The 57,305-nt window shown below is 60.9% G+C and carries 50 protein-coding genes (2 of these 50 cut by a window edge); 14 read left to right on the top strand and 36 right to left on the bottom strand.

The features are described 5' to 3' along the window. From AEAC466_RS36960 to AEAC466_RS36910, 11 genes are all read right to left on the bottom strand, one after another. Positions 1-1,306: the 5' portion of an aspartate aminotransferase family protein gene (locus AEAC466_RS36960; RefSeq protein ID WP_023458938.1), read on the bottom strand. Its footprint begins 101 nt before the window's first position; 1,306 of the gene's 1,407 nt are visible here — the first part of the coding sequence; its start codon is at positions 1,304-1,306; its stop codon lies beyond the left edge, outside the window. Positions 1,307-1,502: 196 nt separating this feature from the next. Beyond that, on the bottom strand, positions 1,503-2,261 hold the full coding sequence (locus AEAC466_RS36955; RefSeq protein ID WP_023458937.1) for a gamma-glutamyl-gamma-aminobutyrate hydrolase family protein: 759 nt from the start codon (positions 2,259-2,261) through the stop codon (positions 1,503-1,505). Between the two features lie 2 nt (positions 2,262-2,263). Next, positions 2,264-3,403 carry an ABC transporter ATP-binding protein gene (locus AEAC466_RS36950; protein ID WP_200863973.1) on the bottom strand — a complete coding sequence of 380 codons (1,140 nt, stop codon included), beginning with the start codon at positions 3,401-3,403 and terminating at the stop codon, positions 2,264-2,266. Then, positions 3,378-4,256, bottom strand: coding sequence for an ABC transporter permease (locus AEAC466_RS36945; RefSeq protein WP_023458935.1), 879 nt, complete (start codon positions 4,254-4,256; stop codon positions 3,378-3,380). The genes AEAC466_RS36950 and AEAC466_RS36945 overlap by 26 nt, the downstream gene beginning before the upstream one ends. Beyond that, entirely contained in the window at positions 4,253-5,155 is a 903-nt protein-coding gene (locus AEAC466_RS36940; RefSeq protein ID WP_031239076.1) for an ABC transporter permease, read from the bottom strand. The genes AEAC466_RS36945 and AEAC466_RS36940 overlap by 4 nt, the downstream gene beginning before the upstream one ends. Positions 5,156-5,258: 103 nt before the next feature. Continuing rightward, entirely contained in the window at positions 5,259-6,332 is a 1,074-nt protein-coding gene (locus tag AEAC466_RS36935) for an ABC transporter substrate-binding protein (RefSeq protein WP_023458933.1), read from the bottom strand. A gap of 165 nt (positions 6,333-6,497) precedes the next feature. After that, complete coding sequence (locus AEAC466_RS36930; protein ID WP_023458932.1) at positions 6,498-7,958, bottom strand: glutamine synthetase family protein; 1,461 nt, start codon at positions 7,956-7,958, stop codon at positions 6,498-6,500. Continuing rightward, on the bottom strand, positions 7,955-9,289 hold the full coding sequence (locus AEAC466_RS36925) for an aspartate aminotransferase family protein (protein ID WP_023458931.1): 1,335 nt from the start codon (positions 9,287-9,289) through the stop codon (positions 7,955-7,957). The genes AEAC466_RS36930 and AEAC466_RS36925 overlap by 4 nt, the downstream gene beginning before the upstream one ends. A 333-nt stretch (positions 9,290-9,622) precedes the next feature. Beyond that, entirely contained in the window at positions 9,623-11,074 is a 1,452-nt protein-coding gene (locus AEAC466_RS36920; protein ID WP_023458930.1) for an NAD-dependent succinate-semialdehyde dehydrogenase, read from the bottom strand. A 4-nt stretch (positions 11,075-11,078) separates the two neighbouring features. Next, on the bottom strand, positions 11,079-12,596 hold the full coding sequence (locus AEAC466_RS36915) for an aldehyde dehydrogenase (protein ID WP_023458929.1): 1,518 nt from the start codon (positions 12,594-12,596) through the stop codon (positions 11,079-11,081). A 113-nt stretch (positions 12,597-12,709) separates the two neighbouring features. Beyond that, on the bottom strand, positions 12,710-13,420 hold the full coding sequence (locus AEAC466_RS36910) for a GntR family transcriptional regulator (protein WP_023458928.1): 711 nt from the start codon (positions 13,418-13,420) through the stop codon (positions 12,710-12,712). 130 nt (positions 13,421-13,550) lie between these two features. Between AEAC466_RS36910 and AEAC466_RS36905 the strand changes: the two genes are divergently transcribed. Beyond that, positions 13,551-14,879 (top strand): aspartate aminotransferase family protein, encoded by a 1,329-nt coding sequence (locus AEAC466_RS36905; RefSeq protein ID WP_023458927.1) that lies wholly within the window; start codon positions 13,551-13,553, stop codon positions 14,877-14,879. Positions 14,880-14,899: 20 nt separating this feature from the next. Here the strand turns inward: AEAC466_RS36905 and AEAC466_RS36900 are convergent, their stop codons facing one another. Further along, the gene (locus AEAC466_RS36900; RefSeq protein ID WP_023458926.1) at positions 14,900-15,178 is read right to left on the bottom strand and encodes a hypothetical protein; all 279 of its coding nucleotides are present in this window, start codon (positions 15,176-15,178) and stop codon (positions 14,900-14,902) included. 141 nt (positions 15,179-15,319) lie between these two features. On the opposite strand from AEAC466_RS36900, the gene AEAC466_RS36895 reads away from it, so the two are divergent. Beyond that, entirely contained in the window at positions 15,320-15,889 is a 570-nt protein-coding gene (locus AEAC466_RS36895) for a hypothetical protein (protein WP_023458925.1), read from the top strand. A gap of 172 nt (positions 15,890-16,061) precedes the next feature. Here the strand turns inward: AEAC466_RS36895 and AEAC466_RS36890 are convergent, their stop codons facing one another. From AEAC466_RS36890 to AEAC466_RS36880, 3 genes are all read right to left on the bottom strand, one after another. Further along, positions 16,062-16,262 (bottom strand): DUF3126 family protein, encoded by a 201-nt coding sequence (locus tag AEAC466_RS36890; RefSeq protein ID WP_023458924.1) that lies wholly within the window; start codon positions 16,260-16,262, stop codon positions 16,062-16,064. Between the two features lie 186 nt (positions 16,263-16,448). After that, complete coding sequence (gene cysE / locus AEAC466_RS36885; protein ID WP_023458923.1) at positions 16,449-17,276, bottom strand: serine O-acetyltransferase; 828 nt, start codon at positions 17,274-17,276, stop codon at positions 16,449-16,451. Between the two features lie 19 nt (positions 17,277-17,295). Beyond that, positions 17,296-17,928 (bottom strand): NUDIX domain-containing protein, encoded by a 633-nt coding sequence (locus AEAC466_RS36880; RefSeq protein ID WP_023458922.1) that lies wholly within the window; start codon positions 17,926-17,928, stop codon positions 17,296-17,298. A 48-nt stretch (positions 17,929-17,976) separates the two neighbouring features. Here AEAC466_RS36880 and AEAC466_RS36875 point away from each other — a divergent pair, with 48 nt between their 5' ends. After that, positions 17,977-18,597 carry a nitroreductase family protein gene (locus AEAC466_RS36875; RefSeq protein ID WP_023458921.1) on the top strand — a complete coding sequence of 207 codons (621 nt, stop codon included), beginning with the start codon at positions 17,977-17,979 and terminating at the stop codon, positions 18,595-18,597. A 24-nt stretch (positions 18,598-18,621) separates the two neighbouring features. On the opposite strand, the gene AEAC466_RS36870 is transcribed toward AEAC466_RS36875, so the two are convergent. Together AEAC466_RS36870 and queF are read right to left on the bottom strand one after the other, a co-directional pair. Then, positions 18,622-19,098, bottom strand: coding sequence for a hypothetical protein (locus AEAC466_RS36870; protein WP_155913714.1), 477 nt, complete (start codon positions 19,096-19,098; stop codon positions 18,622-18,624). A gap of 6 nt (positions 19,099-19,104) precedes the next feature. After that, entirely contained in the window at positions 19,105-19,566 is a 462-nt protein-coding gene (queF, locus tag AEAC466_RS36865; protein WP_031239073.1) for a preQ(1) synthase, read from the bottom strand. 122 nt (positions 19,567-19,688) lie between these two features. On the opposite strand from queF, the gene AEAC466_RS36860 reads away from it, so the two are divergent. Further along, positions 19,689-20,645 carry an NAD(P)H-dependent flavin oxidoreductase gene (locus AEAC466_RS36860; RefSeq protein ID WP_023458918.1) on the top strand — a complete coding sequence of 319 codons (957 nt, stop codon included), beginning with the start codon at positions 19,689-19,691 and terminating at the stop codon, positions 20,643-20,645. Between the two features lie 46 nt (positions 20,646-20,691). On the opposite strand, the gene metC is transcribed toward AEAC466_RS36860, so the two are convergent. The 3 genes from metC to AEAC466_RS36840 form a co-directional block, all read right to left on the bottom strand. After that, positions 20,692-21,861, bottom strand: a complete 1,170-nt coding sequence (gene metC / locus AEAC466_RS36855) for a cystathionine beta-lyase (protein WP_023458917.1) — start codon at positions 21,859-21,861, stop codon at positions 20,692-20,694. A 1,088-nt stretch (positions 21,862-22,949) separates the two neighbouring features. Beyond that, positions 22,950-25,175 carry a 3-hydroxyacyl-CoA dehydrogenase NAD-binding domain-containing protein gene (locus AEAC466_RS36845; protein ID WP_023458915.1) on the bottom strand — a complete coding sequence of 742 codons (2,226 nt, stop codon included), beginning with the start codon at positions 25,173-25,175 and terminating at the stop codon, positions 22,950-22,952. 23 nt (positions 25,176-25,198) lie between these two features. Further along, positions 25,199-26,416 carry an acetyl-CoA C-acetyltransferase gene (locus tag AEAC466_RS36840; protein ID WP_023458914.1) on the bottom strand — a complete coding sequence of 406 codons (1,218 nt, stop codon included), beginning with the start codon at positions 26,414-26,416 and terminating at the stop codon, positions 25,199-25,201. Positions 26,417-26,607: 191 nt separating this feature from the next. Between AEAC466_RS36840 and dgoD the strand changes: the two genes are divergently transcribed. The 4 genes from dgoD to AEAC466_RS36820 all read left to right on the top strand — a co-directional run bounded on the left by dgoD (position 26,608) and on the right by AEAC466_RS36820 (position 30,429). Continuing rightward, positions 26,608-27,789, top strand: coding sequence for a galactonate dehydratase (dgoD, locus tag AEAC466_RS36835; RefSeq protein ID WP_023458913.1), 1,182 nt, complete (start codon positions 26,608-26,610; stop codon positions 27,787-27,789). A 98-nt stretch (positions 27,790-27,887) separates the two neighbouring features. After that, a complete protein-coding gene (locus AEAC466_RS36830; RefSeq protein WP_023458912.1) occupies positions 27,888-28,748 on the top strand; it encodes an SMP-30/gluconolactonase/LRE family protein in 861 nt (286 codons plus the stop codon). Positions 28,749-28,795: 47 nt separating this feature from the next. Continuing rightward, the gene (locus AEAC466_RS36825; protein WP_023458911.1) at positions 28,796-29,791 is read left to right on the top strand and encodes a 2-dehydro-3-deoxygalactonokinase; all 996 of its coding nucleotides are present in this window, start codon (positions 28,796-28,798) and stop codon (positions 29,789-29,791) included. Continuing rightward, positions 29,788-30,429 (top strand): 2-dehydro-3-deoxy-6-phosphogalactonate aldolase, encoded by a 642-nt coding sequence (locus AEAC466_RS36820; RefSeq protein ID WP_023458910.1) that lies wholly within the window; start codon positions 29,788-29,790, stop codon positions 30,427-30,429. The genes AEAC466_RS36825 and AEAC466_RS36820 overlap by 4 nt, the downstream gene beginning before the upstream one ends. Positions 30,430-30,435: 6 nt before the next feature. On the opposite strand, the gene AEAC466_RS36815 is transcribed toward AEAC466_RS36820, so the two are convergent. From AEAC466_RS36815 to AEAC466_RS36795, 5 genes are all read right to left on the bottom strand, one after another. Continuing rightward, on the bottom strand, positions 30,436-31,500 hold the full coding sequence (locus AEAC466_RS36815; RefSeq protein WP_023458909.1) for a hypothetical protein: 1,065 nt from the start codon (positions 31,498-31,500) through the stop codon (positions 30,436-30,438). Between the two features lie 158 nt (positions 31,501-31,658). Then, on the bottom strand, positions 31,659-34,061 hold the full coding sequence (locus AEAC466_RS36810) for a membrane-bound PQQ-dependent dehydrogenase, glucose/quinate/shikimate family (protein WP_052025148.1): 2,403 nt from the start codon (positions 34,059-34,061) through the stop codon (positions 31,659-31,661). 137 nt (positions 34,062-34,198) lie between these two features. Next, on the bottom strand, positions 34,199-35,797 hold the full coding sequence (locus AEAC466_RS36805) for an ATP-binding protein (protein ID WP_023458907.1): 1,599 nt from the start codon (positions 35,795-35,797) through the stop codon (positions 34,199-34,201). Continuing rightward, positions 35,787-37,340: an ATPase domain-containing protein gene (locus AEAC466_RS36800; protein ID WP_023458906.1), complete on the bottom strand. Its 1,554-nt coding sequence runs from the start codon at positions 37,338-37,340 to the stop codon at positions 35,787-35,789. Before AEAC466_RS36800 ends, AEAC466_RS36805 begins: the two co-directional genes overlap by 11 nt. 72 nt (positions 37,341-37,412) lie before the next feature. Further along, on the bottom strand, positions 37,413-37,838 hold the full coding sequence (locus AEAC466_RS36795) for a winged helix-turn-helix transcriptional regulator (RefSeq protein WP_023458905.1): 426 nt from the start codon (positions 37,836-37,838) through the stop codon (positions 37,413-37,415). A gap of 100 nt (positions 37,839-37,938) precedes the next feature. On the opposite strand from AEAC466_RS36795, the gene AEAC466_RS36790 reads away from it, so the two are divergent. Together AEAC466_RS36790 and AEAC466_RS36785 are read left to right on the top strand one after the other, a co-directional pair. Further along, positions 37,939-38,802, top strand: coding sequence for an SDR family oxidoreductase (locus tag AEAC466_RS36790; RefSeq protein ID WP_023458904.1), 864 nt, complete (start codon positions 37,939-37,941; stop codon positions 38,800-38,802). A 91-nt stretch (positions 38,803-38,893) separates the two neighbouring features. Beyond that, positions 38,894-39,412 (top strand): GNAT family N-acetyltransferase, encoded by a 519-nt coding sequence (locus AEAC466_RS36785; RefSeq protein WP_023458903.1) that lies wholly within the window; start codon positions 38,894-38,896, stop codon positions 39,410-39,412. Here AEAC466_RS36785 and AEAC466_RS36780 read toward each other — a convergent pair. The 7 genes from AEAC466_RS36780 to AEAC466_RS36750 form a co-directional block, all read right to left on the bottom strand. Further along, complete coding sequence (locus AEAC466_RS36780; RefSeq protein WP_023458902.1) at positions 39,387-40,256, bottom strand: LysR substrate-binding domain-containing protein; 870 nt, start codon at positions 40,254-40,256, stop codon at positions 39,387-39,389. The two genes, AEAC466_RS36785 and AEAC466_RS36780, sit on opposite strands and share 26 nt — an antisense overlap. 9 nt (positions 40,257-40,265) lie before the next feature. After that, positions 40,266-41,261 carry a YeiH family protein gene (locus tag AEAC466_RS36775; RefSeq protein ID WP_023458901.1) on the bottom strand — a complete coding sequence of 332 codons (996 nt, stop codon included), beginning with the start codon at positions 41,259-41,261 and terminating at the stop codon, positions 40,266-40,268. 85 nt (positions 41,262-41,346) lie between these two features. Further along, positions 41,347-41,799, bottom strand: coding sequence for an NUDIX domain-containing protein (locus AEAC466_RS36770; RefSeq protein WP_023458900.1), 453 nt, complete (start codon positions 41,797-41,799; stop codon positions 41,347-41,349). After that, on the bottom strand, positions 41,786-42,796 hold the full coding sequence (locus AEAC466_RS36765) for a hypothetical protein (protein ID WP_023458899.1): 1,011 nt from the start codon (positions 42,794-42,796) through the stop codon (positions 41,786-41,788). The genes AEAC466_RS36770 and AEAC466_RS36765 overlap by 14 nt, the downstream gene beginning before the upstream one ends. 89 nt (positions 42,797-42,885) lie before the next feature. Beyond that, positions 42,886-43,215 (bottom strand): 2Fe-2S iron-sulfur cluster-binding protein, encoded by a 330-nt coding sequence (locus tag AEAC466_RS36760; protein ID WP_023458898.1) that lies wholly within the window; start codon positions 43,213-43,215, stop codon positions 42,886-42,888. A 68-nt stretch (positions 43,216-43,283) separates the two neighbouring features. Beyond that, positions 43,284-43,637: an Hpt domain-containing protein gene (locus AEAC466_RS36755; protein ID WP_023458897.1), complete on the bottom strand. Its 354-nt coding sequence runs from the start codon at positions 43,635-43,637 to the stop codon at positions 43,284-43,286. Between the two features lie 99 nt (positions 43,638-43,736). Further along, on the bottom strand, positions 43,737-44,204 hold the full coding sequence (locus tag AEAC466_RS36750) for a YaiI/YqxD family protein (protein ID WP_023458896.1): 468 nt from the start codon (positions 44,202-44,204) through the stop codon (positions 43,737-43,739). Positions 44,205-44,315: 111 nt separating this feature from the next. Here AEAC466_RS36750 and AEAC466_RS36745 point away from each other — a divergent pair, with 111 nt between their 5' ends. After that, complete coding sequence (locus tag AEAC466_RS36745) at positions 44,316-45,470, top strand: FkbM family methyltransferase (protein ID WP_023458895.1); 1,155 nt, start codon at positions 44,316-44,318, stop codon at positions 45,468-45,470. 222 nt (positions 45,471-45,692) lie between these two features. Further along, the gene (locus AEAC466_RS36740; RefSeq protein ID WP_023458894.1) at positions 45,693-47,087 is read left to right on the top strand and encodes a pentapeptide repeat-containing protein; all 1,395 of its coding nucleotides are present in this window, start codon (positions 45,693-45,695) and stop codon (positions 47,085-47,087) included. A gap of 139 nt (positions 47,088-47,226) precedes the next feature. Here AEAC466_RS36740 and AEAC466_RS36735 read toward each other — a convergent pair whose 3' ends face one another. Beyond that, positions 47,227-49,395, bottom strand: coding sequence for a TonB-dependent receptor (locus AEAC466_RS36735; protein ID WP_023458893.1), 2,169 nt, complete (start codon positions 49,393-49,395; stop codon positions 47,227-47,229). A 572-nt stretch (positions 49,396-49,967) separates the two neighbouring features. Between AEAC466_RS36735 and AEAC466_RS36730 the strand changes: the two genes are divergently transcribed. Further along, a complete protein-coding gene (locus AEAC466_RS36730; RefSeq protein ID WP_023458892.1) occupies positions 49,968-51,068 on the top strand; it encodes a DUF5694 domain-containing protein in 1,101 nt (366 codons plus the stop codon). 178 nt (positions 51,069-51,246) lie between these two features. Here the strand turns inward: AEAC466_RS36730 and AEAC466_RS36725 are convergent, their stop codons facing one another. Continuing rightward, positions 51,247-52,770 carry an esterase-like activity of phytase family protein gene (locus AEAC466_RS36725; protein ID WP_023458891.1) on the bottom strand — a complete coding sequence of 508 codons (1,524 nt, stop codon included), beginning with the start codon at positions 52,768-52,770 and terminating at the stop codon, positions 51,247-51,249. Positions 52,771-52,964: 194 nt separating this feature from the next. On the opposite strand from AEAC466_RS36725, the gene adhP reads away from it, so the two are divergent. Then, complete coding sequence (adhP, locus tag AEAC466_RS36720) at positions 52,965-53,993, top strand: alcohol dehydrogenase AdhP (protein WP_023458890.1); 1,029 nt, start codon at positions 52,965-52,967, stop codon at positions 53,991-53,993. A 56-nt stretch (positions 53,994-54,049) separates the two neighbouring features. Here adhP and AEAC466_RS44550 read toward each other — a convergent pair whose 3' ends face one another. Continuing rightward, positions 54,050-54,196 (bottom strand): hypothetical protein, encoded by a 147-nt coding sequence (locus AEAC466_RS44550; protein WP_023458889.1) that lies wholly within the window; start codon positions 54,194-54,196, stop codon positions 54,050-54,052. Between the two features lie 284 nt (positions 54,197-54,480). After that, positions 54,481-57,305, bottom strand: partial view of a TonB-dependent receptor gene (locus AEAC466_RS36715; protein WP_023458888.1) — the 3' portion only. 52 nt of this gene lie beyond the right edge of the window; the window shows 2,825 of its 2,877 coding nt (coding positions 53-2,877); its start codon lies beyond the right edge, outside the window — the gene reads right to left on this strand; its stop codon occupies positions 54,481-54,483.

Below are 57,305 nucleotides of genomic sequence, written 5' to 3'. Positions count from 1 at the left end.
TGACGATGGAATCGCGGATACCGCGCACCATCAGGCCGTTTTTGATGCACAGGTCGCGCACGATCGGGCCGGCCGTGCCTTCCGCGCCTTTGAACCGCTTGTTCGTCCCTTTTTCGGCGACAATTTCGACCGCGCCGATGAGGCCGAGGCTGCGCGCCTCGCCGACCAGCGCGTGTCCGGACAGACGTTGCAAAGCCTTGGCCAGATAGGGGCCGGTCACATCGCGCGTCCGTTCGATCAGACGCTCGTTTTCCAGAATTTCGATATTGGCCAACGCCACGGCCGCGCAGGTCGGGTGGCCGGAATAGGTATAGCCGTGCACGAAGTCGCCGCCTTTTTCGAGCAGGACGTCGATGATTTTCTTCGACACGCCGACCGCCGAAATCGGCAGATAGCCCGACGACATGCCCTTGGCCATGGCGATCAGGTCGGGCTTGACGCCCCAGTGCTGGTGGCCGAACCAGTGACCCAGCCGCCCGAAGCCGCAAATCACTTCGTCGCAGATAAGCAGTATGCCATATTTGCGGCAGATGGCTTCGACCTTGGGCCAGTAGCTGTCAGGCGGAATGATGACACCGCCCGCGCCCTGGACCGGCTCACCGATGAAGGCCGCGACATTTTCCGGCCCCACGGCCAGGATGCGATCCTCAATCGATTGCGCCACGCGGTCAGCAAAGGCTACGGGGTCTTCGCCGAACCCTTCGCCGAATTGATAGGGCTGATCGACATGCTCAATGCCGGGGATCGGCAGGCCGCCCTGCTCATGCATGAACGTCATGCCGCCCAGCGACGCCCCCGCCACGGTCGAGCCGTGATAGGCGTTACGGCGCGAAATGAAGATCTTGCGCTTCGGCTCGCCCTTGAGGTCCCAGTAATAGCGCACCAGCCGGAAGACCGTATCATTGGCTTCCGAGCCGGACGAATTGAAGAAGACGTGCGTCAGGTCGGGATTGGACAGGGCCATCTTTTCGGCAATCTTGGCCGCCAGCTTGACCGGCGGCGGCGTCGCCGTCTTGAAGAAGGTGTTGTAGTAGGGCAGTTCCAGCATCTGCTCATAGGCGACGCGCGCCAGTTCTTCACGACCATAGCCGACATTGACGCACCATAGCCCGGCCATGCCGTCGAGCAGCGACTTGCCTTCGGCGTCGGTGATCACGCACCCGTCGGCGCGCGTGATGATGCGCGAGCCACCCAGTTCATGCTGAAGCTTGTAATCGGTCTGGGCCGGCATGTGGTGCGCCATGTCGAGTTTTTTCAGCTCATTCATGTCGTAATTGCGCAGGGGCTGAGGCGTCGGAGCGTTCATCGGGGCGTTTCCTTGTCAAGGCCGGCTGACATACCACACCGCCCCGTCATTTACCCGTCTCTGAATGGGGAGACGGTGGGCCAAAAGGGCCGGACGAAAGGCTAACCCGGTGCGCCACGTTCAGGGGCGAATATGCCCCTAATCTGCGTGAAATCCGCGCCCAAGTCAAATATTGTGATCACAATTTTGCGTGCATTTAACGCAAGGGCATGCCGCGCAGCGCCTGGCCCATCATGCGGAACCAGGTCTGGCTTTCCGGCTGGGTATCGGTGTGCCATTCCGGGTGCCATTGCACCCCCAGCACCTGCGATCCGCTGATATTGGCGCTGAACGCTTCGATCAGTCCGTCGGGTGCCACGGCCTCCACGCTCAGCCCTTCGCCCAGGCGGTCCACACCTTGATAATGGACGGAATTGACCCGTAGCGTGTCACGGCCATAGACGCTTTCCAGCACCCCATCCGGCGTCAGCGCGACCTCATGGCGGTTGTCAAACAAGGCAAAGAAATCGGTGCGGTCCGGCGCATGGTGATCTATGCCATTGCCCCCCTTATGCGCGCCGAAACCGACATCGCGGCGCAAGGTGCCCCCCAGCACCACATTGATTTCCTGAAACCCGCGGCAGATGCCGAAGACCGGCTTGCCCAGGGTGACCATGCATTCGATCATGCCCATCGACACCGCGTCGCGGCCTTCGTCGAACGGGCCGTCCCCGCCCTCCCCGCCGTAGAGCTCCGATTGCACATTGGACGGCGATCCGGTCAGCATGAGCCCATCCAGCCGCGCCGTCAGGGCCGCCGACGAAAAGCCGTCGGCCATGGGCGGAATAAGCAGGGCGTGGCAATCGCCATAGACCGTGGCGGCGCGCACATAGCGTTCCATGACGGCATGGGCGTTTTCGACACCGACCGTCCGGTTGCAGGCCATGATGCCGACAACGGGTTTGCTGTGCGGCATGGTCAACTCAGCAAAACAGCCGGCGAACAGGCGTGGAAGCTGAGCCAGACCGCTTCGCCGATGACGAAATCTTCCTGGTCCCAGCGCGTCAGGTTGGGCCGCACCACCTTGATCAGCTTGCCGCCGGTGATTTCGACCTCGTAGATGCTTTCCGAACCGAGGTAGACCAGATGCCGGACCGTACCGGCGATGACGTTATAGCCTTCCGGCGCATCGTCCACCTTGGGCGGCGTATCGGTGCGCTTATGCATCTCGATCTTTTCCGGCCGCACCGCCGCCCACACGGTCGTGCCGGTCGCGCCGGTGACACCGTGGTCGAGATAGATCGGCCCGGCCTCTGTGGTGGCGATAATGGCGTGATCGGGCTCATCGACGTCCAGCGTGCCTTCGAACATGTTCACGCTGCCGATAAAGTCGGCGACGAAGCGCGAATTGGGAAATTCATACAGGTCGGACGGCGTCGCCACCTGTTGCAGCAGCCCCCGGTTCATCACCGCGCAACGCGTCGCCATGGCCAGGGCTTCGTCCTGATCGTGCGTCACCATGATGAAGGTAATGCCGACCTTTTGCTGCAAGGAGGTCAGTTCCGAGCGCATGGCGTCGCGCAGCTTGGCGTCAAGCGCCGACAGCGGTTCGTCGAGCAACAGCACGCGCGGCTTTTTGACCAGGGCCCGCGCCAGCGCGACCCGTTGCCTCTGACCGCCCGACAACTGATCGGGCTTGCGCGCGCCATATCCGGCCAGTTGCACCAGACCCAACGCCTCTTCGGCGCGGTCGCGGCGTTCCGCCGCCGGCACGCCGTCCATTTTCAGGCCATAGGCGACATTATCGAGCACCGTCATGTGCGGAAAAACGGCATAGGACTGGAACACCATATTGACCGGACGCTGGTTCGGCGGCGTCAGGGAGACGTCCTTGCCGTCGATCAGGATATGGCCTTCGGTCGGCATTTCGAACCCGGCCAGCATACGCAACAGCGTGGTCTTGCCGCAGCCGGACGGCCCGAGCAGCGAAAAGAACTCCCCTTCGTTGATGGTCAGGGACACATTATCGACGGCGGTCGTCTTGCCGAAACGTTTGCTCACATTCTGGAAGCTGATGATGGGATGGGTCATGTTACTTGGTCTCCGCGCCGCCGTCATGGCCGGCGGTCAGGGCGCTGGAACCCTGGAATTTCAGGGCGAGGAAGGTCAGAACGACAGTGACGATGATGAGGATGGTCGAGGCGGCGTTGACTTCCGGCGTGACCGAAAAACGCACCATGGAATAGACCTTGACCGGGAAGGTGACCGTATCCGGTCCCGCCGTGAAGAAGGTGATGACGAAATCGTCCAGGCTGAGGGTGAAGGCCAATAGCGCGCCCGCCACCAGCGACGGCTGAATATGCGGCACCAAAACGTCCATCAGGGTACGGAACTCCGATGCACCGAGGTCCTTGGCCGCCTCTTCCAGTTCGCGGTTGAAACTGGCCAGCCGCGCCCGCACGACAACAGCGACGAACGGGAAGGAAAAGGACACGTGGGCAATGATGATGGCGCCCAGATTGAACGGCCAGGTCAGGTTTTGCGGCCACGGCAATATCTTGGCGAAGAAGACCAGCATCCCCACCCCCATGCAGATTTCCGGCACGACGATCGGAATGGCCAGACCGGCATTGAAGGCCGTCTTGCCCGGGAAACGGAACCGCCATAGGACGATGGCGGCCATGGCCCCCAGCACCACCGAGATCAGGGTCGAGAAAAAGGCGATGGTCAGCGAATTGCCAAAAGCTTCGATCAGGCTCGAATTGTGGAAGGCCTTGTCATAATATTTCAGCGTGAAGCCGCGCCAGACCGTGGTGAAACGCGAATCGTTGAAGCTGAACACCATCAGCGAAATCAACGGCGCATAGAGAAAGAACGCCACCAGACCGAGCCAGACCTGAAGCGGCCAGCGGCGCAGATATTCCAGCGGTCCGGGCGGCGTTGTCTTATGCTTTATAAGGGCGTCGCTCATGCGCTTCTCCCCGCGTCCTTGCGTTCCAGCAATCCCTGGATGGCGATACCGATGAAGGTCATGTAGACCAGGATGAAGCTCAAGGCCGCGCCGAACGGCCAGTTATTGGCGCGCTTGAACTGGCTCTCGATGACATTGGCGATCATCTGCGAATCCGGCCCACCCAGCATGTCCGGCGTCAGATAGGAGCCGAGCGCGGGAATGAAGGTGATCAATATGCCCGACACGATCCCCGCCCCGGCCATCGGCACCACGATATTGAACAGGGTCGAAATATGACCGGCGCCGAGATCGAGCGAGGCTTCCAGAAGCGACCGGTCCATCCGGTCCAGCGTCGAATAAAGCGGCAGGATCATGAAGGGCAGATTGACGAAGACCAGCCCCAGCACGACGGCGAAATTGGTATTCATAAGTTCCATCGGCTGGAACGTGCCCAGGTGCCCGCCCGCCACCGCATTGGCCATGTCGAACAGCACATGATAGGTCGTGTTGATATAGCCTTCGGTCCGCAGGAAGGCCATGAGCGCATAGGTGCGTATCAGAAGATTGGTCCAGAACGGCAGCATGACCAGCAGCAGCAGCCAGGCCTTGGCCTTCGGCGGCGCGAATGTGATGGCTAGCGCGACCGGAAAGCCCAGCACCAGGCAGAAAAAGGTGGTGAGCGTCGCGATCCACAGGGATTTGACGAAGATGTCGAGATAGGGCTGAGTGAGGTCGAAGATATGAGCGTAGTTCGACCAGGTGCCGGTAAACACGATATCGATCAGGCCGCGATTTTCCCCGAAACTGTACAGCCAGACAATACCCAGCGGCACGAAGAAAAAGACCACGAGCCAGAACAGGGGCGCAGTGAGCATCGCCCAGAACATGCCTTTGGCCTGTCGCCAACCTTGTTCCATTCTGTCGCTCCATAGACGGCGCGCACGCCCGGAGCGGGCGGAGGCCGGAGGGGGATTTCAGTTAAAAAACGCGCCGCAGTGGGCTGCGGCGCGTTTTCGAGGGTTAGGCGGATTTGATGCGCGTCAAGGCCGCGTCGTAGACCTGGGCGCGGGCGGGGCCTTCGAAGGCCGCATACTCGCACTTGGCCATTATCTCTGCGGGCGGGAAGATGACCGGGTTGTTCTTGTAAGACTCCGGCATCAGCGCCTTGGCGGCGGCGTTCGGCGTCGGATACAGGATTTTCTCGTATATCTTGGCGCCCGCCTGGGCATCCATCATGTAGTTGATGAAGGCATGCGCTTCTTCCGGGTTCGGCGCATCCTTCGGGATGGCCAGGGTATCGGAATTGATTTGCGAGCCTTCCTTGGGCACCACGAAATCCAGGTCGGGGTCTTCCTTCATGACCTGCGCGATATCGCCATTATATTCCATGACGATATCGACTTCCTTGCTGAGCAGCATGTCCTGGCCGTCGTCATTGTGGAAGGCCTTGATATAGGGCTTCTGCTTGATGAGCATGGCTTCGACCTGTTTGAGCATCTCATCGGGTATACCATTGACCGAATGACCGAGATATTTGGCGCCCAGGCGCATCAGGTCGCCGGCTTCCTGCAACAGGGCCATGCGGCCCTTGTACACATCGGAATCGAACAGCCATTTCCACGAATCGGGCACCTTGCCGTCCTTCATCGCCGACTTGCGATAGCCGATGCCCAGCACCAGCCAGGTATAGGGCACGCTGAACTTGCGGCCCGGATCGTAAGGCGGGTTCATGAAGGCCGGATCGATGTTCTTGAGGTTGGGCAGCTTGGCATGATCGAGCGGCAGCAAAAGCCCGGCCTGGGACATGTAGGTGACAAAATCGTTCGATGGCACGATGACATCGAAGCCGGCATTACCCGTCTTGATCTTGGCGAACAGTTCGTCATTCGTGGCGAAGATCGACATCTTCACCTTGACGCCTGTTTCCTTTTCGAAATCGGCCAGGGTGGTGTCGCCGATATAGGTGTCCCAGTTATAGAAGTTGATCGATTTGCTGACAGGCTTGGTGCACCCGGACAGGCCACCGAAGCTGATCCCCACGGCGGCGGCCCCCATGGCGGTCAAAAGCGAACGACGCGACGAACCCAAACTCATAAGCCTGTCTCCTGTGAAGATGTCTTCTGCAAAAACCCCGGAAGGGCTTAGAGGAATACGGGACGGCAAGGCTGTCAATCCCCAAATGTGATCACAACCCGGCTTATTGTTAATATTTTTGTCCGGCGTGACAATCCGGTCGGCCCGCAGGCGCCTGCGTCCACATCAGGCGTTACGCAGATACCAGTCGTAATCCAGCTCGGTGATTTCCTCGAAGAAACGCGCCTGCTCGGTACGCTTGACCTTGACATACATGTCGATGAACCGGTCGCCGAGATAGTCGCGCAACACCTTGGACTTGTCGAGATAATCTATGGCGGCGAACCAGTTGGTCGGCAGTATCGCCCCGCTTTCGGCCGCCGCCGCATAGCCGTTGCCGGTGACCGCCGGGCCGGGATCGGTCTTTTGCGTGATGCCGTGATGCGCGCAGGCCAGAATGGCCGCCAGTACCAGATAGGGATTGGCGTCGGCCCCCGCAACGCGGTGTTCGACATGGCGGGTATGGGCGGGCCCCGCCGTGACGCGCAGGGAGACGGTGCGGTTATTGACGCCCCAGGTCAGGCCGACCGGCGCGTAGGAATTGGCCTTGAAACGCTTGTACGAATTGGCGCCCGGCGCCAATATGCCCATGCAGTCGGCCAGATGGTCTTTCATGCCGCCGATCATGGTGTGCAGAAGTTTCGAGCCTTGCGGGTCCTCGCTGGCGCACAGATTTTGCCCGTCGCGGTCGGCGACGCTGATATGGACGTGAAAGCCCGATCCGGCGCGGTCCGACCACGGCTTGGCCATGAAGGTCGCCTCGATGCCCAAAGACAGGGCCACCCCCTTGGCCAGGCGCTTATACATCACCGCATCGTCGGCGGCGCGCAGGGCGTCGGGCTTATGCTTCAGCGTCAGTTCGACCTGACCCGGCGCGAACTCCGAAATCGCCCCTTCCAGCGGGATGTTCTGGGCATCGGCGGTTTCCCAGAGCTGGCGGAAAAAGGCGCCGTGCTGTTCGATTTCCGGCAGGCCGTACACCTGCGTGCCCTTGGGCGTTTCATCGGTATTGAAGCTGGTCGCCGGCCGCAATTTTCCGTCGTGGCCGCGTTCGATATCGACCAGATAATATTCCAGCTCGCACGCCACCACCGGCGTCAACCCGTCGGCGGCGTAGCGGTCAAGCACCCCTTGCAGCACATGGCGCGGATCGAGATCGTTGGGCGTGCCGTCCAGTTCGTAAAGCGACAGCATGACCTGGCCGACATCGTCGCCCAGCCACGGCGCGGGCACGAGCGTGCCGGGCACCGGCCGCGCCACACGGTCGGCATCGCCGTCTTCCCACACCAGCCCGGTATCTTCGCAGTCGGCCCCCAGCGTATCGACCACCAGGATCGACCCCGGCAGGAACCGGCCATATTCATAGATGGGCAGAAGCTCATGACGGCGCAGGCGCTTGCCGCGCGGCACCCCGGTCATCGACGTGAACAGGATTTCGAAATAGACGATGTGCGGATGAGCATCCAGAAAGGCCTGCGCCTCCTCGACCGTCGCGACGCGCGGCGACGGCGGCAACCCGCGATCGGATTTGGCCACAGCCTTGGACGTAGCCTTGGCGGGAAGTTTCGACTTGCCGAATGTGCTCATTTGGGTAGGTCCTCAGAAAATTGCGCCACCGCCGCGACCAACCGGTCAATAGCGTCGAATCCGGTCCGCGGTGAGATAAGCATCATATTGTGGAAAGGCGCAATCAATACGCCTTGATTGATCAGATAGAGATGAAACGCTTCCAGCATGTCGTGGTCCAGCACCGCGCGCATGTCGGCGGCGTTTTGCGGCGCTTCGGGCGCGAAGATCAGCTCGGCCCGCGCCCCGACATGGGCCACGCTCCATGGCAAGGCCTTGTCGGCAATGACTGCCCGCAGGCCATCGACCAGCCGCGCCGCGCCGTCCAGCATATGGGCATAGGCGGCGTCCGTCATAACCTCGGTCAGCATGGTTTCGATCGCCGCCATGACCAGGGCATTGCCCGACAAGGTGGTGCCGATGCCCGATTGCCCCGGCCCGATCCGCGCCTGAGCGGCGTCCATGCGCGCGGCGACCTCTGCGGTCACGCCCCACACGGCGGCAGGTATGCCCCCGGCAATCGCCTTGCCCACCACGAACATGTCCGGGCTGAGGCCGTGAACGCCGCAATAGCCCGCCGGCCCTGACGACAGGGTGTGGGTCTCATCCATGATCAGCAAGGTGCCATGGTGCTGCGTCAGTTCGCGCAAACGCGCATGATACCCGGGCGACGGCGCGATCATGCCGCAATTGGTCATCACCGGCTCAGCCAGCACGGCGGCGACATCGCCGGTTTTCAGCGCGTCTTCAAGCGCCGCCATATCGTTGAACGGGATGACGCGGGTGGTGCGCGTCTGGTCGACGACCTGGCCGATCAGCCCCGCCTTGTTGACCGGCTTGCCGTCCTTCAGCGCCACGAAGCAGTCATCGACCATACCGTGATAACAGCCGTCGAAAATCAGGATCTGGTCGCGGCCGGTAATGGCGCGCGCCCAGCGGATGACGGCGCGGTTGGCGTCCGACGCCGTGGTCGCCACCTGCCATTGCGCCATGCCGAACCGTCGGCGCAGCAACTCGCCTACCGCATTGGAGCGCGCGGTCGGCAGCATGAAGCTGACGCCCTCCCCCGCCTGACGCGCCACCGCTGCCGCCAGTTCAGGACGGGCGTGGCCGAACATGGATGGCGTATCGCCGAGGCAAAAATCGTCATAGGCCACGCCATCGGCATCGATCAGGGTCGCGTCGTGCGCCGACGCCACATAGATCGGAAAAGGCGTCGCCCAATCGCGCATCCAGTGCATGGGCACGCCGCCACGCCACGCGCTCCCCGCCTCGGCCAGCCGCCGCGATTGCGGATGCGCGGATGCGAATATCTCGCGGTGTTCGGCGATGAAGTCGTGCAGCGTGCTCAAACCCGACCCCCACTGAACAGGCCAATGGCCTGCCCTCTTATACCGCCCCACGTGTGGGGCGGGGGACCGCACGAAGCGCGTCGCATTGACGGAAGATGTTCAAATACTTGCGTTTCCATCGCGCAAGATGTGGTGGTGGGGGCCTTACGGGCGTCTAAAAATAGGTTGAATAGGTCATCACTAAAGACCAACTGGCTATTGGGTGTTTGGCGCAGCAAGGCCCCCACCACCACATCTCGCCAGCGTAAACGCTGTCTCGTGCGGTCCCCCGCCCCGCAAGCAGGGCGGTATAAGGAAAAGCACGTCTGACGCTGCGTCGCTTCCTTGAAACCTCTAGATTGCACCCAGGCCTCCAAAGGAAATATATTTGACGCTGAGATATTCCTCCAGCCCCTCGACCGCACCTTCGCGGCCAATGCCGGATTCCTTGATGCCGCCGAACGGCGTCACCTCGGTCGAGATCACGCCGTCATTCATGCCGACCATGCCATATTGCAGCTTCGACGCCACGCGCATGGCCCGGCCGATATCGCGCGTATAGGCATAGGCCGCCAGACCGAACGGCGTATCATTGGCCATGCGGATGGCCTCGTCCTCGCTGTCGAATTTGAACAGGGGGGCTACGGGGCCGAAGATTTCGGTCGAGAAAATCTCCATGTCCTCGGTCACATTCGTCAGGACCGACGCCTGATAAAACAGCGGTCCCTGGCCATCGACATGACCGCCCGTAGCCACCTTGGCGCCATGCCCCACCGCGTCATCGACCAGATGCACCACCTTGTCGATGGCCTTCTGGTTGATCAGCGGCCCAAGTTGCGCCTCCTCTTTCCAGCCGGGCTCCAGCTTCATCGCCTTGACCCGCGCGACCAGAGCCTCGGCGAAGCGGTCATAAATACCCGCCTGAACCAGGATGCGATTGGCGCAGACGCAGGTCTGGCCCGAATTGCGATATTTCGACGCCAGAACCCCTTCGACGGCGTCGTCGATATTGGCGTCATCGAACACCAGGAAGGGCGCATTGCCGCCCAGTTCCATCGACACCTTCTTCATGGTGGGGGCGCAGGCGGCATAGAGCAGCTTGCCCACCGGCGTCGAGCCCGTGAAGCTCAGCTTCTTGACGCGGGGGTCCGACGTCATCGCCTCGCCCACCTCTTTCGCCGTGGTCGAGGTAATCATGCTGATCACGCCGTCGGGCATACCGGCCTGCTTCGCCAGGCTCAGCAGCGCCAGGGCCGACAGCGGCGTTTCTTCCGACGGCTTGATAACCACGGTGCAACCCGCGGCCAGGGCGGGGGCCACCTTGCGCGTGATCATCGAAATCGGAAAATTCCATGGCGTGATGGCGGCGCACACCCCGACCGGCTGCTTGATCGTCTGAAGATGCTTGCCCGGCAGGGTGGCCGGAATGGTGCGGCCATAGGCGCGCTTGGCCTCTTCGGCGAACCATTCGATGAAGGAGGCGCCATATGTCACTTCGCCGCGCGTTTCCTTGATCGGTCGCCCCTGCTCCAACGTGACCAGCATGGCCATGTCTTCGAGATGGGCTAGAACCAGTTCGTTCCATTTCTTCAGGATGATCGAGCGCGCCTTGGCCGTCTGGCCGGACCAGGCGGCAAAGGCGGCATCAGCCGCAGCGATTGCGGCGGTGGTCTCCGCCGCGCCCTGGTTCTGGACATAACAGAGCGTCGAGCCATCGGCTGGGTTGAGAACAGCAAAACGGCCGGGCGCGGCGTCAGCGTGGATGTAGTCGCCCAGCAGGGCCTTTTGCGCGGAAGATAATTGCATGAAATTACGCCTTGAAACTGATGGAAACCGCCTTGAGGTCGGCATATTTGTGCAGGGCATGCAGGCTGCGGTCGCGCCCGAATCCCGACTGCTTGACGCCCCCGAACGGCGAGGTGATGTCGCATGCGTCCCAGCCATTGATCCAGACCAGCCCGGCCTTGAGCGCCTTGGCGGCCCGCATAGCCTTGCCGATATTGGCGGTCCAGACGCCGGACGCCAGACCGTAGATGGTGTCATTGGCGATGCGATAGGCGTCGGCTTCGTCGGTAAAGGTCATGACGCTGAGCACCGGCCCGAACACCTCTTCCTGCGCCAGTATGTTGTCGGGCGCGATATCGAGCACGGCCGGTTCGACATAAAATCCGCCGCTGTCGCCGCGCGCCTGCTGCCCGCCCATCAGCAGTTTACCGCCGCCCGCCTGGCCGCGTTCGATATATTCCAGCGCGGTATGCATCTGGCGCGATGAAATCATGGCGCCGAAACGCGTGGCCGGATCGAACGGGTCGCCGACCTTGATGGACCTAGCGACGGCCAGGACCTTTTCAACGAAGACGTCCTTGATCGAGGCCTCGACCAGCAGCCGCGACGCCGCGGTGCACACCTGACCCTGATTGTAGAAGACGCCCCAGGCGGCATTGGCCGCCGCGCCGTCCAGATCGTCGCAGTCGGCGAAAACGATCTGCGGGCTTTTGCCGCCCAGTTCCAGCGATACCCGCTTGAGATTGCTGTCGGCCGAGGCGCGCATCAGCATCCGCCCGACCGGACCGGAGCCGGTAAAGGCGATCATATCGACATCCATATGCAGGGCCAGCGCCTCACCAGCCTCGCCGCCCAGCCCTGGGACAACATTCCACACGCCCGGCGGCACACCGGCTTCGAGCGCGAGGGCGGCGGTATAGAGCGCCGTCATCGACGAATTTTCCGCCGGTTTCAGCACCACGGAATTACCCATGGCCAAGGCGGGCGCCACCTTCCACATCGCCATGTGCAGCGGGAAGTTCCACGGCACGATGGCGCCGATCACGCCCAGCGGTTCGTGGACGACATAGCTCAGGCGGTCCTCAGGCGTAGGCGCGACCTCGCCATAGACCTTGTCGATCGCTTCGGCATAATAGCGCGTGCTATTGATGGCCAGCGGGATATCGACGGCGCGGGCGTCGCTGATCGGCTTGCCGGTATCCAGGCTTTCCAGCAGGGCCAGATTTTCCGCGTGCGCGCTCATCAGGTCGGCCAGCCGGTGCAGGATGACTTTGCGCGCCTTGGGGGCCAGGTTGCGCCAACGGCCATCCTCGAACGCCGTGCGCGCCGAATGGACGGCGGCATCGACATCGGCGGCGTCGCAGGCGGCAATGCGGTTGATAAGCGAGCCATCGCGCGACGACAAATTGTCGAAGGTCCGTTGCGAGGCCGACGCCACCTCCATGCCTTCGATGAGGGCTTTATCGGGCTTGGCTATCGCCGCCATCGCGGCCAGAACGCCTGAAAGTGTATCAGCGGGGGTCAGCGGCGGAGAAGTCGGCATGGGTCACCTCAGGCATCTTGTGATCACAATTAGACAATGCCGGTCATGCGGGTGTCAAGGCCCCGACGCGGTAGAGTTTACGTGAGGAGCGATGAAGGTGCGCCGCCTCCGCCCTATCCGCGCTTGCGCCGCTTGGTCGGCTCAGCCTGGGCCTGGGCCTTGATGGCATCGAGCATCAGGTTCATGCCCTCGTGGATATCGGCCGCCATCGATGCCTTGATCGCTTCGGCGTCGCCGCGCTCAAAGGCGGCGATCATTTCCTGATGGTGATCCTTTGGCAGATGGACCGTGCCCATGCGCCCGAACACGACGCGCATGAACGGCCCGACCTGAAGCCACAGGGTCCGCGCCATATCATAGAACAGGTCGGCATCGGCGCGGGCATAGATCGAAAAATGGAAATCCTGATTGGCCTGCATATAGCCCGACACATCGCCCTTGCTAAGCGCAGTCATCAGCTTGGCGTCGTCGTCGCGCAGCCGCTTTATACTGTCGCGGGTCATGCGCGCGGTCGCCAGGAAGGCCAGCTCCGGCTCAACCCACTGGCGCGCCGTCATCAACTGGGTCAATCGCTTTTCCGTCAGGTCCGGCACGCGCAACCGCTTGTTCGACGGTTGCAGCTCCAATGCCTTTTCCGCGATAAGGCGGCGCACCGCCTCGCGCACCGGCATGGGCGATACGCCCAGACCTTGCGCCAGCGACCGCAGGGACACCGATTTCAGGGGCGGAATCTGGCCCTGAATCAGGGCCTCGGCCAGGCGGTCATACACCTGGTCGTGCATCTTGGCGTCCCCTGACGCGGTATCCAGACTGATGACGACCATTCACTCCACCTCTTGCAGCCCGAAGGCTTTTGTGATCACACTCCGGCAACCCTACTCACCTTAGCACAGATCGTGCCGGAATCGTAATGAAACCGCACCTCCCTGTTAAGCCTTGCGACGTAAACTGAACATGAACACACACGCTTCGACCGAAAATATTCATCTCGAAAACTTCTGGATGCCGTTCACGCCGAACAAGGCGTTCAAGGCGCGGCCGAAGCTGTTGGTCAGTGCGCGCGACATGCATTACCGCGATGTCGATGGCCGCGAAATTCTGGACGCCACCGCCGGGCTGTGGTGCGTCAATGCCGGCCACGGGCGGGCCAGGATCACCGAAGCGATCCAGGCCCAGGCGGCCGTCATGGATTTCGCCCCAACCTTCAATATGAGCCATCCGCTCGCCTTCGAATTTGCGCACAAGCTGGCCGGTATACTGCCCGGCGATCTGAAGCGCGTCTTCTTCACCAATTCGGGTTCGGAATCGGCCGACACGGCGCTCAAAATCGCGCTGGCCTATCAACGCAATCGCGGCCAGGCCGGCAAGACCCGCCTGATCGGTCGCGAACGCGCCTATCACGGCACGGGCTTTGGCGGCATCAGCGTCGGCGGCATTGTGCGCAACCGCATGTATTTCGGCTCGCTCCTGACCGGTGTCGATCATCTGCCGCACACCCATGGCGTCGGCGGCAACCTGTTCGCCAAGGGTGAACCCGACAATGGCGCCGACCTGGCCGACGCGCTGGAACGGCTGGTCGCCTTGCACGACGCCTCCACTATCGCCGCCGTGATCGTCGAGCCCGTGGCCGGATCGACGGGCGTTCTGGTGCCGCCCAAGGGCTATTTGCAACGCTTGCGCGCCCTGTGCGACAAACACGATATCCTGCTGATTTTCGATGAGGTCATCACCGGTTTCGGGCGGCTGGGCGCAGCCTTCGCCACCGACTATTTCGGCGTCATGCCCGACATGATCTGCATGGCCAAGGGCATCACCAACGCCACCGTGCCCATGGGCGGAGTCGCCGTCTCCAACCGCATCTACGACACCTTTATGCAGACGGCCGATACGCCGATCGAGCTGTTCCACGGCTACACCTATTCCGGCCATCCCCTGGCCTGCGCCGCCGGCATCGCCACGCTAGCGGTCTATGCCGAAGAGGACCTGTTTGCCCGCGCCGCCGCCATGGCGCCCTATTGGGAAGCGGCCGTCCATTCGCTGCGCGACGCGCCCCACGTCATCGATATCCGCAATCTCGGCCTCATCGGCGGCATCGAACTGCAATCGAGGCCGGGCGCGCCGACCGCCCGTGCGCTTGAGGTCTTCGACCGGTGTTTTGAAAAAGGCCTGCTGATCCGCGTCACCGGCGATATCATCGCCCTGTCCCCGCCGCTGATCATCGAAAAATCGCATATCGACCGGACGGTCGGGATCATCCGCGACGCGCTGAACGAAACCGCTTAACGCCGGTCAGCCCGTACAAATCACGCCTGGCCCGTCATGCCCTTGGCCTGGAGAATGGCGATAAAGACGAAAAACACCAGGCAGGCGGCGACATTGAACACCGCCGCCGGCACAACCCGCTTCACCAGCACGATGCGCAGGCAGAACAGGCAGATAACGAAGCCGACGCAGATTTGCCCCAGCACAGGGTCCTTGCCCCACTGCATGAGCCCGCCCCACAGGAAGCCCAGCGACATAAGCCAGTACAGCCCTGCGCCGATGACTTTGGCCGAATGCCATATGCCCTGAAGAAACAGCATGTCGTCCTGAAATCCACCCGTTTATCCCTGGCCGTGTCTACCACGCGGCCTCGTGCGACATAAAGGGGCTTTATTCATATTGTCCTTTTATATATTTGTGCCGTTAGATCGGCCCAAGTGATCAGATTCCCAGGATGCCAAATGTTCAATTTTTCCCACCAGTTCGAAAATTTCAAATCCTCACTGATCGGGCTGGTGCTGATCCTGGCCTCGGCCATGCTGGGTTTGATCTGGATCAGCATCGGTATCCACAAGATCGCTATCCAACTTCTCGGTGAACTGTGGGGTCCGCTGGCCCTGGGCAGTATCTTCCTTTTGCCGGTGATCATCTATTTCGGCATCAAGGCCCTGCCGCACAACCAGAAAAAGCGCCGCCAGTCGATGATCGACGAAGCCTTCGCCAATTCATCGGTCGGCAGCATTTCGCGCATTATCGATACCCTGTCACCCGTATCGCCTGTGCTGGCCACGGTGGCGGCCATCGTCGCCGGCTTCGTCGCCACCCGCTTCCCGCAACTCCTGCCCACCTTCTCGCAGATCGTTCAGGCCCTGGGCGAAGAACTGCAATTGCGCAAGGTCCACAAGGCCGAAGCCAAGGTGCGCAAGGCGCGCGCCGAATACGAACGCACCGCCACCCCGCCGCCGCCCGACGTGGTCCCGGTCGCCAAGCGCCGCCGCAAGAAGGACGCCGACCCTTACGCCGAGATGTAGGGCCATATTTTCAGCTCAGGCGCCGCATGGCTCGCCGCACAGGCGGCGGCGGGCAGTCGCCCTTGCCAACGTCATGAGTCGAAGGTCATGACGTTGGATATCCGCCAAAAGAAAAGCTCCGGACATCCGCCCGGAGCTTTTTCAATTGTATCTAGGCGGCAAGCGCCCCGGCTTACAGGTCTTCCTTGAGGATCGCCATTTCGAAGATGTAGGAGCCTTCCTCGTCTTCGTCGACATAGACCACGCCGATGAAATCTTCACCGATATAGACTTCGGCCGAATCCTTCTGCTTGCGCGGCTTGAGCTCAAGGCCCTGGGTCTTGAAGGTGCTGAACAGGTAATCCTGAACCTTGGTGATTTCTGCGGGGGTCATATAGGGCCTCGGATGGATGTACGGGGTTCGTCCTGCGGTCATGCAGACTAAGCACAATTCGCCCGGACGAGGGATAAACTTTGTGTGTGGCGAGCTTTAAAGCGCCGGCGCATCCGGCGCAAACCCTTTTCGCGTCCGAACCCCATCAATCCCCAAGGGATCAGCCCAGCGTATCAGCCAAGGCTATCAAATCGAATAGTCGGTATCGATTTCCGGCATGGTGTGGTCCATCTGGCGGGCCGGGTCTTCGCAGGTCTTGCAATTGATCAGCTTGGCCGGCACGCCCGCCGCCGTGCAATGGGCCGGAACCGGCTTGAGCACCACGGAGCCCGAGGCGATCTTGGCGTAGTCACCGATGGTGATATTGCCCAGCACATTGGCCCCGGCGCCCAAAAGCACGCCCCGGCCGACCTTGGGGTGACGATCGCCGCGTTCCGCCCCGGTCCCGCCCAGGGTCACCCCTTGCAGGATCGAGCAGTCGTCGCCGACCACCGCCGTCTCACCAATGACAATGCCGGTGCCGTGGTCGAGGAAGACGCCCTTGCCGATACGGGCAGCCGGATTGATATCGATCTGGAAAAGCTCGGACACCCGGCTTTGCAGAAAATGCGCCATGGTGTGGCGGCCGTCCTGCCACAGGCGGTGCGACACGCGGTAAATCTGAAGCGACAGGAAGCCCTTGAAGAACATGAAGGCCTGCAAATAGCCCTTGGCGGCCGGATCGCGCTCATAGACGGCCTGCAAATCGGCCTGGGCATAATCGACCAGGGCCGGTTCGGTGGCGTAGGCCTTGCGCACGATTTCGCGCAGGGTCATGCCGCGAATAGTATCGTCGCCCAGCTTGCGCGCGATATGATAGCTGAGCGCGCTGGCCAGATCGTCGTGGGACAGGATTGTGGAATGCAGCATCGACGCCAGGCCGGGCTCGGCCGCCAGCGCATCCGACGCCTCCTGGCGCAGATTGAGCCAGATCGGCTTGTCGTCCGGGTTGATGACTTCGAAAACCTGAGCCATGAGACTCTCCTGCACTATCTCAGCCAACTATAGCATCTCGCAGATGCGGCGGCAAATCACCCGTCATGGCCATATGGTAGACGCGCCATACGCTGACAACGGTTAAGGCATCGCGCACCTGATAATTTTTTACCGCGTCGAGCAGATCGCGGAAGGGCACGCGGGCGTGGGCGAACACTTCGGTATCGTCCGGTTCGACATCGCCTTCGCTCAGGCCGGTCGCCAGATAGCAGACCGCCACCTCGTCGGTCACCGAGTTCGACAGCTCCAGTTGCGCAATCTGCGTCCAGTTGGCGGCAATCAACCCCGCTTCTTCGCGCAGTTCGCGTTTGGCGCCATCAAGCGGGTCTTCGTCAAAGGGCGCGCCGCCCTCGGGTATCTCCCAGCTATAGGAGTCCAGCGCGAACCGCGCCTGCCCGACCATCGGCACCGTGCCGTCATCGAACAGGGGCAATATACCGATGGCGCGGTTGGCGAAGCGCACCACTCCGTAATGCGCTGCCCGCCCGGTGGGGGCGACAACATCGTGGCTTTCGACGGTGATCCACGGGTTCTGAAAGGCGACATGCGATTTGACCCTTTGCCAGCCGGGGCGCTGGCCCAGGGCGGCTTCGGTATCCCAGGGCGGCAGGTTGGGTTTCTTATCGGTCACGGCTCACCTATATATGGACGCATCGAGTCTCTTCGCGAAAGCCATAGCATGTCCCTCCCCGCCTTTGACCAGACCCCGATCGAATTCGGCCAGCCCGTACCGCAAAAAAAGTCCGCCGAAACCCTGGACGTGCTGTTCCATCGCCGCAGCGCGCCGGCCCCGACCCTCGGCCTGCCCGCCCCGTCCGAAGACGAAATCGACCTCCTGATCCGCATCGGCTTTCGGGTGCCCGATCATGGCAAGCTCGGGCCATGGCGCATCGTCCGCTTTACGCCGGACAGCAAGGCGCAACTGGTCGAACGGCTCAAGGCCCTCGCGGAATCGCGCGACGACCGCAAGGCGGTGGGCGCATTGCAAAAACTGTCCATCCCGCCCGAAGCCCTGCTGGTTATTTCCAGCCCCGTATTTCCGTACAAGAAGCCGTTGTGGGAACAGCAATTGTCCGCCGCCGCCGTCTGCCAGAACCTGCTGATTGCCGCCGGCGCGCTAGGCTACGGCGCCAACTGGATCACCGACTGGTATAGCTATGACGAAGAGGCCAAGACCGTACTCGGCCTGAGCGACGGCGAAAACGTCGCCGGCTGGATCTTCCTCGGCACCCCGTCGGAAGCGCCGCTGGAACGCGAACGCCCCGACTACGCCAGCCGCGTGTCATGGTGGCAGGGCTAAGGCGAACCCTAAAACACGTCCGGCCTAAAACACGTCCGGAATCACGGGCGGCAGGCGATCCTGGCCATGTCGCCAGAACCGGTAATAGCCATAGCCCGCGCCACCGGCCAATAGCGCCGTACCGAGATAGCTGGCGCACAAAATCCCCAGGTTCACCACCGGGTTGGTTAATTCGTATTGAATCAGAACAAAAACGGACAAAAACAGGGCCGGAAAAAGCACCACCACAAACGTCAGATAACTGCCGAACGGTAGCGGTGCCCGGCGCCCCCACAGGCGGGGTTCGGCCAGCAACCAGAACGGTACGGCGGGCAAGGCGGCTAAAAACATGCCGGGCCGGAATACAAAGCTGACATCCTGCGAAAAGCCTAAGATGCCAAAAGCAGCCCCAAGACCGACAGCTATATAGGGCGTCGCCCACAGCGCAAAGATGGCCATGGGGACCGATACGGCCGCCGTAACCAGCATCCGAAACCAGAAATTCCCCCACAGCCCCCTCATCCGTGTTTACCCCCGGCCGCGATAGGTCGGCACACCGAAGTCCGGCACATAGACGCCCTTTGGCGCGTCGCCGGTTTGCCAGAAGACATCGATCGGGATGCCGCCGCGCGGATACCAGAACCCGCCGATGCGCAGCCAGCGCGGCGCAAGCAGGTCCTTCAAACGCTTGGCGATATAGACGGTGCAATCCTCATGAAAGGCGCCGTGATTGCGGAAACTGGTCAGGAACAGCTTCAAGGACTTGGATTCGACCAGCCACTCCCCCGGCACATAGTCGATGACCAGATGGGCGAAATCGGGCTGGCCCGTCACGGGGCACAGGGAGGTGAATTCCGGCGCAGTGAAGCGTGCGACATAGTCAACATCGCTATGCGGATTGGGCACGCGTTCCAGCGTTGCCTGGGCGGGATCGTTGACCGGACGGGCATCGCCGCCCAGTTGCGTCAGATTGTCGGTGTAATGGCTCATCGCCTGGATATAGCCCGCCAACCGCGCACTTTCAACTTTACGCGAACGTCAATTTCAGCGTAATCTCTGCAAAACGCTCGGCCGTTTTAACGCGCCTGAGCGGCACATAAAGAGGAAATGAAATGGCCGTCCCCGCTTCGCTGAACAAAAACCTGCGTTTTCCCGCCGTCGCCGCGCCGATGTTTCTGGTGTCGGGTCCGGAACTGGTCATCGCCACCTGCAAATCGGGCATGATCGGCACGTTTCCGGCGCTCAATCAGCGAACCAGCGAAGGCTATGCCGAGTGGCTGGACCAGATCAAGGCCGCGCTGGGCCCGAACGATGCCGCCTTTGGGGTCAACCTGATCGTCCACAACACCAATACACGCCTGATGGCCGATATTCAGATCACGGTTCAGCATCAGGTGCCCCTGGTCATCACCTCGCTGGGCGCGGTCAAGGACATCGTCGATGCCGTCCATTCCTACGGCGGCGTCGTTTTCCATGACGTCATCAATGCCCGCCATGCGCGCAAGGCGATGGAAGCCGGGGTCGATGGCCTGATCCTGGTGTCGGCCGGTGCGGGCGGCCATGCCGGCAACCAGCATCCGTTCGCCCTGCTCAACGAGGTGCGCGAATTTTTCAAAGGCACCATCCTGTTGTCCGGCGCGCAATCAACCGGCGGCGACGTGGCGGCGGGCCTGATGGCCGGGGCGGACCTGGGCTATATGGGCACGCGCTTTATCGCCACAAAAGAAGCCCGCGCCGTCGAAGGCTACCGCGAAATGCTGGTTGAAAGCTCGGCCAAGGACATCACCTATACCGACGCCATTTCCGGCATCAACGCCAACTTCCTGACGCCGTCCCTGATCAATAATGGCCTCGATCCGGCGGCGGCGAAAGACCCGCACCACAAGATCGACATGGGCGAGGAACTGAACACCGAAGCCAAGGCGTGGAAGACCATCTGGTCCGCCGGTCAGGGCGTCGGCTCCATTCATGACATATTGCCCGTCGCCGACCTGGTCGCACGGCTGAAAGCCGAGTTCCACGCCGCCCATGCGGCCTTTACGGCCAAGGCCGAACTGTACGACCTATAGCCCCCTCGCCCCGCCTGTGCGGGGAGAGGGCTGGGGTGAGGGGCTCTTAGGCGGAAAAAACGCTCAGCGCCTGTTCGATATCCGCGATCAGGTCGTCGGCATCTTCCAGCCCGACATAGAAGCGCACCGCCGACCCTTCGCGGTACGGATCGGGCGCGTCGCCAATGCGGGTGCGCGTGCGGATCTGCGGCTCGCAATTGGTCGCCAGGCTTTCGTAACCGCCCCAGCTGAACCCCAGCCCGAACAATTTCAGCCGGTTAAGGAAGGCCTGTGAATCGGCCTCGCCATTGCCCTTGAACAACACCATGAACAGGCCGTTGGCCGCGGTGAAATCGCGGGCGAAGATGTCGTGACCGGGATGGCTGTCCAGCCCCGGATGGACGACGCGCAAGACTTCCGGACGACCTTCCAGCCATTTGGCGATCTTCAGCGCGCTGTCACCCGACTGCTTGATGCGCAAATGCAGCGAGCGGATACCGCGCGACGCCAGATAGGATTCGTCGGCCGAGGTGAAGAAGCCCCACGCCTTGATGGTGTCATAGATGACCTTGCCCAACTTGGGGTCGGACACCGACAAAGACCCGATCAGCACGTCGGAATGTCCGCCGACATATTTGGTCAGGGCCTGCATGCTGAGATCGACGCCATGCCGCAACGGCTTGAACAGCACACCCGCGCCATAGGTATTGTCGCACAGGGTCAGGATGCCGCGTTCGCGCGCCAGCCGCGCAATGCCGGGAATATCCTGAATATCGAAGGTCAGCGACCCCGGGCTTTCGACATAGATCATCTTGGTTGCTGGCGTGGCCAGAGCCAGCACCGCCTCCGCCGTCAGGGCTGGATCGTAATAGCGGGCGGCGACGCCGTAACGCTGCAACTGGGTATCGAGGAAGCGCCGCACCGGGCGATAGGCGGCATTGGCCACCAGAATCTCGTCTCCCGCCGCCAGAAAGGCAAAGATGGGCAGAGTCAGGGCCGCCAGACCGCTGGGCAGGATGTGGGCCTCAGCGGCCCCTTCCAGATCGGCGATGAGCCGGCACAATTCGGTCTGGGTCGATAGCCCGTCCGTGCCGTAGGTCGGCTTGATGTCGTCATTATAAAGGACTTCGGCGCTTTCCATGAGCACGGTCGATCCGCGTTCCACCGGCGTGTTGACCGCCCGGCGGGAGTTGGCGCGGCCATAGGTGGCGCTGGTCAGGCGGGTCGTTTCTTTCATGTCGGGTCTCTCGGCAGGCGGCGGCTTGGTATACGATTGTCTTCAAGCGCGAAACGCAGGCTTGCGCAAGCCATAAGACCTAACCGAACGCGTCAGTTTTGATGCGAGAGGGAAATAATACGCTTGCGACTAAGATACTGTGGTTGCCGTTCAGGCTATTCCTGTTGTCCCGCCACCCAGATATCCACTTGGGCTTGCCATACGGCGGACCGGACGATAGCCTGTCCGCCAAATGGGAAAATATGATCAAAAGAGTGACGCGCACTTGGCTGATATTGTCCTTGCTGGCGCTACCGGCTCACGCACACGCAAACGTAACGGCTCCACCGGGAACGCATGACTATTTCAAAGGGCAATAAAATGCTGTTCTTCGAAAATGATATAACAAAGGCTTTATGCATCTATATTGGATATGGGAAGCACTCTTATCCCGGCGAATACTTGGACGATCTAACTAAGAAATTCGGCCCAAAAAAAACTTCCGATTTACTGCCCAGGATTTCAGCAATTAGGGTTTTTGCGAATAACATTCCGTTTGAACAAACGGATTCCCTACAAAAGATCGCCAAAAAAAATTAGCCACTCTATTCAAAAAAGCTATCCAAATATCGAGGCCAGAGGGATTAAAGCGCTGGTGTGGGAAGTGACATATACGCTTCGGTAAGGCGAGAACATTCGTCTTGTTGCTCCATAAGGACAGGCTATGCCGGCGCACACCTAACGACTGAAGGCTGCGCCTATCTGATTCCTCCCAACCACATGGGTTGTCACCGCCGCCACTGCCCTGTGTCGGACACGGTAGACTCAGCAAAAAAGTCGCCATCTCGCACAGCGGCTTTAAAGCTTACGTAGTTTCGCCAGTCGTGGATGACGACAACATTGTACCTCCCCATCTTGGATGGGGAGGGGAACCGCACGAAGCGGGCTTGCCCGCAAGATGTGGTGGTGGGGCATCTCGTTTAGGTTAATACCTGCCACATACCGGGTAAAGACAGACACCCCACCACCACATCTCAACGCTTCGCGTCTCGTGCGGTCCCCCTCCCCGGCGAAGCCAGGGAGGTACAAGATTATTATTCCCTTTACCCTTACGCCGCTTTTCCGGCCTTGGCGTCCTTGCCGAAGCGGCCGTAGAAGGTTTCGCCCTTGGCCGCCATGTCACGCAGCAGCTTCGGCGGTTCGAACCGCGCCCCGTAGGCCTGGGTCAGGCGATCCAGTTCCGCGACGAAGGCCGCCACGCCGATGGAATCGATCAGCGAGATAACCCCGCCCGACCACGGCGCAAAGCCCCAGGCCAGGATGGAGCCGACATCGGCTTCGCGCGGATCGGTGATGACTCCTTCTTCGAAGCAGCGCGCCGCCTCGACGGCCTGACGGTACAGAAGGCGCGTCTTGATTTCCGCGACGTCTGACGGTTCGGCCTCGGTGACGGTCGGCGTGAAGTAGTCGGACAGGCCGGACCACAGGGTCTTGCTGGCGCCCTTTTCCGCCGGGTAGTCGTAGAAGCCCTTGCCGTTCTTGCGGCCGTAACGGCCCTTGGCCACCATGTCGGCGACTTCCTTTTCGCCGGCCAGCGGGACATAGGCATCGCCTTGCGACTTGGCCATTTCGGCCTGGACCTTGACCATAAGATCAAGCGCCACGTCGTCATTCATTTCCAGCGGGCCGCGCGGCATACCGGTCATGCGGCCGACATTGTCGATGATGGCCGGCGCGTAGCCGTCCGCCCACAATGCCATGCCTTCGGCGACGAAGGTGGCGAAGCAGCGCGAGGTGTAGAAGCCACGGCTGTCATTGACCGCGATCGGCGTCTTGCGGATCTTGAGGACGTAGTCGATCGCCTTGGCCAGCGTCTCGTCCGACGTTTCCTTGCCGAGAATGATTTCGACCAGCATCATCTTATCGACGGGCGAGAAGAAGTGGATACCGATGAAGTTTTCCGGCTTTTGCGACGCGGTGGACAGGATGGTGATGGGGATGGTCGAGGTGTTGGACCCGAAGATGGCGCTATCGGCCTTGTCGCCCGAATAGAGGCGCGCTTCGGCATCCTTGGTGACCTTTTCCTTCAGCTCGGTGTTTTCGAACACGGCCTCGATGACCAGCTCAGAGCCCTTGATCTGGTCGTAATCGGGCGTCGCCACGATCAGGTCCAGCGTCTCGGCCATCTTTTCCTTGGTCATCTTGCCGCGCGACACCTGCTTCATGAGCAGGTCTTCGCAATGCTTGCGGCCCTTGTCGGCGCTTTCCTGGTCGCGGTCGATCAGGATCGTCTTGATACCGGCCAGGGCCTGGACGTAGGCGATGCCCGCCCCCATCATGCCCGCGCCCAGAACGGCCACTTGCGTGAACTCAGCCTTGGGCACGCCTGACGGACGGCCTGAGCCCTTGGCGATGGCCTGCATGGAGAAGAAGAAGGTGCGCAGCATGGCCTTGGCCTGCGGCGTCATCAACGTCTTGGCGAAGTAGCGCGTCTCGACCTTGATCGCCGTATCGAACGGCAGTTGCAGGCCTTCGTAGACGCTGTGCATCAGGTTCACCACCGCCGGGTAATTGCCGTAGGACTGCTTGCGCAGCAAGGCATTGCCCATGATGAAGACCTGAGCGCCCGCCGGATGGTACGGACCGCCGCCGGGAATCTTGTAATCCTTCTTGTCCCAGCGCTGGACCGGATCGCCCTTGGTCTTGATCCAGGTCTTGGCGGCTTCGACCACCTTGTCGTTATCGACCACTTCATCGACCACGCCCGCACCCAGCGCTTCGGCGGGCTTGAACGACTTGCCTTCCGACATGGCCATGAGCGCGGCTTGCGCGCCGATCAGGCGCGGCAAGCGTTGCGAACCGCCGCCGCCGGGGAACAGGCCGATCTTGATTTCGGGCAGGCCGACCTGAACCTTGGGCCCATTCGACAGCACGCGGTAATGACAGGCCAGCGACAGTTCCAACCCGCCGCCGAGCGCCAGGCCGTTGATCGCGACCGCCACCGGCTTGCCGCAGGTTTCGAGCAGGCGATAGACGCGGTTCATTTCAAACGCGGCATCGAAGGTGGCCTTGAGCAGGTCTTCGCCCTGCAGAGAGGCATCGGCTTCCCAGCCGCCGCCGAACAGTTCCTCAAGATCGGCGCCGGCGCAGAAGCCGTTCGTCTTGCCGGAGGTGATGACCACGCCCTTGATGTCGGCTTCGCTTTTGGCGCGGTTGGCAATGGCTTCGACATCGGCCAGAGCCGACTTGGTGAAGGTGTTCATCGTCTTGCCGGGCACGTCGAAGGTGCAGAGCAGGATGCCGTCGGCGTCGAGATCGGTCTTAAAATTTTCCATAGTGGTTATTCCCTGCTGTTTTCTTATACGCGCTCGATGACCGTGGCGGTGGCCATGCCGCCGCCGACACACAGGACGGCCAGCCCCGTCGATTTGCCGGACCGTTCCAGCTCATCGGCCAGCGTGCCGAGGATCATGGCGCCGGTCGCGCCCAGCGGATGGCCCATGGCAATGGCGCCGCCGCAGACATTCATCTTGTCGTGCGGAATATCGAGCACCTGCATGTAACGCAGAACCACGGCCGCGAAGGCTTCGTTCAGTTCGTAAAGGTCGATGTCACCCACGGTCATGCCCAGCTTCTTGAGCACCTTTTCAGTGACGAAGGACGGGCCGGTCAGCATGATCGACGGCTCCGAACCGATGGAGGCCGTGCCCAGGATGCGCGCCTTGGCCTTCATGCCCGTGATCCGGCCGGCCTCTTTCGAACCGACCAGAACGGCGGCCGCGCCATCGACGATGGAGGAGGAATTGCCCGGCGTATGGACGTGATTGATGCGTTCGACCTCAGGGTAGCGCTGATTGATGACCGAATCGAAGGCCATTTCGCCCATCATCTGGAAGGAGGGATTAAGCCCGCCCAGCGTCTGCATATCCGTATTGGGACGCACGCTTTCATCGTGATCCAGCGCGGTGATGCCCATCTGATCCTTGACCGAAATGACCGAATTCTTGAAACGGCCTTCCGCCCACGACCGGGCGGCACGCTTGTGGCTTTCGACGGCATAGGCGTCGCAATCGGTGCGCGAAAAGCCCCACTTGGTGGCGATCATGTCGGCCGATACGCCCTGCGGCACGAAATAGGTCGGAAAGGCCGCATTGACGTCGATGGCCCACGCCCCGCCGTCCGATCCCATCGGAACGCGGCTCATGCATTCGACGCCCCCGCCGATGGCCATGGTCGCTTCGCCCGACACCACCTTGGCGGCGGCGATATTGACGGCTTCCAGACCCGAGGCGCAGAAGCGATTGACCTGAGCGCCCGCCGTGGTTTGCGAATACTTGGCGGCCAGAACGGCGGCCCGGGCGATGTCCCCGCCCTGTTCGCCCACCGGCGTCACGCAGCCCCAGGTCACATCGTCAACCAGGGTGGTGTCGAGGTTCGAGCGATCGCGCAGCGTGCTCAGCACCTGAGCCGACAGGTCAAGGGCGGTAATCTGGTGGAGGCTGCCGTCCTTCTTGCCCTTACCGCGCGGCGACCGCACATGGTCATAGATATAGGCTGAATTTTCAGGGCTGGGCATCGACAGGGCTCCTCTGTTTATTGGGGCATTTTTTGGTGCAGCATAGATGCGCTTTGTTTACGCGCACGTCAAGTAGTCGCAAAAATAATCTGGCGGAAATCCCGCGCTCGCGCCGCCAATTATAATACAATTGCCTTGACCCTTGGCACCGAAACGCGTAGGTCATTCGCAAGATAATCAGAGAGCTCGCCATGGACACCGCCGCCCCCCTCGCCCGCACAAATACCCGCACCACCCTGCGCAAGATCGAGACCTTCGCGGTGCCGCCACGCTGGCTGTTCGTGCGTATCGAAACCGATGACGGCGCGGTCGGCTGGGGCGAAGCCTCCCTGGAAGGCCATACCGAGGCGACCGAAGCCACCTTCGCAGAAATCCGCGAACGCTTTATCGGTTTCGACGCCGATCGTATCGAAGATATGTGGCAGGTTTTCTACCGTCTCGGCTTTTACCGCGGCGGCCCGGTCCTGATGTCGGCCCTGTCGGGTTTCGACCAGGCGCTGTGGGACCTCAAGGCGCGCCGCCTTGGCGTGCCGGTATGGCAATTGCTGGGCGGCCAGGTGCGCGACCGGGTCCAGGTCTATGCCTGGATCGGCGGCGATCGTCCGTCCGACGTCATTGATGCTGGTAAGGCGCGCCTCGATCAGGGTTTCAAGGCGGTCAAGATGAATGCCAGCGAAGACATGGGCTGGCTCGATTCGCCCAAATGCCTCGATGCCGTGCTCGACCGCTTCACCTCGGTGCAAAGCCTCGGCCTCGATGTCGGCATGGACTTCCACGGCCGCGTCCACAAGCCGATGGCCAAGCAACTGGCCCATGCGCTGGAGCCCCTGCGCCCCCTGTTCATCGAAGAACCGCTCCTCAGCGAACATATCGAAGCCATCGAACAATTGTCCAAGCTGACCAGCACCCCCATCGCTTTGGGGGAACGCCTGTACAGCCGCTGGGACTTCAAGCCCTTCTTCGAAAAGGCCTGCGTCGATATCATCCAGCCGGACCTCAGCCATGCCGGCGGCATTTCGGAATGCAAACGCATCGCCGCCATGGCCGAAGCCTATGACGTGGCCATCGCCCCGCATTCGCCTCTGGGGCCGCTGGCGCTGGGCGCCTGTATGCAACTGGCCATCTCGACGCCCAACCACGTCATTCAGGAAATGTCGCTCGGCATCCATTACAACACCAACGGCCACGACCTCCTTTTCTATATGAAGAACCCGGAAGTGTTCAATGTGAAGGATGGCTATGTCGAGGCCCTGACCGGCCCCGGTCTCGGTGTCGAAATCGATGAAGCCAAGGTCCGCGAAATGGCCAAGGACTGCCCGCCGTGGCGCAACCCGGCCTGGCGCGGCCCGGACGGCTATGTCCGTGAATGGTAAGAGGCGCGGTCCATGTGTAAAAGGCGGATTTCCGCCTTTTCATTTGGCCGAACCTATCCTAAAACGCAGATAACTCAGACAAAAACAGGAACAGGGCCATGTCAAACATCCTCCGCCGCTCCGCACCTGGCGCCATTCTCGGTGAAGGCCCGCTGTGGTCGAAGCGTGACCAGTGCGTCTATTGGGTCGATATCCTGGCGCACAACCTGCATGCCTATTATCTCAACGGCGAAAGCCGGACCTGGCACTTTCCGGAACCGATCGGCTGGGTCATCGAACGCGAAAAGGGCGGCTTCATCGCCGGTCTGATGTCCGGTTTTGCCGAGGTCACGCTCGATCCCCTGACCATCACACATATCGCCACCCCCTACCCGCACGAGCCGGAAAACCGCCTGAACGACGCCAAGGCCGACGATCTGGGCCGCATCTGGGCCGGATCGATGCACAAGCCGATCGCCAAGGTGTCGGGCGCCTTCTATCGCCTGAACGTCGATCTGACCTGGCAGGAGGTCGATGGCCCGTACAAGATCGCCAACGGCCCGACCTTCTCCGCCGACCATGCCACCGTCTACCACACCGATACCGGCAAGAACGAAATCTACGTCTTCGACGTCATTGACGGCGAACTCGCCAACAAGACGCTCTGGCTCACCTTCCCCGAAGACTGGGGCGGTCCCGACGGCATGACAACCGACGCCCAGGGCGGCATCTGGGTCGCCCATTGGGGACCGGGCAAGGTTACGCGCTTCAATGCGGACGCCAGCATCGACTTCTCCATCGACCTGCCGGCCAGGCAGATCACCTCGCTGTGCTTTGCCGGCGACAAGCTTGACCGCGTCTTCGTGACCTCGGCGGCGGAAGGCCTGCCGGAAGATCGTGAAGGCGGGACATTGTTCGAAATACCTTCTGATCTGCTGCGCGGCCATACCGGCCTTGAACCCCAGAAGTTTAAGGGCTAGACCAAACCGCATTGCTGTTACTCGGGCCCTCAGGCCTTTTCGGACGCATGAACGGTACGGGCGCCCTGCCCTTGCCAAAGCGCTGGACGCAGCACCTGGAACAACCCTTTGCCAAGAGACTCCGCCGCATGACCTACGCCGCGCCCGCCCTGATCGCCGCCGACTGGGGCACCACCAATTTTCGCCTGTTCCTTTTCGGCACGGATGGCGAGATCATCGCCAAGCACACCGCCAATATCGGCCTGAAAAACCTGGGCGTCCTGTCGTTCGAACAGGCGCTGTTGTCCGTCATGAAGGGCGATTTCGACCGTCCGGACCTGCCCATCCTGTTGTCGGGCATGGTCGGCTCGCGCACCGGTTGGGTCGAAGCGCCGTATCAGTCCTGCCCGTCCAGCTTGGCCGCCATCGCCGCCACCCTGGTCGATGCGCCCTCGTCCAAGTTGAAGGTCAAGATCGTCCCCGGCCTGTCCGCCCCGGCCGACCACGAAGGCCTGCTTAACGTGATGCGCGGCGAAGAAACGCAACTGTTCGGCCTGTCGGCGTCGCATGGCGACGGCGTATTCGTCCTGCCCGGCACCCATTCCAAGTGGGCCAAGGTCGAAAACGGCATTGTCGAAGGCTTCAGCTCCTACATGACCGGCGAAATGTTCCAGGTCCTCAAATCCCATTCGATCCTCGGCGACCTGATGCATAACGATAAGGATGACGAAGCGGCCTTCAAGCTGGGCGTCGATCGCGCCATGGCCGACAAATCCTTCCTGTCCCTCGTCTTTTCGGTCCGCACCGAAGGCCTATTCGGTCATATCGCTCCGGAAAGCCTGTCGTCCTACCTGTCCGGTCTGTTGATCGGCTCCGAAATCCGCGCCGAAAGCATCCGCCACGGCGTGCGCCCCGTCGGCATTGTCGGCGATGGCACCCTGTCCAACCTCTATAAACGCGCCCTGCTCCACACCGGCTTTACCGATGTCGCCATCCACGATGGCGACGAGGCGTCCGCCCGTGGTCTGTGGGCGATCGCCCACGAAGGAAAACTGGTACTATGAGCTTGATGGAGCAATGGCGCGCGGCGCTTGACACCCTGCCCCTGGTCGCGATTCTGCGCGGCCTGCGCCCGGACGAAGCATTGGCTGTCGGCGAAACCCTGGTCGAAGCCGGTTTCCGCATCGTCGAGGTGCCGCTCAATTCGCCCGATCCGTTCGACTCGATCAAGCTATTGGCCGAAGCTCTGGGGCCGCGCGCCATTGTCGGCGCGGGCACGGTGCTGAACGTTGCCGATGTCGAAACCTTGAAGGCCGTCGGCGGTCAGATCTGCATCTCGCCGAACACCAATACGGACGTCATCCGCCGTGCCAAGGCGCTGGGCATGATTTCCTTCCCCGCCTTCTTCACACCGACCGAAGCCTTCGCGGCCATCGACGCCGGTGCGGACGCCATCAAGCTCTTCCCCGCCGAACTGGCCGGGACCAAGGGGCTTAAGGCGATGAAGGCCGTCCTGCCCAAAACCGTGCCGGTTTTTCCGGTCGGCGGCGTGGAACCGGGCAATATGCGGGACTTCCTCGATGCCGGGGCCGCCGGTTTCGGCATCGGTTCGGCCGTTTTCAAGCCGGGCGACAGCCCCGAAATCGTCTACAAAAAGGCCAAGGCCTTCGTAGATGCCTGGGATGCGATAAAAGGGGCGTAAAGCCCCTTACTTCACCATCACCGTATCGGCGGTCTGGCGGGCCATCTGCGTCACCGTCATGACCGCAGGCTTGTCTTCGGACGGGCCGCGCGGCGCCATCTTACCCATATCCATGGTCATGACCGTGCTGGTGCTGCACACGGTATGCGTATCGACATAGTTGACCAGGCTCAGGTCCGTATCGCACGTCATGGACATCTTCATATCCATGGCCGCCACCATGCGGTCGAACATTTCGTTCACTGCCTTGGCCGCTTCCGGATCCTTTTTGGTGGTGTCCATGGCCATGGCGCTGCCCATCATGTTCTTGATCACGCCACCGATAAAGGTGCGCAAATCGTCCTGGGTCGGAGCCATAACCGACGTCAGGTGCGCCGCCTTGCCCTCTTCCCATTTGGTCAGGGTCACGGTGCCGCCCATGCGGAAGGTGCCGCCCATGAGCGATATCGGCTCACCGCCAAAGGCGACCGCCTGACCCACGGTCAGGGGCTTGTTGAGATAGCTGCCGCGCTGGCCGTTCTGGCGCAGCAGACCCGCCGCCGTTTCCGGGGTCAGATTGCCGATCATCATATTGTAGAGCATAGTCCCGGCGGCGCCCTGCATTGCGGACGAGCCTTCGAGCGACGTCTTGATGTGCGCCTTTATGTCTTCGATATTGTCGATGCTGACCGGGTCGAGATTGCGATCAAGCGTCAATTGCGCCGGTCCGATGCCACGAATGACCTTGGCCAACTCATCCACCAAGGGGGCGCTTGGGCTGGGTTGCCCGGTGCCGTCCGTCGATTTCATATCGAGGGTATCGATCGTGTAAACGGCGTGAAAGCCATCGCCGGCCCGGTCCGTCTTACCCGTAAACGACAGGTTCGTCGTGGTTTTTTCCGTCTTCGCCGGGGTGCCGTTCAGTGCCGTTTCCTGCGACTGATCGGAGGTCTGGGTCGCGCGAATTTCGAAATGATCCGGAAATTTGGGCGAAATCGTGTGGGTGTCCTGCGCCATCACCGGCGCAGCAAACAGGATGGTCGCCAGAACGGGCGCCAAAACGGCAGTGGACGCAAACGCAGTGATTTTCATGGAAACTCCCCCTCGGCCATACGACATGGCTCCGGGGAGAGTCTATAGCCGACGCCGCGCAGTGTGAAAAGAGGTGAGCGGCCGGGAAAATCCCAGCCGCCCCTGCCTCAGAACGCCCCTATCTCAAAACGCCCCCTGTCTCGCTACGAGCTGTCGGTCTATTTACGTTCCGGCAAAGCGTAGGCGATCAGGTAGTCGCCCTCCGGCGTCTTCATGAAGTGGTGACCGCCCGCCATGATGACGACATATTGGCGGCCGTTCTGTTCATAGATCATCGGATTGGCCTGGCCGCCCGCCGGCAGGGTGACCTGCCACAGGGTCTTGCCGGTGCGGATATCGATGGCGCGGAACTGGTTGTCCGTCGTGGCGGCAATGAAGATCAGCCCGCCCGCCGTCACGGCCGGTCCACCGTTGTTGGGCGTACCGATGGGGATGGGCAGAAGCGACGGCAGACCGAAAGGTCCGTTGCGGCGGGCGTCACCAATGGCGTGATCCCACAACGTCTTGCCGGTCGTAAGGTCGAAGGCGCGGATGCCGCCATAGGGAGGCTGCTTGCACAACATGCCCGTCACCGGCATCAGCCAGCCCGCATTGACGTTGATAGCGAAGGGGGCGCCTTCCTGTGGTCCGGCGCCTTCCGCCCCGCCCTTGTGCGTGCCGCGCGGATCGCCGACGGCATATATGCCCCGGTCGTCCGCCTGCTTACGCGTCAGCAACTGATCGTAATTGGGCGTCAGATTGTAGTTGGCGACGACAACGCCGCGGCGCGGATCGACCGCGACACTGCCCCAGTCGGACCCGCCATTATAGCCGGGATACTGGATGTAGGGCCGACCGAGGGTCGGCGCGGTATACATGCCCTTATAGCTGGCCTTGCGAAACTGAATGCGGCAAATCATCTGGTCGATCGGCGACATGCCCCACATCGAGGCCTCGGTCATGTCCTTTTCGCGTACATTCTGGTACTTCGAATAGGGCTGAACCGGGCTGCGCTCCTGCGGCTCGACGCCGCCGACATCGGCCTTCATCTGGCCCACCTCAGTCAGCGGCTTGCCGGTGCGGCGGTCCAGTACATAGAAATCGCCCTGTTTGGTGGGGAGCAGGATGGCCGGGACCATCTGACCGTTAACAGGGAAGTTGACCAGCGAGACCTGGCTGCCCTGATCGTAGTCCCACACGTCATTGATCGCCGTATGGAAGACCCAGGCAGGTTTGCCCGTATCGACATTCAGCGCCACCAGACCGGAAGAATACATCTTTTCCGCCGGACGGCGTTGACCGCTGAGATAGTCGGCGGCCGAATTGCCCATGGGCAGGTAGACCTGGCCTAATTGTTCGTCGGCTGTGGCGGTGGTCCACATGTTCGGCGTGCCGCGGGTATAGGTCTCTCCCGGCGGCGGGGCGCCGGTCCGGTCAGGGCGCATCATGTCCCACGCAAAGCGCAACTGGCCGGTGACGGCGTCATAGCCATGAATCACGCCCGATGGCGCCCATTTATACTGGCCGTCCTGAACCTGATGACCGGTGATGACAATGCCATGGACAATGGTCGGCGCGGCGGTAATGGCCACCATGGACGGAATGACCCTGCCCATGCCGTCTGTAATCTTCACCTGACCGCCCGTGCCGAAGCCGGAACAGGCCAGACCGGTGCGCGCATCAACGGCAATAACGCGGCCATCCAGCGTGCCTTCGAAAATCCGTTCGGCGCACGGCGTCCCTGGCATTGCGGCCGGGACGTTGTAATAGGCGACACCGCGACAGGCGGCGGTGTAGGGGATGGCGCTGTCCGGCACCTTCGGATCGAAGCTCCAGCGCTTCTTACCGGTAGCGGCGTCCAAGGCGTACATCTCGTTCATGCCGGTACAGCCGTATAGCGTGTCACCGATCTTGAGCGGCGTTGTCTCAGCGCCCCACTTTTTGGGCTGATTGCCGGTGCGATAGGTCCAGGCGACCTTGAGGTCCTTCACGTTAGCCGTATTGATCTGGTTGAGGTCGGCATAGCGTTGCGCGCTGGGCCCGCCGCCATAGGTCGGCCATTCCGTGCCAGCCGCTGCGGCCGTATCAAAGGCCAATGTGTTTTTCGCATCCGGCACCGGCGACAGTACGCCCGACCGGTTGGCGACGGCGACGGCCAGACCGAGCACTAAGACGAAAACGCCTATCCCGGCAAAGCCCTGCAAACGGCGCTTACGTCCGTCAAGGGGGTCGAGCGCCGGCCACAAGCCAATGACAAACAGCAGGAGCACCAGAGGCGCAACGATGCGCGGCACCAGCGCCCAACCGTTTAAACCCGATTCAACCAGAGCCCACAGAACCGTCAGGATAAAGGTGGCGATGTAGAGCCAGGCGCCCAGCATCCGGCCAGTAAAGATCAGTCCGCCCGACGCCGCCAGGGCCAGACCAGCCAGCAGGTAGTAAGCGCTCCCCCCCAGAAACACCAGCTGCGCCCCGCCAATAATCAGGATGACACCGATTATGGCCAGGATCACGCCGAGTACTTTCAGAGGCCATCGCGCCTCCACTTTCGAGAACAAGCTGGGGGGAGAAAACGCTGACATACCATGCTCCTAAGATATTGGTTTCAGCCGTCCCCACCCCGGTTTTGGCGGCGGTCAAAACTGGTTTCAAATTTAACTATTTTAGAATAGGCCCAAAAAAATAAGAATGAAATTGGACTTGTTACGCCCATACCGCCTTAGGCGATCAGGACGCTCAGGCGCTTTTCCAAATCGGCGGGCGCGAACGGCTTGGATATGTAGTCGTTCATGCCGGCGGCCAGGCATTTTTCGCGAATATTGTCGAGCGCGTGCGCTGTCATGCCGATTATGGGCGTAAGCCGGTTGAGGGTGGCGCGCTCTCCCGCGCGAATGACGCGGGCCGCCTCGAAACCGTCCATCTCCGGCATCTGGATATCCATCAATATAGCGGCGTAAACCGCTTTGTCGGCCTTTTCCACCGCCACGACGCCGCTGTCGGCCAGATCGACCTCGTAACCGAACATCTCCAGGAAGGTCTTGGCCACGAGCACATTGGGCGGATAGTCTTCGACCAGCAACACCCGCCCCTTGCCCGGCACGACCACCGGCGGCGCGCTGTCTTCGCGGAAGGTGGCGACAGCGGCCTCGGACGTAGTTTCGACGAGCGGCAGATAGAGGGTAAAGCACGATCCGGTGTCCGGCGTGCTGATGACCGCCAGACTGCCGTCCATCAATTCGGCCAAGGTCTTGCTGATCGTCAGCCCCAGCCCTGTGCCGCCGAACTTGCGGCTGATCGTATTGTCGGCCTGGGTGAACTTGTCAAAAATCTTGCTGAGTTTTTCCGGTGCAATGCCTATGCCCGTGTCTGCCACGGTGATGACCACGCCATCGCCGTCATGCTGGACACTTTCCATGGTGATGGCGCCCTGTTCGGTGAACTTGATGGCATTGGAACACAGGTTCGTCACGATCTGGCGAATACGGTTCGGATCGCCTAAAAACCACTTGTCGCGGATATTGCCGATGTGCAGATGCAGGTCCAGCATCTTTTCCGTCGCCCGCACCGATGCGACGCTGACAATATCCTCAAGCAGGGTATCGAGGCGGAAGGGCATGCGCTCGATCTCGATGCCGCTGGCCTCGATCTTGGAAATGTCGAGCAGATCGTTGATCAGCATCAGCAGGCTTTCGCCCGATGTCCCCAGGGTTTCGATATATTTGCGCTGATTGGGCGTCAACGGCACACTGCGCGACAGGATGGTCGACAGGCCCAGTATGGCATTCATAGGCGTGCGGATTTCATGGCTCATATTGGCCAGGAATTCCGACTTGGCGATATTGGCCGCATTGGCCTTTTCCGCCGACACTCGCAACGCCTCGGCCTGGGCCGCCCGGTCTTTCAAGAGATTGCGCACATCGTACTGGCGCTGGCGATCGCGCAAAGACGACCGGATGGTGCTCATGAAGTTGTTCACCTGCACCGGGCGCTTGATCAGGGTCATGTGCCCGATCGCCTCCAGCCGGCGCAGAATGACCGGATTGTCGTCACCCGGGGCGGTCAGTAATATGATGGGGATGTCCGACCAATCGCCCTGCATGAACAGCGCCTGTTGCAGCAGGTTGTCGCGGTCGGTCAGCACGGCCTCCTGCGTCAGAATAAGCAGAGCCGCCCCCAGATCCATTTCGGCGCACAGGTCTGCCAGACTGCGGCACGCGACCGCGTCCATCCCATCGCGCCGCAACAGCGCCGCCGTCATTTCGCCGTCTCTCACCGTGGGCGGAAGTATCAGTATGCGGCGTTCCGGGTCAGGTGTCATGCGGCGGCCCTGACACGACGTCGCCAGAGAGCCCGCCCGAAACGGCGCCAGAACCGACACTCGAAACCGTCAGGAACGGCGTTCCGGTGAGGACGCCTTGAAACTGATGCAAGGGTTCGCCTATGCGGATTCCGTCGTCGCTCAGGCTGAATTCCCGTATGGTGCGCTCATGGCGGCCATTGCGTTTCTTAACGACGGATATCAGTTGCTTGACCTCCCCTTCCGCTTCGTAATAGCGGAACAGGATGACCGTATCGGCCAAGTAGCTGGTGTCGATAACCGTCTGCATCGCGTTGCCGAGCAGACCGTGCTGGGCGACCACCAGGAAGGTGATGACGCCGCGATGGCCCAGATAGGTCAGCAACTCATGCAGTTGTGCCGTCAGGAAGCGTTCCTCAGGCATGGCGTTGAGATAGCCGTTTAGGCTGTCTATGACGACGATCTTGATGGGCTTGCGACCATTCTCGCCTTCGGCCGCCAGACGCAGCTTGTGGGCGAATTCGCCTGGCGACATTTCGGCCGGATCAATGGATCGCACCTCGATCAGGCCGGCTTCGACATAGTGGCGTAAAGGGATATTCAGCCCATCCGCCCGTTCGTACATGGTGGCGATACGCTCATCGAACGCGAACAGAAGACTGCTCTGGCCGTTGCGGGCGGCTTCGACGGCATATTGCATACCCAGGGTCGATTTACCGACACCGGCGGGCCCCAGCAAAAGCACGCTGGTGCCCGAGGTCAGCCCGCCGCCCAGCAAGCTGTCCATCTGCGATACGCCGCTTTTCACGATGGTACTTTCAGGCGGACGGCTGTGTTCGCCCGCCACAATGCGCGGAAATACGCATAACCCGCCCCTGACAATACTGAAATCGTGATAACCACCCCGGTATCTTTGTCCACGCAGCTTGGTGATGCTGAGACGACGGCGTTCGGACCCGTATTCCGGTGACAACTGCTCCAGGCTGATCACCCCATGGGCGATGCTTTCCAGTTGCAGGTCGTCCTCCCCCTTGGCGGTCTTGTCGTCGAGGAACAGAACGGTACAATCGCGGCCAACGAAAAACTGCTTGAGCGCCAGCACCTGACGACGGAACCGCAGCGCGCTTTGCGCCAGAAGCTTGATCTCCGACAGCGAATCGATGACGACGCGCGCCGGTTTGAGGCGCTCGATCTCGTCAAGAATACGCCGCGTCGTGACATTGAGCTCGACTTCCGACGGCTGAAACATCGTGTACTGGCTGTCCGGGTCGAGATCGCGTTCCTCCGCGATCAGCTCGAAGATCTCAACGCCGTCGAGCGACAGGCCGTGAGACCGGGCGACCGACAGCAGTTCCATCCGCGTCTCGGACAAGGTGATGTAAAGCGTGCTTTCGCCGTGCTTCACCCCCTCCAGCAGAAACTGCAAGGACAGGGTCGTCTTGCCCGATCCCGGCGTGCCGTGAAGCAAATAGACGCGATTGGCCGTCAGCCCGCCGCCAAGGATATCGTCGAATTCGGCTATACCCGTTTTGATGATCCGTGTGGAATGTTCCGCCGCGTGCACGCTCTGTCTCTCATTGATTGCCCCTCCAACCAACTTCAAGGGCCATAAACTTTCAATGAGGAAAACCGGACCTCAAGCCGCCGCGCTTTCGGCGAAGTCCAGGCGTGCCTGGCGAATCCGGGCATGATTTTCGGCGGCCCATTTCATCAGTTCCATCAGCGGCGGCATCATCGATTCCCCCATAGGCGTCAGGCGATATTCGACGGACGGCGGCACGGTCGGAAAGACATGGCGGCTGACCAGACCGTCGGCCTGAAGATCGCGCAGGGTCTGGGTCAACATGCGCTGGGAAATATCGGGCACGGCACGTTTCAGTTCGCCGAAGCGGTGCGGCCGCGTGCCCAGGGCCACCATAAGCAGGCTCGACCACTTGTCGCCGATATGATCCATCACGTCGCGCACCGGGCATTTGCTGCTGTCAATCTTGCCGCCGACATAGACCATGACGCCGCGCATGGCGTCATGGAGTTCCGGCGTGATATAGGGTGGTTCCTTCAAGGTAACTATCTCCCGAAAACCTGCCGTCTTTACAGACCGGCATAACATACTATTTTAGACATGGTCTCATTTAGTAACTAAATATCACAAAGGAACCACAATGTCCAATCTGCTCATCACCGGCGCCAATGGCAAGCTCGGCCGTCACGTCACCCAACTGCTGCTCGAAGCCGGCAGCAACCACATCATCGCCGCATCGCGCGACACCGCCAAGATCGCCGACCTGGCCGCCAAAGGCGCCGAGGTCCGCCGCGTCGATTTCGATGACGCCGCCTCGCTGGCGCAAGCCTTTACCGGCGTGGACCGGGTGCTGATCATCTCCACCGATTCTCTCGGCGCCGGCCAACGCCTGGCGCAGCATAAGGCCGCTGTCGCCGCAGCCAAGGCCGCCGGGGTGACGGACATCGTCTACACCTCCATGCCCAAGCCCGACGTCTCGGCCGTCAGCTTCGCCGGCGATCACCTCGGCACCGAACAGGCCGTCATCGCCAGCGGCCTGACCTACACCATCCTGCGCGACGCCTGGTATCAGGAAAACCTGTTCATGAACCTGCCCGATGCCTTAAAGGGCGGCACCCTCTACACCTCCGCCGGTGACGGCAGGCAGGCGCACGTGTCGCACGCCGACGTGGCCCGCAGCGCCGCGGCGGCCCTCAGCCGTCCATCGAGCAACCAGATCTTCACCCTCACCGGACCGGAACTGCTGACCATGCCGCAGATTGCCGCCCTGGCCAGCGCGGCGACCGGCAAGCCGTTGGCCGTGGTCAATGTCACCGATGAACAACTGGCCGAAGGCATGAAGGCCCACGGCTTGCCCGAAGGGTGGGTGTCCGTGCTCGTGTCCTTCGACACCGCTGCCCGCCGCGGCGATTTCGATATCCTGACCAACGATGTCGAGACACTGACGGGCCGCAAACCGACCTCCCTGCAGGCCTTTTTCGAAGCCAACAAGGCCGCGTTTTAAACCTAGCCATCCTGTACCTCCCCAAGCAAGTTGGGGAGGTACAATTACGACGGACTTGAATCAGCCAGGGCCTTGAGGCTATTCAGGCCCCATGCTGATCCTGCCTGTCGAACCGCACCATATCCCGGCCCTGTCGCGACTGGCGGCGGATACCTTTACCGAGACCTTCGGCCACCTCTATCCGCCGGAAGATCTGGACGCGTTTCTGGTCAAATCCTACGCGCCGGATGTTCTGGCGCGTGAGACCACCGATCCGGCTCAGTTCTGGCGCATCGTCTTCGACCGCGAAAACGCCGTGGCCTATCTGCATTGCGGCCCGGTCGGCCTGCCCCACCCTGATGCCGACCCGACACGCGAAGGCGAACTGAAGCGCCTCTATGTCCATTCCAGCCAGCAGGGCAAGGGTTTGGGCAAACGGCTTCTGGTCCTGGCCCAGGACTGGATGACGGACACCTATGGTTCCGCCGCTCAATGGATCGGCGTCTGGAGCGAAAACCACAAGGCGCAGGCCCTGTATGCCGCCCACGGCTACGAACGCGTCGGCGAATATCAGTTCCCGGTCGGCCGGACCCTCGACGACGAATTTATCCTGCGCCGAGTGCCGCGATAAAGGCTGTCTCCGCCCGCGTCTGACCCCGTTCGCGCCGCCGCAGCACATAGAAATCGCGCGGCGCCAGGCCAATGTCGTGCCCTTGCAAAAGCCCCGCGCGTACGGCGCGGCTGGCCACCAGCGCCGAAATCAGCGACAACCCCGCGCCCGCCTCGACCGCCGTGCGCACGGCCTCGTTCGACGGCAATTCCATGACGATATTGCCGGCATCGAGCGCCAGCCCCATGCCTTTCAGGTGATCGGCCAGCATGAGACGCGTTCCCGATCCCGCCTCACGCACCACGAACCGCGCCGCCGCCCACTCGGCCGCCGTCGATGGCATGGTCTGGCCTAAGGGCAGGATCAGCAGCATGGTGTCGCCGGTCAACTTTCGCTGGTCAAGGCGTGGCTCATCGACCTGACCTTCGACAATGCCGATATCGGCCTCTCCCGCCAGCACGCGCGCCGCCGCCCGTTCGGTATTGCTTATATCGAGCGACAGGGCCAGCCCCGGCCAGGCCTGGTGAAACCGCGCCATTGCTTCGGGCAACCAGTAATTGCCGACCGTCTGGCTGGCGGCCAGGCGCAAGGTCCCGCGCAAGGCGCCCGCCACATCGAACAGCGCCGCCTCCGCCTCATGCGCCCGCGTCAGCACGTCGCGCGCTTCGGGCAGGAACAATCGCCCCGCTTCGGTCAGGGCGATGCCGCGCCCGACGCGGTCAAACAGCTTCACGTCGTAACGTGCCTCAAGCGCCGCCACCGCCGCGCTGACTGCCGACTGCGTCAGGTTGAGCGCCTGGGCTGCCCGCGTCAGATGTTCGCGTTCGGCCACGGCGATGAAGATGCGAAGTTGTTCGAGTGTCATGCCATTTGTTTAAGCCAAAGTCAGAATAAGGCCCAGCGTAAACAGCGAGATGAACACAGCCCCCGCCGCCGCCAGCGCGATCGGCTTCCAGCCCTGCGCCGTCACCGCGCGCAGGTGCGTCTTGAGCCCCATCCCGCCCAGCGCCATGGCCAGCAAAAACGCCGAAACCTGACCGCTCACGGTTTTGACCACGACCGGCACCGGCATCAGGCTGTTGACTGCCACCAGGGCCAGAAACCCAAGGACGAATAGCGGAACCCCGACCATAGGTCCGCCGGCCTGCCGCTTGCCCGCCCGCCGCAGGCTTAAGCCCATGACCAGAGGCGCCAGAAGCAGGATGCGGCTCAGCTTGGCCACCGCTCCCGTCTGCTGCGCCTGCGGGCCCACCCCGGCCGTGGCGCCGACCACCTGAGCCACCTCATGGATCGACGCGCCCGCCCACAGGCCAAAGCGGTGTTCACCCAGCCATGGCGCCGCCAGTGGGTAGACCAGCATGGCCGCCGTGCCGAACAAGGTCACCATGGCGATGGCATAGGCTACATCTTCGTCAGGCGCCTCCGTCACCGTATTGACCGCGGCCACCGCCGACGCGCCGCAAATACTGGTGCCCGCCGCGATCAGTTCGGCGAGTCGCGCCTCTACCCCCAATAAGCGGCCAAGCGCACGAATGACCATGAAGCTTGTGAACAGCCCCGCCGCCCCTATGGCGAAGCCCGTCACGCCGACCGCCGCGATCTGCGCCACGCTGACCTGAAGCCCCAGAAGCACCACCGCACCGCGCAGCAGGGTGCGCGAGGCAAAGCTAATCCCCGCGTCTGCCGAGGCCGGTATGTGAAGGGTGTGCGCCAGCACCATGCCGATCACCGTCGCCAAAATGGCCGGCGATACTGCCCCCATATGCGGCAAGGCGTGAATACCGAAGGCGGCCACGGCAATAAGAAGGGTAAGCACCAAGCCGCCCGGTCGGGGCAGCCGAAAGGACGGGGCGGGAATGGCAGTTTGCATGGCGGGCCTCAGTGTGTCTGATACCCGCCACCTTATCGCCACCCATCCGTTCAAACAAACGGATTAAAATTGTCAAATCAATCGATTATTTCGATTGATTGCGTAGCCACAGCACAAAGGCCCAGGCATAGCCGTCATTTTTCAGGCGGGTCACCACCTGCAACGGCTCCAGCCAGACCAGTTCGTGATCGGCTTCGCACTTGGCTTCCGGAATTTCGCCGGTCAGGGCCATCTCAAAAAAGTAGCAATGATTGTTATAGGGCGTGCCGTCGTCATGGATGAAATAGTGCATGAGGTCGGTCACGGGGCGCACCACCGTCACCGCCAGCCCCGTTTCCTCGCCGAATTCGCGCACCACCGCCTGTTCGGGCGTTTCGCCCGGATCGACCGCGCCGCCCGGCAGGTCGTACTTGTACGGACCGTAACCGATGCGCGCGCAGGCGACCCGGCCGTCGCGCACCAGTATGCCGTAGGCCCCGGTGCGCGGTTTGTAGGTCAGGGCCGCATCATAGCGACCATATTGATTAATCGTCGCCATACAGGACTTCCCACGGATCGGTGACCTTTCCGCTCACGAAGTCATCATAGGTGCCGATCTTGTAACCGACCTGCATCGTCTTGGAATCGCGCCACGCATCGATCAGCGAGTCACGCAGATCGCCGGCGCCCTGGGCCAGGCGCGTCGTGATGAAGGCCTGGCCGCGCGGATCGCCGTCCTTGAAGCCGCCAGCCTTTTCAAGCTGGTACAAAGGCACGACCTGGCTGAAGCTCGCCTTATAGCGCGCGGTGACGCAGGTCATGATCGGCGCGGTGCAAGGCAAATAGGCCGCCATGGCCGCTTTCACGTCGCCTTCCTTGATATTGCGGCTGACGAAAACACCCTCGATCGGCGAATGGATCTTCTCCATCGTGAAACCATTCGGATTGGGGAAGTTGCCCCAGCCGTTATAGTGGATGCTGAGGTGAAGCGGGTTGGTTGTGTCCCCGACATAGTGGCCCAATATGCCGATATCGCGCAGCATGAGCTGTTCGCGGCGGAGCCGGTCGGCGCGATACCAGGCTTTCTTGGTCCTGTCCTTTTCCAGCGGCTCGAGATAGGTCAGCACGCGCCAGTAGGCCATGTCCTTGACGACCTGCTGATAGGCGTCGACCGTGGCATAGGGCAGATAGCCCGCCTTGTACGGTTCCACACCCTTGGCGCGGACGGCGGCTTCGTAGTCGGACCGATTGGCCGGCAGGTTGTCGAGCGACACCCCGGCCAGGGTATTGCCGTCGTCATCCAGATCGATGAAGTGGGCGATGTCGCGATCATTGTCGTGCACCTTGCCCGCCCCGCGCCAGCGATCCGGTTCGCGGGCATATTCGCCGACATCGGCCACCGCCTGCGGCGTGCGCAGGAAGGCCGGCATATAGTCCGGCAAGGCCTTGATGGCCAGTTCGCCAATCATGCGATGCCCGGACGAACCCCAGGCCCACGCGGCGCCCGCCACAACCGTACCCGCCAGAACGGCGGCAGCCAAAGTCTTGAAACGCATTGTTCTACCCTCTTTAACCTTCGCTACTACGATGCTCTTAGAGCAAAAAATCAGAGCCATAAGTTGGCTCAACTGAGCCGACGAATGCTCTAGTCCGTTTCCGGCGCCAGCGTGATTTCGAGCCCGTTCAGGTCATCACGCATCAGAATCTGGCACGACAGGCGCGAATTGCGCTTCACCATAAAGGCTTCATCGAGCTTTTCGTCTTCCTCGTCCGACCGCGGGGTCAGCTTGGATTGCCATGCATCGGCGACATAGACGTGACAGGTGGCGCATTCCAGCGCGCCGCCGCATTCCGCCTTGATCGGCAGGCCGTTGTCGCGGATGATTTCCATAATCCGCCAGCCGTCCAGCGCCGGCAGGGTATGGGCCACGCCCTCGCGGTCGGTACAGATGATGTGCAGCTCTTCGTCGCTCATGTCGGGTTCCCGTCTCTTCGCCCGTGCGTTTAAAGAGCCCTACCCCGCTTGCCAACAAAAAAAGCGGTTCAGCCCTTCAAAGATCGTAACTGCAATTCGTGCAGATAGGCCGCGACGTCCATTTGCGCGGCATTGAGCGCCGAACGAACGCGTTCCAGACGCATCTCCGCGCCTTCGTCATCGCCGCGTTCGGCCAATTCCGCCGCCGCCGCCAAAATCCCGGCGCCGACGCCCGCGGCCGCCCCCTTGATAGTGTGGGCGGCATCGCGCCAGCCGGGGTGATCGGCGCTCAAGAGCGGCGTCCACAGCTCACACTGCTGCTGGAAGATACGCAGCACTTCCTCCATCACCACCGTGTCATTGAGCGTATAGGCCTCCAGGTGGCCGAAATCGACGGCGCCGGTGACATCGCGCAGGGCCATTCAGAATCTCCATGGGTCAGAATCGCAGAACCCCGTTTTATCGCACTGCGGCAGAACGCGATAGCGGGACAAGGCCGCTATCGACACATTTCCTCAAAATTAGAAACGTGTCTCCTGCTTGCGGCGTTCACGCGTGATGACCTGATCCAGAGTCTGGAGAAATTGTGAGCGGTTGGCATTGGAAAACGGCGGCGGCCCGCCGGTGATTTCGCCGGTCGAACGGATATGCTCCATCAAGGCGCGCTGGGCCAGGGCCGCACCGATCGAATCCGGCGTAAAGGCCCGCCCGTTCGGGGCGATGGCGTGCGCCGCCTTGGCCAGCACCCGCCCGGCCAGCGGAATATCGTTGGTGATGACGACATCCCCCGCCACCGCCTGATCGGCGATCCAGTCATCGGCCACGTCGGGCCCGGCCTCGACGATCATGCGCGCGATCAGCGGCGATTGCGGGATCTGAATGAAGCTGTTGGACACCACGAAGGTATGAAGGCCGTAGCGCGCGGCGACCTTATAGGTCTCATCCTTAACGGGGCAGGCATCGGCATCGATATATACGGTAATGGGCATGTCGCCTGATTAGCAGAATACGGCGGATGTCGTCATAAAATCCGCACGATATCGCCATCCCGGCCTATACTGCCCAGCCTATACTGTCCGAATCGTTATGGGAGTTTGATCATGGCCGCCCCTACCCCCTTCCTGCCCGGTACACTTGGCGCGCTGGACCTGGCCACATCGGCGTTTCGGACCTGGCTTGAGGCCACCCGCGCCCGCCAGCACGGGATGGACGTAGGCCACCGACCCCTGATCCTGCTGGGTGCGGGCTCCCTTCTGGCGGCGGATTTCGTCGCGTACATGATCGCGACCGGGCGCGTCGTCGCCCTGGTCGACAATCATCGTGCCGGTCAGACCTATGGCGACACGCCCTATATCGGCGATGCCGACCTGGCGGACGTCCTGGCGAAAACGCCCGACGCCATCGGCATCTTGTGCTGCGGCTCGGAAAACGCCATCGCACACTTCACGACCCTGTGGTCCGTGCGCCCGCAACCGCTTTTGAGCTATTTCGAAGTCATGAGCCTGGTGCCGGCCTCGGCATCGAAGGCCCATTGGTTCGTACCGGCGTTTTCGGACCTCGACATGGTGGTGCGCCTGCATGAAAAAGCCCGGCCGGCCTTCGCCGACGAGATGAGCCGCCGCACGCTCGACGCCATCATGCTGTATCGCCTGACCTGGGATGCGCGATACATCGCCGAGGTTTCACGGCCGGAAAAGGCCATCTATTTCGAAGCCGATGTCATGCCGCTGACCGACCACGAAATCTTCGTCGATGGCGGCGCCTATAATGGCGATACCGTCCACGCCTTTCAGCAAAAGACCAACGGCAAATATAGCCATATCCATTCCTTCGAAATCGATCCGGTCAATTGCGATGCCTTTGACGCCAATACCCACGACATCCCCAATGTGACCCTGCATCGCGTCGGCCTGTGGAACGAACCGGCCGAAATGGGCATCGACCTGCGCTCGGACAACGGCAGCCGGATCAGCGCTTCATCGACCATAACCGCGCCGCTCGACGCCATGGACAATATGGACCTGGGCGCGGTCAGCCTGATCAAGCTGGACGTCGAAGGGGCGGAAAATCAGGCCCTGAACGGTGCCCGCCGCCTGATCCAAACCCACAAGCCGCGCCTGGCCATCTGCGCCTATCACAAGCCGGACGATTTCGAGACCCTACTGGACACCCTGTCCAGTCTGAGCGACGACTACCGCCTGACCCTGCGGCACTATTCGCCCATTCTCTTCGATAGCGTCATATACGCCGATTGATTTTTTTTGGAGGGGGTGTCGTAACGTGGGTCGCTCAATGACTGCATGATCCACGCCTGATTGCCGGAAAACAATTATAGATAGTCAGACTTGGAAAATTGGCTAGGATCTTCATAAGCGTTGGCGGATGAAGAAAATTAAAATCCTGGGCTTCACATTAATTGGTTGCGCACTGATTGGGCCAGCGATGGCCACGATTGCTTGTTGTGAAAGGGCTTAGCCATGACAAATAGTGTGCACCAACCAAAGCCGGCCCCCTTTTCCTGGGACGAACTGAAAACTGTGCCGATGTCGGCCTTTTCCTCTTTACAGGCCTATTGGCTAACGGATCCGCTTAGCGGTGTCATAAGATCTGAACATGCTTTGGTAGAGTGCGGGGAACTCATAGACTTCGCAGGTATCAAATACCATGTCCTTCATGTGCCATTCTGCGTGGTCGACGAAAGCAATCCTGCGGCCGTGGCATCTCTCAAGGCGAAAAAGGATGAGGTTCTTATTGCGCGCTTGAGGGCGACATCAGGACCATCAGATGACAGAGATCTGTTGCCAGCGCCCGCTCGCTTGGACGGAATCGTTGTTCGTGACTTCACCTTCGCCGAGGAGATGTTGGTAAACGCAATTTTCTGGCAGGCAAGGTTCGAAGGAGAGACATGCGCTATAAAGACGAAATTTTCAGGCCACTGCGCTTTTTCTTATGCCACGTTCTCGGGCGTAGCAAAATTTCATTACGCGACCTTCCTTGGTTTCGCGATGTTTGACTTTGTAACTTTTCAAAACAAGGCGAGGTTTGACAGCGCCGTATTTATGGGGCGAACTATTTTTCGGGAAACCGTGTTTGGTGGCCGAATGTCCTTCCAAGGGGCGGAATTCACAAATGTGGCCTATTTCACGCAAATAACCTGGCCGCTCTCATTTTCTGACTATAATCAATCGTTTGATCGATGCGTATTTCTATCATTCGCCGACTTCCACAGTTCTGGTTTTGGTCATTTTTCAGCGTTTTTTGGAACTAAATTCAGCGAAAGCGTTAGGCTAGACGATGTTCCCGAACCGGTAGCGCGCGCGGCGCTTAACCACGATTTAGGCGGAGCTAAAGCCTTTCAAGGCCAATCATACGAAGACAGTCTAAAATCTATCGAGGTTGGGTGTCGAAATTTGAAGCAACAGATGGTTGCAGTTGGTGACAGGAGCCGCGAACGCATTTTGTATGTTTTTGAACTACAGGCACGGCGGCTACAGGCTGCGACACCTAAGACTGAGCAACTTATTTCGGACGGATATGCCTTTTTATCGGACTATGGAAATTCGGTGACTAAACCAGTCATTGGCATTTTAATCTTGTGGTTCGCCTTCGCAACAGCTTACATGTTTTTTAGAGTGGGTGTGCCGATTGGGGAAAATCTGATGCAGGCAGGTGAGCTCTCTCTTAGCCGCATCATGCCGTTTAACACGTTTGGCGATATTACCGGCAAACTTGCTGACGAAATAAACGGCACAGGTCGTCCGGTAACCGCAGGTATTTTTGCGGCCCTGACCGGCATTCAATCCATTATTGCTACCGTTTTGGGTTTCCTAATGGCGTTGGCTGTTAAGCGGACATTTCAGATAGGCGGCTGACGGTCACTTGGAAGAAAAGTGCTCCTGCTGCCAAAGGTTTAATTGCATACAGTAAAGCGCGGAACCTAAGCTCCGCGCGCTGCTTTTTTGCCTCCTGTCGCCAACATCCGACAGAGGGCTGGATCAGATAGCAGGGACCTTACAAATCCTTGCTTAGGCCGAGGAAGACACCCCGGCGCGGTCCCCATTGCGGAGCGCCGACGCCAATGCCGCTGCCGTCGCGGATTTCGTAGGCACGGTCCAGAGCGTTGATCACATCCACCCGCGCATCCAGGCCGCCGGCCCAGTTGAAGTGATGGCTGACACTGAGATTGACCTGGGCATAGGCCGGCAGGCGCGCGCCATTGGGGACGGCGCCGTCCGTGCGCAGACCGCTGCCGTAAATGCCGTCGAAGGCAAAATTGGTGGCACCCAGCTTGTACGTCATGCCCAAAGATCCGGTCGTCGTCTGATCATGGTCGACATAGATGAAGTGATCGGCGACATAGGCCTGATCGTCTGGGGAGAAGTTGAATTGCGACGAGACGATCTGGCGGCCTTGCGCCTTGGCGATTGCCAGGCTGGCATAGGCCGTGAAGGGCCCCTTCTCGTAATTGGCCGTAAATTCGGTCCCGCGGTTGCGGCCATATTTGTAATTGAAGGGGGTCAGGATGATGGGGGCGCCAAACTGGCCTTCGTCGATCAGATAGCGGGCAACGCGGTTATAGGCGTCGATCCCCACGGTGAGGTGCGTGCCCAGTCGTTGTTGAACGCCCAGATCGTAATAGTTGTCGCGTTGCGCATACGGGACATCATTGGCCCCGGAGATATCAAACGAGGTGCCAGCAAACAGCGCCTGGGTCTGGCCCGCGATCAGCTCATAGGGGGGCGGCGTGAAATAGCGCGCATAGCCGCCATGAACGGTCGTGTCCTTTAGCGGCGTCCACACGAAATTGACGCGCGGGCTAAGCTGGTCTTCATCGCGATAGGAGCTGAGCTTGTCATAGCGCAGACCATAGTTCAGCACGAATTGATCGAAGATTTTCCATTCATCCTGGACATAGAGGCTGACGGTCTGGGAATCCTTCTTACCGTTGTCAACGATCGCGACCGGCAGGTCTGACGTCGGATTGCCCGAATCGTCGAGGTAGAAGACGTGGCTAAGGGTCTTGCTGACGCTGTGATCGGCGGAGGCAATCAAGCCGGATCGCAAGGTGTGTGTGTCGCTCAATGTCCAGGCGCCTTCGGCCTGAAGGCCGACGGAGGTATCCGTCTTGTTGGCCGCCTGGGCGACGCCGTTGAAGGCCAGCTCCGCGTCCCAGTCCGGGCTGTAGGTGAGCTTGGAAGCGCGCGCGAAGATCGAGACCTGGCCGGTAAAATTGTCGCTGGTCTTGAGGTAGGAGGCGATAGCGTACTGCGTCGATTCCTTTTGATTGGAATTGAGGTGGTCGCTGGCAAAGGACGGTACGCCGTTCACCATATAGCCAGTGCCGTTATCGACGGAATTCAGGCCGGGCGTATTGGGAAGCTGGAAGGTTTGATCCGAGATACCGCCAATGAAGGACAGGCGGCTGCTGTCGTCGATAATATGGTCGTAATAGCCGAAGCCTAAGAGCTGACCCGTCCGGTCATGAATCGGCGTCTTCGTATTATAGGGCGCTTCGATACCGAGCTGAGATTGCTGATAGCTGAGCGAGCCGAAATAGGTGTCGGTGCTGTTGGAACCGCCATAGGTGATGCTCGGCTGATACAGTCCATGGCTGCCGCCATAGACGGACACGGTGCCGCCCGTCTTGAGACCCGTCTGCGTCGTTATGTTGACGACACCGGCGGTGCGCAACCCATACTCAGCCGGCAGCGCACCGGTATCGAGTTGAATCGATTTGGCATATCTGGGGCTCAACACCTGGCCGAAGCTGCTCAGGCCTTCGGGCAGGATGATGCCGTTCAGGCGAAACTGGATATTGTTGTGGTCGCCACGCACATGAAGCTGACCGTAGGAATCCTGCGCCACGCCCGGCGCCTGAAGGATAACCTGATTGAGACCGACATTCTCACCGCCGGGCAGGCTTTTCACCAGGGCTTCGGGAATGGAATAGCTGGAGGCGCCGGTATCGGGCTGAATGGTTTGCCGGGCGGCATCAAGCTTTTTGGCTCTGACAGTGACAACGGTCGCCGCGTCTGTTGCGTCACTGGCCGTGGCGTCCGCGGGCGGCGGGGTCGTCTGGGCGTTCGCCATGCCGGCGCCCATCGCCAACAGCGATAACCCTCCCAGCAGGACCGGTTTTAGGCTTGCGGGAACGATACGCCCCGCCTTCGCGAATTTCATTTTCGACACGTTGGACTCCACATATGATGCGCCGCAATAAGTGTTATGTAATAACATACATGAAGTCAAGCCGTTTCGTCAGAAACTTCATCCAACCCACCTAACCGTTGCTAAAATACCAAAGGGCGGGGATCAGGCCCTGACGGCAAGACGGGAAACACCGAAGCCCGGACGCTCGGCGGCGCAAAAATATTCCGCAAGTGCGAAGTCCATATTGCCGCCATATAGGGCCGAGATACCGTCAAAACTTTGACCGCCCTCACCTCATGCAACGGCCCCCGCCAACCGTGACAAAAAACGCAAATTTGCCCAGTATCCAAAGCGTTTTCAGGCGCGTTCTGTCTTTGTTGCGGCGGGTGGCTTTTGCCCTATGTAAATATTTTGAAATAAAGTGCATGCGCGGTATGCGGTAATGGGAGCTCCAGACGCCCCCTGGCGACCGCGAAAAAGACGGGTATTGGGACGCTCAAAGACCGACCGGGGCCGGAACATGACGTAAATTTAACGCCCGCGATCGTTGCGTTACGCACGGTATGCGGCGACAGTGTCCGCCATTTATAAGGGGGTACGTCATGCTTCGTTTGTCTGTCCTTACCGGAACCGTCGCCGCCTGCGTGTTCGCAATAGCCCTGCCTGTTCTGGCGCAGGACTATCAGCCACCCTTTCATCCGCAGACACTGAAACGCCCCGCCACCAGCGCTCCCAATGACGTGCTGGTGCTTGGCACGATGCATTTGTCCGGCCTGCCCGACACCTTTGACCCAAAGACCCTGTCGCCACTGCTCGATCGTCTGGCGGCATGGCGCCCGACCGCCATTGCCACCGAAGACATGTCCGGCCTGCAATGCGACGCCTTGCGCCGGTATCCCTCGCGATATGCCGAAACGGTCAAGACCTATTGTCCCGACCCGACCAAGGCCGGTGTGGCGACGGGGCTCGATGTACCGGCCGCCAATGCGGAAGCCGAACGCGTCCTGGCGGCGTGGCCGGCGGCCCCCACGCCCGCACAGCGCCGGCATCTGGCGGCGCTCTTCCTCGCGGCCGGTGAACGCTATTCCGCGCTGGTGCAGTGGTTGCGTCTGGCGCCCGGTGAGCGGCACGCCGGTGACGGCCTCACTGACGACCTGACCGCCGAACTGGAGAGGCTGAAGGTCCGCCGCAACGAAACAAGCCTGATCTCCGCCCCCCTGGCGGCGCGACTGGGGCTGGAGCGGTTATGGAGCGTAGACGATCATTCCGCCGACACCCCCGACCCGACCGATCCGGCGGAAGCGAAGGCCTATGAAGAGGCGATTACGCGCGCGTGGGACAACCCGGCCACCCAGGCCCGGCGAGCCGAGGATGCACGCTTACACGACGGCCTGACGCAACCGGACGGCGTCCTTGCCATGTATCGCGCCTATAATGCGCCCGAGGCGGCGATGCGCACCTATCAATCCGATTTTGGCGCGGCCCTGACGGAGCCGTCCCCCCAAGGCTTCGGCCGCTACTATGTCGGATATTGGGAGACGCGCAACCTGCGCATGGTGGCCAATATCCGCGACGTTCTGGGCCAGCATCCCGGCACGCACCTGCTGGCCATCGTCGGCGCTTCGCATAAGGGCTATTACGAAGCCTATCTCAACGAAATGCACGACGTGAATCTGGTGGACGCCATTTCCGTCCTCAAATGAGCGCGCGCGGTCGCCGCCCCCTGACCGCGCCGCCAATCTGTATTGGATAACTGCGCCTACGCGGGTTTGACCCCAGCACTATCGTTTTCAGGCGCGTCCAGTTGTTTTCCCGGCGAGCAGCCCCTGTGACCTCACCCGCTTCATGAACGGTTTGAAACAAAGCTCACCGGGGCCGTGGTCATTGAGCCGGGTCAATGACGGACGGCTTCACACTGCCCGGCAGGGTGAGCCGATAGACCAGGATCAGGTTGTCGTTGTCCCCGGCGCCGCTCCCCTTGGCATTGGTCAGGGCGGCATCGAAGGCCTGACCCTTGAGTCGGCCGTTTTGCGTTTCGAAATCGTTGTCGTTACCGACCAGAAGAAACACGTCGTTCGGCGCCTTGGGGTCAAGCGCCGGCGCAATGGCCATCGCCTCCAGCTTTTCCGGCAGGGTCATTGACGTGGACGGCGCCACCGTCAGATTCATACCGAAGCGGGCGAGTTGCACCGGATTGAGCATGTTGATCAGTTCGGTCTGCTGAACCGGCACGATGCCGTCAACCAGTTGGCCGTTGCGGGCAACGGGCTGCGTGCCCTGCTCATAGGGTGTCCCGGCCAGGTTGGTGGCACCGGTCACGTCAATGAGCAGAACGCTCTTGAACACCGGCGCGTCGGTCGTGCCCTTGCCGCGCCCGTTGCCATCGCGCGACAGGACAAGGAACTGCGTATCGCTGAGCGCAACCATTTCCGATTGGGCAGCGGTGGCGTCGGCAGGCTGCCCGTCACCGGTTTCACGGTAGGTCGGCAGTTGCAGGACGTAGTGGGAAACCGGTTGCGTCGGCGTCCGTGTCTTTGAGATGTCGTAGATGAGGATGCGGGTGTTATTGCGCGTGGCCTTATCCTTGCCGGCCGTGTCCTGGACGGTGGCGCTTTGCAAAATGGTGACCAGGTATTTGCCATCCGGCGTGACCGCCAGCGCTTCGAGACCCTGATTGTTGCGACGCCCCGTGTCCGGCGCCTTTTCGGCGTTGAAGTTGAGCACGCCCGCCGTCATCGGCAACAAAGCGGGGACGGTTTGAATGGCGCCGGTCTGCTTGCCCGTTTTATCGAACAGATAGATGCCGGCGGCGTATTCGTCGGAAATACAGAAGCTGCCGTCGGGCAGCATGGCGATGGCTTCGGAATCGAGGCTGATATGCCCAGCGCCCTCGCCGCTTGCTGGTGACGGATAGCGAATGCCGTCACGCGTCACGACATTGGCGCCCGGGTCCTTGCCGGTGAAGGTCTGGCCGGTTGCGTCCTTCAGGTAAAAGCCCCCGGTCGGCGTAAGGGTCAGATGCCCCTCCGGGCTCAGGCTGAGATGCAGGCTGTGCAGACGATTGGCGTAGTCGGCCGTGCCCTTGACCGAGCCGACATCGTTAGGGCCACGGTCAGGCAGGGTATAGATATCGCCGCTATAGCTGCCATCGGGCAGCTTCTTCCACGCCCGCAAGGCCATGCCGGAAAACGATCCCAGGGTGTCGCCGGCAAAGTCGGACGTCGCGGCGCTGAAGCGTCCCGCGCCGACCAGCCCTTGATTAACGAAGGTTTGCCCGTTCAACGTCACCGACACGGCGCCGGGCGCTTCTGTCCAATGCTTGCTGACATAGGTTTGAGATTGCGCGCTGGCGGACGACGCCATGGCCAGCGCGGCCAGCGAGACAAGAACGGACAGGCGAAACATGTTGGCTCCTTGCAATGGCTCAACATAGGCGGGCTATAGGTCAGTTTTGTGACAGACGGTGTAGCCGAGCGTTACGAACAATTCGGTAATCGCACTTTCCGGGCGCGGTTTTGATCATAGTCAAAGCCGCCAGCTCAGTCCTGTCATAGACACAGTGAGTGATTTTCCGACACCCACTATTCAGGAGTTTTTGCATGGCCACAAAGATGAAAGCCGCCGTCGTTCGGACGTTCGGCAAGGCGCTGGAGGTCATGGAGGTCGATGTGCCGACCCCGGGCCCAGGGGAAATTCTCGTAAAGGTCGCCGCCTGCGGTGTATGCCACACCGACCTGCATGCGGCGAATGGTGACTGGCCGATCAAGCCCCAGCCGCCCTTTATACCGGGCCACGAGGTCGCCGGAACCGTGGCGGCGATCGGCCCTGGTGTCACAGGCCTCAAGGAAGGCGACCGCGTCGGCGTGGCCTGGCTGCACGACGCCTGCGGCAATTGCGAGTACTGCCAGACCGGATGGGAAACCCTGTGCGAGCAACAACACAATACCGGCTATAGCTGCAACGGCGGATTCGCCGAATTTGTCATCGCCGCCGCCCCGTTCGCCTGCCGCCTGCCCGCCAATATCAGCTTCACAGAGATCGCGCCGATCCTGTGCGCCGGCGTCACGACCTATAAGGGGCTCAAGGAAACCGAGGCCCGCCCCGGCGAATGGGTAGCCATTTCCGGTGTTGGCGGCCTGGGGCATATCGCCATTCAATATGCCAAGGCGATGGGCCTCTATGTTGCGGCCATCGACGTGGCGCCGGAAAAACTGGCACTTGCCCGCAGCCTCGGCGCCGATCTGGCCGTGGATGGCCGGTCACCCGACGCCGTCGCCGATATTGTCCGGGCAACCGGCGGCGGCGCGCATGGCGTGTTGGTGACCGCCGTCTCGCCCCCCGCCTTCGCCCAGGCCATTTCCGTGGCGCGGCGCAAAGGGACGGTTAGCCTGGTCGGGCTTCCGCCCGGCGCCTTTCCTACACCGATCTTCGAGGTGGTGCTGAAACGCATTACGGTGCGCGGCTCGATCGTGGGAACGCGTCGTGATCTTGACGAGGCCATTGCTTTCGCGGCAGCAGGTAAGGTCAAGGCCGATATTCACACAGCCCATCTGGACGATATCAACACGGTCTTGACCGACCTTGAGCATGGCCGGATCGAAGGCCGAACCGTGCTAGATTTTTCATAGAGCGCAACTTATCGGGAGGTGGGTATCAACCCACCTCTTGCCTTATGAGCGCACACTCAGGCCGCAGTGGTTATGAAACCGCCGATATAGAACAGGCAAAAGGCGCCAAACCCCAGAGTGGCTATAAGTGACAAACCCAACGCAACGATATTTTCAAAGCTGCGCCCCATATGCCGATGATTCAGTTCCGACGGTTCGACCATTGTTCTGCTCCTGATTTAACGCGATGCTAGGTGATCCAACATGTGGTTTCAGTCGGCAAACCGCAGAAAAGTTGTAAGGCCGGGATAAGAGCTACGACGCATGCGAAACAGGCAGCGTTATAGGCAAACGCTATGGCTATCCATCGCCCCCCTTCTGGGCATGTCACGGAGCTTTGTGACTACGCGCAGGCGGACATGGGTGTTTTAATAACAAGATTAGCGCTTTCCGAAAAGTGTGCTGCACTTTTCGGAAAGCGCGTAAAAAGCATGGAACCCAGTGCAGATCAGAAGTTATAACCAAAACCGACCGTAACCTTCCGACCGCTATAGGAGCTGTACAGCGCATCCTGGCGGACTGAGTCTTCGTAGAAACCCAGTTCCTGGTTTGTCAGGTTCTGCGCCTCCAGCCGCAGTTGCAGACGTGGCGTGACCTGGTAGGACGCGCTCGCGTCCAAAAAGAAGCCCGCGATATTGCCTTGCACATCGCTGCCAGCCCGTCCCGATGGAACGCGAAGCAGGAATTTGTCCCGCCACGACCCGCTCATGCGCATGCTCAGCTTGTCATCTTCATAGTACACGGTTGTATTGAGCGTGTTTTTCGACAGGTTCACCAGTGACGCCTTAACCGTCGCCGTGCAGGCTGCATTGGTGCAGTAGTCGATATTCGATTCCGTGTATGTATAGGCGGCGATAATTCCGGTGTTCTTCCAGAATCCCGGCAGGAAATCGAAGCCTTGCTGATAATTAAGCTCAAATCCCTTCAGCGGCCCGCCCGGCGTGTTGGTCTTGTTGGACACCGTAAAGATAGTGCTCGCATCGTTGTTGGACCCGTTCAGCAGACTGAGCGGCAAACCCGTTTCGCCATACGGAATATTGCGCTGAAGCGTCTGGATGTAGCTGTCGATATCCTTGTAGAACAGTCCGCCCGAAAGCAGGCCGCGCTTGCCGAAGTAATATTCCAGTGAAATATCCGCCGTCTTGGCGCGGATGGGGTCGAGAAGGAAGTTGCCGCTCGATACCGTGCGCGTATTGAGCGCAATCGCCACGGCCCCTGGAAGCAAGTCGGACAGTTCCGGGCGCGACATGACCTTGGCGACGGCAAAGCGCAGGATAAGGTTTTTCTTCAGGTCTGCCGTGACCGTTGCTGCCGGCAGCCAGTCGTCATAACTGCGCGTCAGGGCCAGTGGCGTGCCCGAGAACGTGCCTGTCCCGCTTTGCTCGGTATGAACATAACGCGTGCCGACATTACCGCGAATCCGCACGGGCAACACGTCCGTGTCGAAATCGAGCTGGGCATAGGCGCCCTTGACCTTTTCATCGAGCGTCGCTTCGGTTGGCGCCGCCAGGGCGTAGGCGCCGGTCTGGCTGGAGAACCCGAAGACCTGATCGAACTTGTCATAATCGGGCGCCGCCCAGCCTGACGTGGTATCGACGGGCACAGTGGTCCCAAAGCCCGTGAGGGAACGGGTCAACTGGGCCATTGTCGTCCCGGCGGGCAGGGCCGGCGCCAGGTTTTGCGTCACGCGCGAGGCACTGACCGTGTCGAACTTGGCCTCGCGGTACTGCACGCCGGCTTTAAGCGTGAGCGCGTCCGTCAAACGGTAAACGGCGTGAATTTCACTATTGACGTTATCCGTGGTGTCCCGCCCGACCTGCATGGCGAGTACGCCGTTCACCGTCGCATCCGCAGAGTTCGGACCGAAAACATAGTTGGCCGGATTAGTGACGTCCATCCCCCAGTTCAGAGCCGGGAAGCGATCATTGTTACGGAAGTCGAAGGAGAAGCCGTTGACATTGTTGGCATACATGGAAATCTGCGTCCGCATCGGCTTATCCACCACGGTACGCGAAACCCCCAGATATCCGTCAAGCGTAAGCCGGTCCCATGCCTGGCTGGCCTTGAGGTTTACCTGACTGAAGGTGGTCGTATATTTGGTACGCGTCAGGTCGGAGACAAGATCGACGCCGTTAAACAGGCCATAAAGCAAGGTGCCGTCGGGTGCCGCCACCGCATCGACCACTGACGATTCCGCACTGCCGTGCTGTGAGGCCGAACGAGAGAAGGACAGCGCCGAAAGCGAACTGTCGTCACGATCCACGTCATAACGCGAATAGAGCGCATCGAGGGTGATATTGGTGCGATCCGTCGGTTTGTACTGCACGGTAACGGTCGCCCCCATGCGAGTATAGTCCTGATCAGAGCGGATCAGACGCGGCGTGCGCGGCACATAGGTATTGGCGCTGTCAACGAGTGTATAGTTGGCGACGTTTGTAGGCGTGTTGGGCAGGCGCGGATTACCTGTCGAGCAGTTGGCTGCGTCCGTGCCCCTTGGAGCGCTGGTGGCGGGGCTTTGTGGCGCGTAGCCCACCGGAGAACAGAAATGATTCAGGCTGCCCTGAAGAATATCAATCGCAGACCAGCCTTCTTCGCGGGTATGTCGCTCGGTCCAGGCCACAGAAGCCCCCACACCGAGTTTATTGTCCAGGAACTTCTTCGCCACGACCGCCGTAAAGCGGGGGCTGTTGTGTTTTCCGAGGTCGTCATAGGTCGTTTCGGCGCTCACCGCGGCGGTGAAATCCTTGCTGTAAGACAGCGGACGCGGCGTCTCAAGCTCAACGGTCGCGCCCAGGGATCCTTCCTCCACATCGGCTTCACTGGTTTTCCGCACCTTCAAAGAACTGAACAGTTCTGAAGGAAAGGCGCTGAAATCGAATGATCGCGAAGAGACGTAACCGGAACGGATATCCGAAGAACCGGTCGAACTGGCACCCTCCATGCCATTCATGAGAACCCGCGTGAACTGGGCGCCGAGACCGCGTACCGAAATCGTCTTGCCTTCCCCGCCGTCGCCGCGGGTGATGGCCACGCCCGGCACCCGCTGCATCGACTCGGCCAGGTTGGAATCGGGAAATTTGCCGATGTCCTCGGAGGTAATCGAATCGACAATGCCGGTTTCCCGGCGCTTGACGGCCAGCGCACTACTAAGCGAACGGCGGAAACCTTTGATAATGACGACCTGTTCGTCCGCCGCCGGATTTGCCTGAGGCTGGTCCGGCGGTGTAGCCGTCTGCGCGAACGCCCAACCGGGGCTAAACGCCATAATGGCAA

It is taken from the genome of Asticcacaulis sp. AC466 (assembly GCF_000495815.1).
Classification (GTDB): Bacteria; Pseudomonadota; Alphaproteobacteria; order Caulobacterales; family Caulobacteraceae; genus Asticcacaulis.
This window is presented reverse-complemented; position numbering and strand designations above follow the sequence as displayed.

What these genes read in the sequence shown, in the direction of transcription:
- AEAC466_RS36770 (WP_023458900.1), bottom strand. Translation starts at nt 41,799, where the DNA reads ATGGCGACGATTAATCAATATGGTCGCTATGATGCGGCCCTGACCTAC.
- AEAC466_RS36940 (WP_031239076.1), bottom strand. Translation starts at nt 5,155, where the DNA reads ATGGAACAAGGTTGGCGACAGGCCAAAGGCATGTTCTGGGCGATGCTC.
- AEAC466_RS36735 (WP_023458893.1), bottom strand. Translation starts at nt 49,395, where the DNA reads ATGAAATTCGCGAAGGCGGGGCGTATCGTTCCCGCAAGCCTAAAACCG.
- AEAC466_RS36775 (WP_023458901.1), bottom strand. Translation starts at nt 41,261, where the DNA reads ATGCAAACTGCCATTCCCGCCCCGTCCTTTCGGCTGCCCCGACCGGGC.
- AEAC466_RS36820 (WP_023458910.1), top strand. Translation starts at nt 29,788, where the DNA reads ATGAGCTTGATGGAGCAATGGCGCGCGGCGCTTGACACCCTGCCCCTG.
- AEAC466_RS36810 (WP_052025148.1), bottom strand. Translation starts at nt 34,061, where the DNA reads ATGTCAGCGTTTTCTCCCCCCAGCTTGTTCTCGAAAGTGGAGGCGCGA.
- AEAC466_RS36765 (WP_023458899.1), bottom strand. Translation starts at nt 42,796, where the DNA reads ATGCGTTTCAAGACTTTGGCTGCCGCCGTTCTGGCGGGTACGGTTGTG.
- AEAC466_RS36930 (WP_023458932.1), bottom strand. Translation starts at nt 7,958, where the DNA reads ATGAGCACATTCGGCAAGTCGAAACTTCCCGCCAAGGCTACGTCCAAG.
- AEAC466_RS36945 (WP_023458935.1), bottom strand. Translation starts at nt 4,256, where the DNA reads ATGAGCGACGCCCTTATAAAGCATAAGACAACGCCGCCCGGACCGCTG.
- AEAC466_RS36755 (WP_023458897.1), bottom strand. Translation starts at nt 43,637, where the DNA reads ATGGCCCTGCGCGATGTCACCGGCGCCGTCGATTTCGGCCACCTGGAG.
- AEAC466_RS36935 (WP_023458933.1), bottom strand. Translation starts at nt 6,332, where the DNA reads ATGAGTTTGGGTTCGTCGCGTCGTTCGCTTTTGACCGCCATGGGGGCC.
- AEAC466_RS36860 (WP_023458918.1), top strand. Translation starts at nt 19,689, where the DNA reads ATGGCCGTCCCCGCTTCGCTGAACAAAAACCTGCGTTTTCCCGCCGTC.
- AEAC466_RS36750 (WP_023458896.1), bottom strand. Translation starts at nt 44,204, where the DNA reads ATGCCCATTACCGTATATATCGATGCCGATGCCTGCCCCGTTAAGGAT.
- AEAC466_RS36780 (WP_023458902.1), bottom strand. Translation starts at nt 40,256, where the DNA reads ATGACACTCGAACAACTTCGCATCTTCATCGCCGTGGCCGAACGCGAA.
- AEAC466_RS36830 (WP_023458912.1), top strand. Translation starts at nt 27,888, where the DNA reads ATGTCAAACATCCTCCGCCGCTCCGCACCTGGCGCCATTCTCGGTGAA.
- AEAC466_RS44550 (WP_023458889.1), bottom strand. Translation starts at nt 54,196, where the DNA reads ATGGTCGAACCGTCGGAACTGAATCATCGGCATATGGGGCGCAGCTTT.
- AEAC466_RS36900 (WP_023458926.1), bottom strand. Translation starts at nt 15,178, where the DNA reads ATGCTGTTTCTTCAGGGCATATGGCATTCGGCCAAAGTCATCGGCGCA.
- AEAC466_RS36870 (WP_155913714.1), bottom strand. Translation starts at nt 19,098, where the DNA reads ATGAGGGGGCTGTGGGGGAATTTCTGGTTTCGGATGCTGGTTACGGCG.
- AEAC466_RS36955 (WP_023458937.1), bottom strand. Translation starts at nt 2,261, where the DNA reads ATGCCGCACAGCAAACCCGTTGTCGGCATCATGGCCTGCAACCGGACG.
- AEAC466_RS36740 (WP_023458894.1), top strand. Translation starts at nt 45,693, where the DNA reads ATGACAAATAGTGTGCACCAACCAAAGCCGGCCCCCTTTTCCTGGGAC.
- queF (WP_031239073.1), bottom strand. Translation starts at nt 19,566, where the DNA reads ATGAGCCATTACACCGACAATCTGACGCAACTGGGCGGCGATGCCCGT.
- metC (WP_023458917.1), bottom strand. Translation starts at nt 21,861, where the DNA reads ATGAAAGAAACGACCCGCCTGACCAGCGCCACCTATGGCCGCGCCAAC.
- adhP (WP_023458890.1), top strand. Translation starts at nt 52,965, where the DNA reads ATGGCCACAAAGATGAAAGCCGCCGTCGTTCGGACGTTCGGCAAGGCG.
- AEAC466_RS36730 (WP_023458892.1), top strand. Translation starts at nt 49,968, where the DNA reads ATGCTTCGTTTGTCTGTCCTTACCGGAACCGTCGCCGCCTGCGTGTTC.
- AEAC466_RS36905 (WP_023458927.1), top strand. Translation starts at nt 13,551, where the DNA reads ATGAACACACACGCTTCGACCGAAAATATTCATCTCGAAAACTTCTGG.
- AEAC466_RS36815 (WP_023458909.1), bottom strand. Translation starts at nt 31,500, where the DNA reads ATGAAAATCACTGCGTTTGCGTCCACTGCCGTTTTGGCGCCCGTTCTG.
- cysE (WP_023458923.1), bottom strand. Translation starts at nt 17,276, where the DNA reads ATGGCTCAGGTTTTCGAAGTCATCAACCCGGACGACAAGCCGATCTGG.
- AEAC466_RS36895 (WP_023458925.1), top strand. Translation starts at nt 15,320, where the DNA reads ATGTTCAATTTTTCCCACCAGTTCGAAAATTTCAAATCCTCACTGATC.
- AEAC466_RS36760 (WP_023458898.1), bottom strand. Translation starts at nt 43,215, where the DNA reads ATGAGCGACGAAGAGCTGCACATCATCTGTACCGACCGCGAGGGCGTG.
- AEAC466_RS36915 (WP_023458929.1), bottom strand. Translation starts at nt 12,596, where the DNA reads ATGCCGACTTCTCCGCCGCTGACCCCCGCTGATACACTTTCAGGCGTT.
- dgoD (WP_023458913.1), top strand. Translation starts at nt 26,608, where the DNA reads ATGGACACCGCCGCCCCCCTCGCCCGCACAAATACCCGCACCACCCTG.
- AEAC466_RS36745 (WP_023458895.1), top strand. Translation starts at nt 44,316, where the DNA reads ATGGCCGCCCCTACCCCCTTCCTGCCCGGTACACTTGGCGCGCTGGAC.
- AEAC466_RS36805 (WP_023458907.1), bottom strand. Translation starts at nt 35,797, where the DNA reads ATGACACCTGACCCGGAACGCCGCATACTGATACTTCCGCCCACGGTG.
- AEAC466_RS36910 (WP_023458928.1), bottom strand. Translation starts at nt 13,420, where the DNA reads ATGGTCGTCATCAGTCTGGATACCGCGTCAGGGGACGCCAAGATGCAC.
- AEAC466_RS36845 (WP_023458915.1), bottom strand. Translation starts at nt 25,175, where the DNA reads ATGGAAAATTTTAAGACCGATCTCGACGCCGACGGCATCCTGCTCTGC.
- AEAC466_RS36725 (WP_023458891.1), bottom strand. Translation starts at nt 52,770, where the DNA reads ATGTTTCGCCTGTCCGTTCTTGTCTCGCTGGCCGCGCTGGCCATGGCG.
- AEAC466_RS36790 (WP_023458904.1), top strand. Translation starts at nt 37,939, where the DNA reads ATGTCCAATCTGCTCATCACCGGCGCCAATGGCAAGCTCGGCCGTCAC.
- AEAC466_RS36920 (WP_023458930.1), bottom strand. Translation starts at nt 11,074, where the DNA reads ATGCAATTATCTTCCGCGCAAAAGGCCCTGCTGGGCGACTACATCCAC.
- AEAC466_RS36785 (WP_023458903.1), top strand. Translation starts at nt 38,894, where the DNA reads ATGCTGATCCTGCCTGTCGAACCGCACCATATCCCGGCCCTGTCGCGA.
- AEAC466_RS36950 (WP_200863973.1), bottom strand. Translation starts at nt 3,403, where the DNA reads ATGACGGCGGCGCGGAGACCAAGTAACATGACCCATCCCATCATCAGC.
- AEAC466_RS36890 (WP_023458924.1), bottom strand. Translation starts at nt 16,262, where the DNA reads ATGACCCCCGCAGAAATCACCAAGGTTCAGGATTACCTGTTCAGCACC.
- AEAC466_RS36840 (WP_023458914.1), bottom strand. Translation starts at nt 26,416, where the DNA reads ATGCCCAGCCCTGAAAATTCAGCCTATATCTATGACCATGTGCGGTCG.
- AEAC466_RS36875 (WP_023458921.1), top strand. Translation starts at nt 17,977, where the DNA reads ATGTCCCTCCCCGCCTTTGACCAGACCCCGATCGAATTCGGCCAGCCC.
- AEAC466_RS36825 (WP_023458911.1), top strand. Translation starts at nt 28,796, where the DNA reads ATGAACGGTACGGGCGCCCTGCCCTTGCCAAAGCGCTGGACGCAGCAC.